Source organism: Roseateles oligotrophus (genome assembly GCF_025717515.1).
Classification (GTDB): Bacteria; Pseudomonadota; Gammaproteobacteria; order Burkholderiales; family Burkholderiaceae_C; genus Paucibacter_A; species Paucibacter_A oligotrophus.
The window spans coordinates 54,364-110,844 of sequence record NZ_JAJIRN010000001.1 but is presented as its reverse complement, the minus strand read 5'-3'; the positions used below and the strand labels follow the sequence as shown (position 1 = coordinate 110,844).

54 protein-coding genes, 2 tRNA genes and 1 riboswitch (2 of these 57 cut by a window edge) are annotated in these 56,481 nt (G+C 61.4%); of the genes, 31 read left to right on the top strand and 25 right to left on the bottom strand.

Going from position 1 to position 56,481, the window contains the following annotated elements; all coding sequences use genetic code 11:
* Together LNV07_RS00585 and LNV07_RS00580 are read right to left on the bottom strand one after the other, a co-directional pair.
* Positions 1-58: the 5' portion of a DUF5694 domain-containing protein gene (locus LNV07_RS00585; RefSeq protein WP_263569239.1), read on the bottom strand. 1,013 nt of this gene lie to the left of the window's left edge; 58 of the gene's 1,071 nt are visible here — the first part of the coding sequence; it begins with the start codon at positions 56-58; its stop codon lies off the left edge, out of view.
* 64 nt (positions 59-122) lie between these two features.
* Positions 123-1,028 carry an alpha/beta fold hydrolase gene (locus LNV07_RS00580; protein ID WP_263569238.1) on the bottom strand — a complete coding sequence of 302 codons (906 nt, stop codon included), beginning with the start codon at positions 1,026-1,028 and terminating at the stop codon, positions 123-125.
* Here LNV07_RS00580 and LNV07_RS25615 point away from each other — a divergent pair.
* Genes LNV07_RS25615 through LNV07_RS00570 form a run of 3 tightly spaced genes read left to right on the top strand, consistent with a single transcriptional unit; the run spans position 918 to position 2,330 of the window.
* Positions 918-1,322: a hypothetical protein gene (locus tag LNV07_RS25615; protein ID WP_458296237.1), complete on the top strand. Its 405-nt coding sequence runs from the start codon at positions 918-920 to the stop codon at positions 1,320-1,322. The genes LNV07_RS00580 and LNV07_RS25615 overlap by 111 nt on opposite strands.
* Entirely contained in the window at positions 1,255-1,683 is a 429-nt protein-coding gene (locus LNV07_RS00575) for a dienelactone hydrolase family protein (protein ID WP_318013653.1), read from the top strand. Before LNV07_RS25615 ends, LNV07_RS00575 begins: the two co-directional genes overlap by 68 nt.
* 50 nt (positions 1,684-1,733) lie before the next feature.
* A complete protein-coding gene (locus LNV07_RS00570) occupies positions 1,734-2,330 on the top strand; it encodes a LysE family translocator (protein WP_263569237.1) in 597 nt (198 codons plus the stop codon).
* Here LNV07_RS00570 and LNV07_RS00565 read toward each other — a convergent pair.
* The 4 genes from LNV07_RS00565 to LNV07_RS00550 are packed head-to-tail and all read right to left on the bottom strand — an operon-like array spanning position 2,318 to position 5,880.
* The gene (locus LNV07_RS00565) at positions 2,318-3,181 is read right to left on the bottom strand and encodes an AraC family transcriptional regulator (protein ID WP_263569236.1); all 864 of its coding nucleotides are present in this window, start codon (positions 3,179-3,181) and stop codon (positions 2,318-2,320) included. The two genes, LNV07_RS00570 and LNV07_RS00565, sit on opposite strands and share 13 nt — an antisense overlap.
* 22 nt (positions 3,182-3,203) lie before the next feature.
* Positions 3,204-3,725, bottom strand: coding sequence for a hypothetical protein (locus LNV07_RS00560; protein ID WP_263569235.1), 522 nt, complete (start codon positions 3,723-3,725; stop codon positions 3,204-3,206).
* 50 nt (positions 3,726-3,775) lie between these two features.
* Positions 3,776-5,104 carry an MFS transporter gene (locus LNV07_RS00555; protein WP_263569234.1) on the bottom strand — a complete coding sequence of 443 codons (1,329 nt, stop codon included), beginning with the start codon at positions 5,102-5,104 and terminating at the stop codon, positions 3,776-3,778.
* Entirely contained in the window at positions 5,101-5,880 is a 780-nt protein-coding gene (locus tag LNV07_RS00550) for a MerR family transcriptional regulator (protein WP_263569233.1), read from the bottom strand. Before LNV07_RS00550 ends, LNV07_RS00555 begins: the two co-directional genes overlap by 4 nt.
* 705 nt (positions 5,881-6,585) lie before the next feature.
* On the opposite strand from LNV07_RS00550, the gene LNV07_RS00545 reads away from it, so the two are divergent.
* The 3 genes from LNV07_RS00545 (at position 6,586) to LNV07_RS00535 (ending at position 9,585) form a co-directional block, all read left to right on the top strand.
* A complete protein-coding gene (locus tag LNV07_RS00545) occupies positions 6,586-7,974 on the top strand; it encodes a tyrosine-type recombinase/integrase (protein WP_263569232.1) in 1,389 nt (462 codons plus the stop codon).
* 166 nt (positions 7,975-8,140) lie between these two features.
* Positions 8,141-9,247: an SEL1-like repeat protein gene (locus tag LNV07_RS00540; protein WP_263569231.1), complete on the top strand. Its 1,107-nt coding sequence runs from the start codon at positions 8,141-8,143 to the stop codon at positions 9,245-9,247.
* Positions 9,247-9,585, top strand: a complete 339-nt coding sequence (locus tag LNV07_RS00535; RefSeq protein WP_263569230.1) for a hypothetical protein — start codon at positions 9,247-9,249, stop codon at positions 9,583-9,585. Before LNV07_RS00540 ends, LNV07_RS00535 begins: the two co-directional genes overlap by 1 nt.
* Positions 9,586-9,910: 325 nt before the next feature.
* On the opposite strand, the gene LNV07_RS00530 is transcribed toward LNV07_RS00535, so the two are convergent.
* The 10 genes from LNV07_RS00530 to LNV07_RS00485 form a co-directional block, all read right to left on the bottom strand.
* Complete coding sequence (locus LNV07_RS00530; protein ID WP_263569229.1) at positions 9,911-10,228, bottom strand: hypothetical protein; 318 nt, start codon at positions 10,226-10,228, stop codon at positions 9,911-9,913.
* A 68-nt stretch (positions 10,229-10,296) separates the two neighbouring features.
* Positions 10,297-11,040, bottom strand: coding sequence for an IS21-like element helper ATPase IstB (gene istB / locus LNV07_RS00525; RefSeq protein ID WP_263569228.1), 744 nt, complete (start codon positions 11,038-11,040; stop codon positions 10,297-10,299).
* Positions 11,030-12,535, bottom strand: a complete 1,506-nt coding sequence (gene istA, locus LNV07_RS00520; protein ID WP_263569227.1) for an IS21 family transposase — start codon at positions 12,533-12,535, stop codon at positions 11,030-11,032. Before istA ends, istB begins: the two co-directional genes overlap by 11 nt.
* Positions 12,536-12,586: 51 nt before the next feature.
* Positions 12,587-13,303, bottom strand: coding sequence for a PIN domain-containing protein (locus LNV07_RS00515; RefSeq protein WP_263569226.1), 717 nt, complete (start codon positions 13,301-13,303; stop codon positions 12,587-12,589).
* A 139-nt stretch (positions 13,304-13,442) separates the two neighbouring features.
* Entirely contained in the window at positions 13,443-14,144 is a 702-nt protein-coding gene (locus LNV07_RS00510; protein ID WP_263569225.1) for a M48 family metallopeptidase, read from the bottom strand.
* Positions 14,144-17,233, bottom strand: a complete 3,090-nt coding sequence (locus tag LNV07_RS00505; protein WP_263569224.1) for a type I restriction endonuclease subunit R — start codon at positions 17,231-17,233, stop codon at positions 14,144-14,146. Before LNV07_RS00505 ends, LNV07_RS00510 begins: the two co-directional genes overlap by 1 nt.
* A gap of 117 nt (positions 17,234-17,350) precedes the next feature.
* Positions 17,351-17,824 (bottom strand): hypothetical protein, encoded by a 474-nt coding sequence (locus tag LNV07_RS00500; RefSeq protein ID WP_263569223.1) that lies wholly within the window; start codon positions 17,822-17,824, stop codon positions 17,351-17,353.
* Between the two features lie 286 nt (positions 17,825-18,110).
* Positions 18,111-19,238 (bottom strand): restriction endonuclease subunit S, encoded by a 1,128-nt coding sequence (locus LNV07_RS00495; RefSeq protein WP_263569222.1) that lies wholly within the window; start codon positions 19,236-19,238, stop codon positions 18,111-18,113.
* Complete coding sequence (locus LNV07_RS00490; RefSeq protein ID WP_263569221.1) at positions 19,229-21,670, bottom strand: type I restriction-modification system subunit M; 2,442 nt, start codon at positions 21,668-21,670, stop codon at positions 19,229-19,231. The genes LNV07_RS00495 and LNV07_RS00490 overlap by 10 nt, the downstream gene beginning before the upstream one ends.
* A gap of 373 nt (positions 21,671-22,043) precedes the next feature.
* Entirely contained in the window at positions 22,044-23,102 is a 1,059-nt protein-coding gene (locus tag LNV07_RS00485; protein WP_263569220.1) for a MobA/MobL family protein, read from the bottom strand.
* 189 nt (positions 23,103-23,291) lie between these two features.
* Between LNV07_RS00485 and LNV07_RS00480 the strand changes: the two genes are divergently transcribed.
* Complete coding sequence (locus tag LNV07_RS00480; RefSeq protein WP_263569219.1) at positions 23,292-23,597, top strand: hypothetical protein; 306 nt, start codon at positions 23,292-23,294, stop codon at positions 23,595-23,597.
* A 614-nt stretch (positions 23,598-24,211) separates the two neighbouring features.
* On the opposite strand, the gene LNV07_RS00475 is transcribed toward LNV07_RS00480, so the two are convergent.
* The 6 genes from LNV07_RS00475 to hrcA all read right to left on the bottom strand — a co-directional run bounded on the left by LNV07_RS00475 (position 24,212) and on the right by hrcA (position 30,694).
* Positions 24,212-25,363 (bottom strand): AAA family ATPase, encoded by a 1,152-nt coding sequence (locus LNV07_RS00475; protein ID WP_263569218.1) that lies wholly within the window; start codon positions 25,361-25,363, stop codon positions 24,212-24,214.
* Between the two features lie 392 nt (positions 25,364-25,755).
* Entirely contained in the window at positions 25,756-26,649 is an 894-nt protein-coding gene (locus tag LNV07_RS00470; RefSeq protein ID WP_263569217.1) for a DNA-binding protein, read from the bottom strand.
* Between the two features lie 155 nt (positions 26,650-26,804).
* Positions 26,805-28,148: a RepB family DNA primase gene (locus tag LNV07_RS00465; RefSeq protein WP_263569216.1), complete on the bottom strand. Its 1,344-nt coding sequence runs from the start codon at positions 28,146-28,148 to the stop codon at positions 26,805-26,807.
* Positions 28,149-28,551: 403 nt separating this feature from the next.
* Positions 28,552-29,400: a hypothetical protein gene (locus LNV07_RS00460; protein WP_263569215.1), complete on the bottom strand. Its 849-nt coding sequence runs from the start codon at positions 29,398-29,400 to the stop codon at positions 28,552-28,554.
* Positions 29,401-29,517: 117 nt separating this feature from the next.
* Positions 29,518-29,594: transfer RNA gene (locus LNV07_RS00455), tRNA-Ile, on the bottom strand.
* An 80-nt stretch (positions 29,595-29,674) separates the two neighbouring features.
* The gene (hrcA, locus tag LNV07_RS00450; RefSeq protein ID WP_263569214.1) at positions 29,675-30,694 is read right to left on the bottom strand and encodes a heat-inducible transcriptional repressor HrcA; all 1,020 of its coding nucleotides are present in this window, start codon (positions 30,692-30,694) and stop codon (positions 29,675-29,677) included.
* A gap of 82 nt (positions 30,695-30,776) precedes the next feature.
* Here hrcA and LNV07_RS00445 point away from each other — a divergent pair, with 82 nt between their 5' ends.
* The 3 genes from LNV07_RS00445 to rapZ are packed head-to-tail and all read left to right on the top strand — an operon-like array spanning position 30,777 to position 34,260.
* Positions 30,777-31,652, top strand: coding sequence for an NAD kinase (locus LNV07_RS00445; RefSeq protein ID WP_263569213.1), 876 nt, complete (start codon positions 30,777-30,779; stop codon positions 31,650-31,652).
* A complete protein-coding gene (recN, locus tag LNV07_RS00440; protein ID WP_263569212.1) occupies positions 31,652-33,352 on the top strand; it encodes a DNA repair protein RecN in 1,701 nt (566 codons plus the stop codon). The genes LNV07_RS00445 and recN overlap by 1 nt, the downstream gene beginning before the upstream one ends.
* Positions 33,349-34,260 (top strand): RNase adapter RapZ, encoded by a 912-nt coding sequence (gene rapZ, locus LNV07_RS00435; protein WP_263569211.1) that lies wholly within the window; start codon positions 33,349-33,351, stop codon positions 34,258-34,260. Before recN ends, rapZ begins: the two co-directional genes overlap by 4 nt.
* Positions 34,261-34,265: 5 nt before the next feature.
* Here the strand turns inward: rapZ and LNV07_RS00430 are convergent, their stop codons facing one another.
* From LNV07_RS00430 to mutM, 3 genes are read right to left on the bottom strand one after another with little or no spacing between them, the layout of a single operon-like run.
* Positions 34,266-34,574, bottom strand: a complete 309-nt coding sequence (locus LNV07_RS00430) for a hypothetical protein (protein WP_263569210.1) — start codon at positions 34,572-34,574, stop codon at positions 34,266-34,268.
* A 14-nt stretch (positions 34,575-34,588) separates the two neighbouring features.
* Positions 34,589-35,620, bottom strand: a complete 1,032-nt coding sequence (mutY, locus tag LNV07_RS00425; RefSeq protein WP_263569209.1) for an A/G-specific adenine glycosylase — start codon at positions 35,618-35,620, stop codon at positions 34,589-34,591.
* On the bottom strand, positions 35,605-36,438 hold the full coding sequence (gene mutM, locus LNV07_RS00420; protein WP_263569208.1) for a bifunctional DNA-formamidopyrimidine glycosylase/DNA-(apurinic or apyrimidinic site) lyase: 834 nt from the start codon (positions 36,436-36,438) through the stop codon (positions 35,605-35,607). The genes mutY and mutM overlap by 16 nt, the downstream gene beginning before the upstream one ends.
* 86 nt (positions 36,439-36,524) lie before the next feature.
* On the opposite strand from mutM, the gene LNV07_RS00415 reads away from it, so the two are divergent.
* The 21 genes from LNV07_RS00415 to LNV07_RS00315 form a co-directional block, all read left to right on the top strand.
* Complete coding sequence (locus LNV07_RS00415; RefSeq protein ID WP_263569207.1) at positions 36,525-38,330, top strand: tetratricopeptide repeat protein; 1,806 nt, start codon at positions 36,525-36,527, stop codon at positions 38,328-38,330.
* On the top strand, positions 38,327-38,866 hold the full coding sequence (locus tag LNV07_RS00410) for an outer membrane lipoprotein LolB (RefSeq protein WP_263569206.1): 540 nt from the start codon (positions 38,327-38,329) through the stop codon (positions 38,864-38,866). The genes LNV07_RS00415 and LNV07_RS00410 overlap by 4 nt, the downstream gene beginning before the upstream one ends.
* Before the next feature lie 15 nt (positions 38,867-38,881).
* Positions 38,882-39,871 carry a 4-(cytidine 5'-diphospho)-2-C-methyl-D-erythritol kinase gene (gene ispE / locus LNV07_RS00405; RefSeq protein ID WP_263569205.1) on the top strand — a complete coding sequence of 330 codons (990 nt, stop codon included), beginning with the start codon at positions 38,882-38,884 and terminating at the stop codon, positions 39,869-39,871.
* Between the two features lie 85 nt (positions 39,872-39,956).
* Positions 39,957-40,033 (top strand) — tRNA-Gln (locus LNV07_RS00400).
* Between the two features lie 69 nt (positions 40,034-40,102).
* Positions 40,103-41,065 carry a ribose-phosphate pyrophosphokinase gene (locus LNV07_RS00395; RefSeq protein WP_263569204.1) on the top strand — a complete coding sequence of 321 codons (963 nt, stop codon included), beginning with the start codon at positions 40,103-40,105 and terminating at the stop codon, positions 41,063-41,065.
* Between the two features lie 129 nt (positions 41,066-41,194).
* Positions 41,195-41,815 (top strand): 50S ribosomal protein L25/general stress protein Ctc, encoded by a 621-nt coding sequence (locus LNV07_RS00390; RefSeq protein ID WP_263569203.1) that lies wholly within the window; start codon positions 41,195-41,197, stop codon positions 41,813-41,815.
* A gap of 101 nt (positions 41,816-41,916) precedes the next feature.
* The gene (pth, locus tag LNV07_RS00385) at positions 41,917-42,576 is read left to right on the top strand and encodes an aminoacyl-tRNA hydrolase (protein ID WP_263569202.1); all 660 of its coding nucleotides are present in this window, start codon (positions 41,917-41,919) and stop codon (positions 42,574-42,576) included.
* Complete coding sequence (locus LNV07_RS00380) at positions 42,573-43,037, top strand: hypothetical protein (protein WP_263569201.1); 465 nt, start codon at positions 42,573-42,575, stop codon at positions 43,035-43,037. The genes pth and LNV07_RS00380 overlap by 4 nt, the downstream gene beginning before the upstream one ends.
* Positions 43,034-43,273: riboswitch (cobalamin riboswitch) on the top strand. It overlaps the preceding gene by 4 nt.
* A gap of 140 nt (positions 43,274-43,413) precedes the next feature.
* Positions 43,414-45,249 carry a TonB-dependent receptor domain-containing protein gene (locus LNV07_RS00375; protein WP_263569200.1) on the top strand — a complete coding sequence of 612 codons (1,836 nt, stop codon included), beginning with the start codon at positions 43,414-43,416 and terminating at the stop codon, positions 45,247-45,249.
* A 24-nt stretch (positions 45,250-45,273) separates the two neighbouring features.
* Positions 45,274-45,837 (top strand): bifunctional adenosylcobinamide kinase/adenosylcobinamide-phosphate guanylyltransferase, encoded by a 564-nt coding sequence (gene cobU, locus LNV07_RS00370; RefSeq protein WP_263569199.1) that lies wholly within the window; start codon positions 45,274-45,276, stop codon positions 45,835-45,837.
* Positions 45,834-46,739 carry an ABC transporter substrate-binding protein gene (locus LNV07_RS00365; protein ID WP_263569198.1) on the top strand — a complete coding sequence of 302 codons (906 nt, stop codon included), beginning with the start codon at positions 45,834-45,836 and terminating at the stop codon, positions 46,737-46,739. The genes cobU and LNV07_RS00365 overlap by 4 nt, the downstream gene beginning before the upstream one ends.
* Positions 46,736-47,740, top strand: coding sequence for a FecCD family ABC transporter permease (locus LNV07_RS00360; RefSeq protein WP_263569197.1), 1,005 nt, complete (start codon positions 46,736-46,738; stop codon positions 47,738-47,740). Before LNV07_RS00365 ends, LNV07_RS00360 begins: the two co-directional genes overlap by 4 nt.
* Positions 47,737-48,585, top strand: a complete 849-nt coding sequence (locus tag LNV07_RS00355) for an ABC transporter ATP-binding protein (protein WP_263569196.1) — start codon at positions 47,737-47,739, stop codon at positions 48,583-48,585. Before LNV07_RS00360 ends, LNV07_RS00355 begins: the two co-directional genes overlap by 4 nt.
* Positions 48,586-48,587: 2 nt before the next feature.
* The gene (locus LNV07_RS00350; protein WP_263569195.1) at positions 48,588-49,877 is read left to right on the top strand and encodes a cobyrinate a,c-diamide synthase; all 1,290 of its coding nucleotides are present in this window, start codon (positions 48,588-48,590) and stop codon (positions 49,875-49,877) included.
* 17 nt (positions 49,878-49,894) lie between these two features.
* Positions 49,895-50,464, top strand: coding sequence for a cob(I)yrinic acid a,c-diamide adenosyltransferase (gene cobO, locus LNV07_RS00345; protein WP_263569194.1), 570 nt, complete (start codon positions 49,895-49,897; stop codon positions 50,462-50,464).
* Entirely contained in the window at positions 50,464-51,402 is a 939-nt protein-coding gene (cbiB, locus tag LNV07_RS00340) for an adenosylcobinamide-phosphate synthase CbiB (protein ID WP_263569193.1), read from the top strand. Before cobO ends, cbiB begins: the two co-directional genes overlap by 1 nt.
* On the top strand, positions 51,399-52,418 hold the full coding sequence (locus LNV07_RS00335) for a pyridoxal phosphate-dependent aminotransferase (protein ID WP_263569192.1): 1,020 nt from the start codon (positions 51,399-51,401) through the stop codon (positions 52,416-52,418). Before cbiB ends, LNV07_RS00335 begins: the two co-directional genes overlap by 4 nt.
* Complete coding sequence (locus LNV07_RS00330; RefSeq protein ID WP_263569191.1) at positions 52,415-53,956, top strand: cobyric acid synthase; 1,542 nt, start codon at positions 52,415-52,417, stop codon at positions 53,954-53,956. Before LNV07_RS00335 ends, LNV07_RS00330 begins: the two co-directional genes overlap by 4 nt.
* On the top strand, positions 53,953-54,756 hold the full coding sequence (locus LNV07_RS00325) for an ABC transporter substrate-binding protein (RefSeq protein WP_263569190.1): 804 nt from the start codon (positions 53,953-53,955) through the stop codon (positions 54,754-54,756). The genes LNV07_RS00330 and LNV07_RS00325 overlap by 4 nt, the downstream gene beginning before the upstream one ends.
* Entirely contained in the window at positions 54,744-55,787 is a 1,044-nt protein-coding gene (gene cobT / locus LNV07_RS00320) for a nicotinate-nucleotide--dimethylbenzimidazole phosphoribosyltransferase (protein WP_263569189.1), read from the top strand. Before LNV07_RS00325 ends, cobT begins: the two co-directional genes overlap by 13 nt.
* 132 nt (positions 55,788-55,919) lie before the next feature.
* Positions 55,920-56,481, top strand: the beginning of a protein-coding gene (locus LNV07_RS00315) for a DUF3369 domain-containing protein (protein ID WP_263569188.1). Its footprint extends 989 nt past the window's final position; the window shows 562 of its 1,551 coding nt (coding positions 1-562); the start codon lies at positions 55,920-55,922; the stop codon falls past the right edge of the window.

Below are 56,481 nucleotides of genomic sequence, written 5' to 3'. Positions count from 1 at the left end.
GTGCAGCGAGCGCCAGGGTCGCCAGCAAACCGCAGATTCGTTTCGTCCTATTGCCCATCGGGTATTCCTCGAGTTTGATTTGCTTAAGGCATGGGACTTGGCCCGCCGCCAGCCTGCGGCGATCAACGCACACTGATCATCATTTCCTGAATCGCTTGCACAACCGCTTCCGGATTGGCTCTCTGAATCTGGTGATCCGAATCCAGCACCACGGTCTTTGCGCCGGGGTAGAGCGCACGCACGCGAGCAATCGTGGCTTCGTCGGCATTGACCACGCCGAAATCCACCGCAATCGCACTCGCACCCTTTGGCACATTGATCAAGCGGGTGACGGGGATTTGCGCCGACCAAGGCAAAGCGAGCACGGCCTCGCCGGTGGCGTGAATCGCGTCGATCTCGCGCCCTGCCATGCGGCTCATGAACACGGCCTTGGCCCAGCGCGTATAGAGCGGAAAGTCTTCGGGCTTTTTGATGATGCCGGGGTAAAGCGAATCCACCAGCACCAGGCCTTTGACCTCGCTCGGATATTGCCGCGCAAAGAGCTGCATATACAGCCCGCCGAGCGAATGGCCGACCAAAAGGTAAGGCGGCTTATGGCCCTTTTGCTGCAGCAACTCGCGCAGATCGGCGACGATTTGGCGCCCATCGCGCGGACGTTCGGTGGCTTCACTGCGGCCGATGCCGGGGCGGTCATAGGCAAACAGCGCCCAGGGTTTGGAGACTCCCGCCGTCAACTGCTGGCCCTGCTGAGTCTGGGCCGCGAGGGCGCCGATGACAGCGCTCCAGCCCTCCATCTGTGCACGCGATCCGTTCTCGAACACCAGCGTCCCCTGCGCCTCATGGGCATTGATGCTCAGTTGCTCGATCACCTGGCCATGCAGGCGAGCCAGCGCCGGCATCGCGGCGGCCTCGCTGGCGTGCGCGCTATCAAGGCCGGCCGAGAGGGTCGCCAGGCATGTGAGCACAGCGAGCGCAAAGATGCGCATGAATTGGCCAGCACTGGCTCCATAGGAGGAAAAGATAAACATAGGCATGGAACGAGCCGGTCAGCAAAAGGGAATCGCGTTTGTATCAACTCGCTGGGCGCAGGTCGCGCGGCTTGCGACAGACCGTCCGCCTGCGGGGCCAGACTGCATGGCGAGGGCCCCGCGTGCGCCCAATTTTGGCTGTGTTGTGGCCCCTTTTCGGGGGCCGCCATGCAGCGCAAAACCGCGCAGGATTTCGACCAAGCGCTGCTGATTCTGTTCGATGCCTATGTACACGGACGCTGGACCGGCGCGGCTTTTTGGCGCGGGCGCAGCGCTTTGCGGTCGGTGGCGTGACGCCTACGGCGCTGCTCGCTTCGCTGTCGCCAGGCGCCTGGCGCTGGAGGACTTCCTCGCCAGCGCGGCCTGGCTCAAGGCCAGGCCGGACGCCACAGGCAAGTTGGGCGCGGTGGGCTTTTGCTATGGCGGCGGCATCGTCCGTATGCTGTCAAGCCGCCTGGCCGAGCTGGCCGCTGCAGTGCCTTTTTATGGCAATCGACCGGCACCCGAAGAGGTGGCGCTGAAGGCCGCCGACATGCCCTATACCGCGCAGCAATATGCCGGCACCCGGCATGGGTTCAACAACGACAGCAGGCCGCGTTTTGACGCCGCAGCGGCCAAGCCCTGGCCAGGGCGATTTTGTTCAATACGCCGATGACCCAAAAACGTATCTTTGGGTTCTTCCGCAGCTGTTGATTGAACAAAACGATGAGCCTCTATCTATCCATGGCCGCCTTCGCGCTGGCCTCGTCCATCTCCCCTGGCCCGGTCAATCTCGTCGCGCTGAGTGCGGGCGCGCAGCATGGCCTGCGCGCCGGCCTGCGCCATGTCACCGGCGCCACCGTCGGCTTCACGGGCTTGCTGCTGCTGATCGGCCTGGGGCTGAACGAGCTGATCGCCCGCAGCGGCTACGGGCCCAGCCTGATGCTGCTGCTCCGCTGGGGCGGCCTGAGTTTTCTGGTCTATATGGCCTATCAACTGGCCCGCAGTGATGGCAAGTTAGGCAATGACGATAAAGCGCAGCGAGCCAAGCCCTCCTACCTCTACGGCGCCTATATGCAATGGCTGAACCCCAAAGCCTGGATCGCCTCGCTGGCCGGCATGGCCGCCTATGCGTCAAGCGGCGACGGCTTGCTGGTCTGGCAGTTCGCCGCCATCTACTTTGTGATTTGCTATGCCTCGCTGGCCAGCTGGGCCTGGGCCGGTGCCTCGCTGCGCCGGCACCTGAGCGAGCCGCGCAAGCTGATGTTCTTCAACCGGGCCTTGGCCGTCATGTTGCTGGCCTGCGCCGTTTACATGCTGTGAGAATCACTTCTGCCGGTATCGCCCCGGCGGTATTGTCCCGGCGTTACCGCCACCACGCGCTTGAAAATACGCTGCAAATGAGCCTGGTCGGCAAAGCCCGCCTCGATCGCCACATCGATAATCGAGCGCTGCCCGCCGCGCAGTTGCTCGCGGCAGAACTGCACCCGCCGGTTCACCTGGTAAACATGCGGTGTCAGGCCGAACTGCTGCTTGAAGGCACGGATCAGGTAGGACACCGACAATCCCGCGCAGGCCGCGATCTCGTCCAGGCTCAGCTCCCGGCTGAACTGTTCGTCTATGAAAGCCGCCGCGGCCAGCAACTTGGCGCTGGGCGCGGGCCGCTCAACCGACCGCTCAACGGCTAAGGGCGCCGCTTGCAAAACAAGCCCGGAAAAAAAGGCCAAGGCCGCCGCGCCCTTCTGCGCCGCCGCGACGCTGCCGTCCTCCAACACATCGCACAGCGCCAGCAAGCCACGGTAGAGCGGCTCGTCGTAGCTGAGGGCGAACGGGATCGGTCTGAAGCCGCTGGCGTCAGCGCAATTCAATGCGCGTTGCAAGTCACCCAGCCAGTCCGCGCCCACATAGAGCATGCGATAGGTCCAGGGCTCGCCGGGCAGCGGATTGCAGGCATGCACTTCACCGGGATTCATCAGCACCACCGCGCCAACGCCGATCTGCTCTTGCTGCTCACCGTGCAGATAAATGCTTAGGCCCCCGGTCACCGCGCCGATCGAGAACTCCTGATGCGAGTGCTTTGCATAGCCGATCGCCTCGCAACCTTGAAAGGAACGCAGCTCCAAATAGGGCAAGGTCTGGTCACGCCAGAACAAAGCCGCTCGTTCCGCCTTCATGGCCCCTGTCGCCACGCCAGGTTCAGGACTTGACTTGATTGTTGCGCGCGGCCACCTTGGCCTTGACGTCTTCGGGCGACCAGAACATCCAGTCATGCTGCTGCATATGCGCGCGAATCGCTTCGCTCTGGCCTTGGTTGACCTTGCCGGCGATCATGCCCAGCCTCACCTTGGTCTCAAGGTTAGCCATGCCCAGCGCGATCAGGTCCTGCAGCAGCCGCGCCAGCACCAGGCTGCGGTAGCGCTCGGAGGTGAAGAGCTTGAAGCGGCCGGTCGGCACCTCATGCTCTTCTTGCAGCAGCGACAACTTGGCGCCGGGTGAGTCGAGATAGGCCTTGACGTCCAGCGCCAGCACCTCGTTGCGCCCCAGATTGAAGGCCAGCATATCGATCTCGGGCTTAGGTGCGGACTGCTTGCCGATCAGCTTCTTCTCCTCCAGGCTGACGCTGACCTTGAACTTGTGACGCACCCAAAAGCCCTCTTCTTCGAGCAGCGTGGTGACAATGTTGTCGAACTTGTCTATGGTCTTGAATACTTCAATCATGTGCGCCTTTTGCTACTCCTGCTTTGGGCGCGATTCTATCGGGGCGGGCTTCAGACCCGCGCGGCACCGGCCTCGCGCGCCGGCCGGTCACTGATACGCCGGATCGGCGTCACCGTCAGCGCCAGCAGCACGATCAAGAGCAGGGCCAGGCCGCAGGCCGTGAACAGCGCCGCCGGCGACATCAGCCGCAAGGCCGCCCCGGCAGCGGCCGCCGCCAAGGGCGCCAAGCCCATGAAGATGAACATGAAGACACTCATCGCCCGCCCCAACATGGCCGGCGGCACGCGCTTTTGCATCCAGGTGAACACCGCCACCTGCACAAAACCAGCCAGCGCGCCCAGTGGCGCGAGCAGCGCCAAGCCCTGCCAGACCGCCGAGATATGGCCGAAGGGCAGGAACACCAGGGCGGCCACACCGTCGATCGCCAGCACGGTCAAGCCCAGCGTGCCCAGGCGCCAGGTCGGCAGCATGCCGGCAACCAGCATGCCGATCAAACTGCCCACCCCGTGACCGGCCAACAAGATCCCCAATGATGCTGCGCCGCCGGCCAGTTGCGTGCTGGCCAGCACCGGCAGCGCCACCTGGATGGGGCCACCGACAAAGAAGGCGATCGCCGCAAAATACAGGCATAGCGTGCGCAATTCCTGATCGCGCCACATCGTGCTTATGGCCTCGGCCACCGCCGCGAAAACCGACTGCGGCTCTTGCAGCGCCTTGGCAGCAGCGCAAAGCAAGCGCACCTTGCTCAAGGTCCAGGCGGATAGCGCAAAAGTAGCCGCATCAAAGGCAAAGGCCAGGCCCAGGCCACGGGCATTCTCCAGCCGCTCGGCCTGCTCGCCAAAGGCTGCGATCAAGAGCCCGGCCAGCAGCGGACCCAGCAGCGCCGTCAGTTGGCGCAGCCCCATCAAGGCGCCATTGGCCGTTTGCAAGGCCTCGGCAGGCAGCGTCTTGGGCAGGATGGAACTGCCGGCGGGGAAGCTGAAGGCGGTCACCAGGCCAATCGCCAAGGCCAAGGCGTAGACCATCCATAGCTGCACCGCGCTGGTCCAGACCAGCAAGGCCAGCAGCCCGATCAAGCCGGCGTTGAGCAGCTTGGTCCACATCAGCACGGTCTTGGGCGAGTAGCGATCGACTATGGCGCCGCCGATCAGAATAAAGAGCGCGCGCGGCAGGCCCACGATGGCCAGCACCAGGCCCAACTCCAGCGTGTCGCTGCTCAGCTTGAGCACCAACCAGGGCAAGGCAATCAAGGTGAACTGGTCACCCAACATCGACAGCGCGCCGCCGCCCAGCAGCCAGCGGAAGTTGGCGTTAGCGAACAGGGCGCGGCGGGCGGCCGTGGCTCCATCCTTTGTATTTTTTGCGGTAACAGCGTTCATGACTGCGGATCTTCTTTGGGTTGTCTTTTCATTGGCTGTGTTGAGCTTGCGGCCCCGGCAGATGCGCGCAAATAGGCGATCAACTCCGGCGTGACGCCGGTGTCCCGCTGCATCAAGGGCTCGTTCGCCCACATGGTTTGAAATTTCGCTCTGACCTCGGCGTCGTCGCCGGTGAACTGCGCCATCAAGGCCTGCCAGCGGGCGACCAAGGCGCGCACGCGCGCCGACGCGGGCTCGGTGCCACGGGCCATTTCTTCGTGGACGGCCTTGATCAGCGCCGGCCATTCGGCCTCGCTGGCCCGCAGCGCCTCCGGCCCTAAGGCGACGCGGCGGCGCTCCAGCCGGGCGAAGTCATCCTCGTTGAAGTACTTTTCGTAGCGCTGCATCATGCCCATCGTGGCCAGCAAATGTTCGCTGACACCGGGCTCGCTGCCACCGGCTTCGTTTTGGGCCGCGCGCTCGGCCACGGATTTAAGCGCGCGGAGCAAACGTTGCTGGCGGCCCAAATTGCGCTCGACCTCGGCGATATGCCGATTCAACACCTCCAGCAAGGGCGGGTTCTCCGCCTCCAGCAACACGCCGATTTGCTTCAAGGCCAGCCCCGAATGCCGGTAGGCCAGGAGCCGATGCAGACGCAGCACATCGGCCTCGTTATAGAGCCGATAGCCGGCCTCGCTGCGGCCGGACGGCGTCAGCAGCCCGAGCTTTTCATAATGATGCAAAGCGCGCACGGTCAAGCCGCAACGCTTGGCCAAATCACCGACGGTGTATTCCATGACAGAAAGCCGATTCGTTTTTGTTCAACAAGAATCGAATCATGAAGCCTGACCTTAGGTGAGGGTCAAGCGCTTTGTGACGCTTGTTCCGCAGATTGCAATCGCGCGCGAGGGCGCTGCGAAGCGGCTACGGTGGCGGCTCGCCGCACAAGCACGATGCTTTGCTGGCCTTCATTGCCCGCGCTTTGCGGCCGCCCCGACGATTCGGCCAAAGCCGTCCGTCTACTTTTTCGCCAGCAAGGCTGACAGCCGGTGGCAACCTTTGCGGCAGCAAGGTGCGAACTACGGGGCACAGACCGGCCCTGCAACGCCTGCTTCCATGCGTCGCCCATCAAGTTCAATGGTGAAAGTCAGGATGCCCGCTTCCACAAAGCAGATCAATCCGCCAATTACCGGCACCAGACTGGCACCAGCGCCCGGAAAGAAAAAAAGCACTCAGAACCAAATGGCGCTAAGTGCTTGATTTAATTGGTAGGCCGTATAGGACTTGAACCTATGACCAAAGGATTATGAGTCCTTGCTTATGCACTATTCCGGAGTGTTGATCGATGTTGAAACCCAACGGGTTTCATAGGTAAATTTAGAAAATATCGGTAGAGTTGACCCTCTCAAGTGTTGCGCCGTGTTGAACAACATTGCTCGATTCTGCCTACATGGTGCCTACATGAACTCCGTGTCCGGCGCCTCGAATACGAAAGAAGCCGGATGACAGAAAAGGCTCGACTGACCGAAGGCAGGCTGAGCGCCTTTGAGTGCCCAGCAGACAAACAACAGGCCTTCCTTCGCGACGCATCGACACCCGGCCTTTCGGTTCGAGCCACGCCGAGGGGCGAGAAGACGAAAGCGGTGAAGTCATACGTCTTTGAACGGCGGCTTGGCGGCAAGACCGTTCGCGTGACGATCGGCGCCACGGAAACATGGTCCATCAAAGACGCGCAAGCCGAAGCTCGCCGACTGGGAACACTCGTCGATCAGGGCCTCGACCCACGCATCGAGAAGGCCAACGCAATCGCGTCTGCCGAGGCGACCCATAGCGCCAAGCGGATCGAAGAGACCAAGCGGGAATTGCTGGCCCGAACAGCCTGGGAAGCCTACTGCGAAGTAGGAAAGGCAGAAGGCACAAGTCGCGGCAAGGCCTGGAGCGCACTGCACCTGCGAGATCACCTCGCGCTGGCAAGCAAGGGCGGTTCCGCGGCAAAACGAGGCGGCCGCACTACGGAGCCCGGCCCCCTGGCGGAGCTTCTTGACGAGCCGCTTGCCGACCTCACTTCGGAGAGCCTGGAAAGGTGGATCAATGCTGAGAGCAAGAAGCGGCCGACTCGCGCCAGCCTTGCTTTTCGCCTGCTGCGGGCTTTCATAAACTGGTGCGCGGAGCATCCTGAGTATGCGGACATCGTCAACGCGGACTCACACCGGAAACGCTCGATCCGAAAGCAGGTGCCTCCTTCGAATCCCAAGAAAGACAGACTGCAAAGAGATCAACTGCGAGCGTGGTTTGAAGCGGTCCGTCGGCACGGCGGTGCAACTACATCGAACTACCTGCAGTGCCTTCTACTCGTCGGCGCCCGCCCAATGGAGCTCGCACGCTTGCGGATGGCAGACGTCGATTTCCGGTGGCACTCGATGACGATGCGCGACAAGGTTGAAGGCACCCGCCGGATTCCACTGACCCATTTCGTCGCGGGACTGATCAAGCAGATTCCGCGTGAAAAAGGCTGCCCCTGGGTGTTCCCGTCTGCAGATGCCGTGAGCGGTCATATCACCGATCCGAGCGATACCCATAACCGAGCAGTCGCTGAAGCAGGCATCGGTCATCTCACCCTTCAGGGACTTAGGCGATCATTCGCATCGCTCTCCGAATGGGTCGAGGCTCCAGCAGGTGTCCGCGCCCAGATCCAGGGGCACAAGCCAAGCGCGACCGCGGAAAAATACTACATTCACCGAGAGTTGGACCAACTGCGTGTTTGGCACAACCGGATTGAGGAATGGATCCTTCGTGAAGCTGGAATCGGTGTCGAGCAGTCACAAGGCGTATCTGAAGGCGCGGCGGCCGACATCCAAATGATGCGTATCCGTCCTGCCAGCTCACCTTGAACGGCCCATCGTCGGCGGCCAGGATAGTGCCCGCCAGAAAGATTAGGTGGACGCGATGTCAGGCGCCAAGCCCCTCGCCCAGAGGGGTGCGCCAGTGGGGCTGGATAGTTATAATCCTAGTTACTGGGTCAGATTCAAACACCACCCTCGGTCTCTCGGCCAAAGCGTGCAACTCAACCTGTCAATCGGCGGGCTGCATTTGCTTGCCTGCCTAGGAACCGATATGAATTTCACCTTGAAAACCGAGACCCTGTTGAAGCTGCGCGCCAAGCGTTTGCGGGAACTGCTCCAGGAACGTGTCTCTACCCCGGTGCCGGAACCCTTCAACTACAAGGACGCCACGGCATACGCGCTCGGCCACAATGATCTTCGTGCATTGAGAGCTTCCGCTCAGGCGGCAAATGAGGGTTCTCCGTGGGATGAGCAATGCACTGAGGCCGAGCGGACCGGTCGCAGGAGCTTTCTGGCTACCCGTTTGACCGAGTACGCCAGAAGGTTCGACGTTCAAGTCGAAGACATGGAAGGCCTGATCGATCAATGGCAGCCCACTGCCTCCCGCGCCCAGCACCCTGCATTCAGCATTGACGAGATCGAGAGGATGCGCGCTGCGGGCATCCCCCAACAAGCCTTCGAGCTGCTCGTGCACTACGAAGACTCGGGTGAAGAGCCAACCGCAGAGGATCTGGATCTCTTCCGCAGGGGCATCAAAAGCAGTGAGGCTGCAGGCAACACGGCGCTCACTTTGTACATGGGGCCCTTGGCTGTGCGCCTCGTCAACCAGAAGACCGGACAAGCTGCTCAGCTCGGCGTGGCCTTGCTTGAGCTGCTGTCCGAGGCTTCGGAAATCCTCTTCCCGAAGGTCCAACTAGCAATCGCCCTGAAGAATGGTTGGGGGGTGGCGCAAAACCTGGAGCGCGCGAGGAGCCTCTGCAGGCTGATCAGGCAGACGCTTACGGCCGGTGAAGATGTCTTCAGCAGCGATGTGGGGCATGTCGAGTTCCTCATGCTGCAAGGCAAGCTTCACGGCCACAGCTCGTTGCTCCAGGAGCGCAAGCTTGCATTCCAGAGCTTCCGCGAGGCTGCTGATCTTGGAAGTGGGCAAGCTGCCCTGATGGTCGCGCACTACCTCCATCCTTTGCGACCGGACAACGAGCCGGACATGTTCTCGGGGGTTGTGCCTCACGACATTTCCAGCAGTGAGCGCTATTTCGAACTCGCGCTGCGGCGTGGCTACAACCCTCACACTAAGGCATTTCCGGAAGGAGCGCTGTGATGATCGGACAGCACTCTCCCCAGTTCCAAGCTGGATACGTCGCAGGTTTGGAGGGCGGCTACACGGTGGACGCGTTTGAGATGTCGCAGATGGACGACGGCTACGTCCTCGGCTACGTGGTTGGCCAGAGCGAAGCCGAGTCATTTCGCCAAGCTTCCAAGATGGTGTGGGCCTGGCAAGCCGGCGAGCTCGGTCGCCTCTACAGAGTGCCCCTGCGCAGCCTCGAGGCATTCATCGACGAAGATGACGATTTCGACGGAAGCTTGTTGCGAGCGCTTCGTGAGTCATACGAAGCGCGCGACGACGAACTGGATGAGGACGACGAACCGTTTGGCTGAAGCCTGCGCGGGGACCCGCGCTACGCGCTCGCAAGGGTAACGTGGCTATGCCTGAAAAGCACCACGAGAAACTACGAGCCCTGCCCCACGGGCACTGGACTCGTACACGATCCAATACAAAGTAAGCCACACTGGAAACTACACGCCCCACCCCAGGGGGGCGGGGCGTGTACACATATTCAGTGCACTTTTTGCACGTGCATTTCTTGCACCCGCAAAGCAGCGACCACAGCGCCGCACATGGTGCTGCCGACCGTGGCCGGCGTCAAATCTTTGGGTCTCGGCGCCGCAGTCAGCGACCGGGCATCTTCTCTCCGCTGGATATCTACGTCCCACGCGCGATCAGTCTAAAAAGTTCCGTCACACCTTCCTCACCACCCGCAATGCGTGTCGCTCGCGCCAATGCGAACGGCGCCTCATCCCGGCAGCGCTCAGCGAACGCCACAAAGTTCTTGTCTGCGGAGATCACTTCGTCCACTTCAACCAGGTGGGTAGCGATGGAGTTGTCCCCAGGTGTTCCTGAAGTCACCTTTCGCCAACCCTGTAAAAAATCGAAGGCACCTCTTATCCATTGCCGAGGCACATGCACTGGATCCAGTTCATAGAGCCACAGCCTGTTCATCGACGCAACGTCGAACATCATGGTGCCAATATCGTGTCAAGTAGCGTCCAATAGTTTCCAGCTGTCAGCGTCCAATACTTTCCAGTTGGTCAGTCGGTTTTGATGTCCTTTTTGCGCTGTTTGAAGCGGTAGGAGTCGTTGCCGGTTTCCAAGATGTCGCAGTGGTGCGTGATGCGGTCCAGCAGTGCCGTCGTGAGCTTCGCATCGCCGAACACGGTGACCCATTCGCCAAACGACAGGTTGGTGGTGATGATCAGGGAAGTCTTTTCGTAGAGCTGGCTGATCAGGTGGAAGAGCAAGGCTCCACCCGAGGCTGGGAACGGCAAATAGCCCAGCTCATCCAGAATGACGGCGTCAATCTGCACCAGTTGCTTGGCCAAGGTGCCCGTCTTGCCTTGCTGCTTTTCCTTCTCCAACGCATCCACCAAATCGACTGCATTGAAGAAGCGGACCCGTTTGCCTTGATGAACGGCGGCCACGCCGAGCGCGGTGGCCAGGTGTGTCTTGCCCGTGCCAGTGCCACCAACCAAGATCAAGTTGTGGGCCTGCTCCATGAAGGCGCATGTGGCCAGCTGCTCCACCCGGGCTTTGGCCAAGGGCGTCTCAGCCCAGTCCATGTCGATTAGATCCCGGTGAATCGGGAATCGGGCTGCCTTGAGTTGGTAGCGCAGGCTGCGCACTTGCCGGTCGGCCTGTTCAGCGTCGATCAGTCGGTGTAGCCAAGCTTCGGGCTGAGCGGGTTGGCGGGACTCTTCGGTCAGCAATTCCGACCAGGCCGTCGCCATGCCGTACAGATGCAGGGATTTGAGCTGCGCTGCGCGGTCAATGGACATGTTGGCGCCCCAGCAGATGGTCGTAGCGGCTGCAGTCGGCCATGGGCTCGACTTGCAGGCGCAGCTGTTCAGGCAGGCTGATGCGCTCGGGCCGCTCGGGCGCCGTCAAGCGCCGCAACTCGTTCATGACCACGGCAGCCGTGACCACGCCGCACTCCAGCGTCAGCTCGCAAGCCACTTGCAGCGTATCCAGCCCCACCTCGCGAGCGGCCAGCAGGAGCTCCACAAAGGCGCGGTCGCCTCTGGGTTGCTTCAAGACGCGGTCGCGCACCGCCTTGACGGCCTTGGGGAGATCCCACTCCACGAATGGCGCCCCGTTGCGCAGCGCGCCAGGCTTCTTCTCCAGCACCGGCAGGTAGTGCCAGGGATCAAAGATCAACTGATCGCGCCCAAACCGGCGGCCATGCTGGGCGATGACTTGGCCGTCGATGACGAGCCGAATTTGATCAGCAAACACCCGCACCGACACCACCTTGCCCGCGAAGTCCGCCGGTACGCTGTAGCGATTGCGATCCACGCGCACCAAGCAGGTACTTGACACGCGCATCATCTGTTCGACATAGCCTGCAAACTCGCTCGCCACCGGCCGCAGTCTGGCCCGCTCCTGCTCAAAGCACTGCGCAATCGTGCGCTCGGCCTCGGCGGGGTGGCTCCGGGCCGCCAACTCCAGGCAGCGCTTGCTCAACCATTCATTGAGCAACTCAAAGCTCTTGAAGCGCGCCATCGGCGTGAACAGCCATTCACGCACATTGCCCACCTGATTCTCGACCTGCCCCTTCTCCCAGCCAGACTCGGGGGTGCAGGCCACGGGTTCGAACAAATAGTGATTGGCCAGCGCCATGAAACGCCGATTGAAGCGGCGCTCCTTGCCGACCAGAATGGCGTCCACGACGGTCTTCAGGTTGTCGTAGATGAGCCGCTGTGGCACGCCGCCAAAGAAAGCGAAGGCCCGGTTATGCGCATCCAGCACCATCTCCTGCGTCTCGCGCGGATAGGCCACCACAAACATCTGCCGGCTATAGGCCAAACGAAAGTGCGCGACTTTGATGGTTTGCACGACGCCGTCAATGTCCACCTGCTCCTGGCTCCAGTCAAATTGGCAGGCGTCTCCCGGCACAAACACCAGCGGCACGAACGCGCCCTTGACGCTTGGTGCCAACTGAGCGGACTTCCATTGCTTCACGCAACGCTGCACGCTGTCATAGGCCCCGCGATAGCCTTCACTCTGCAAGCCTTCAAACAAACGCTTGGCCGTGCGCCGCTGAGCCTTGGGCAGGTGACGTTCGGTTTGCAGCCAGCTCTCCAGTGTGGCCTGAAAGCAGCCCAGCTTGGGCGCAGGTTGATGCTGGCGGACATAACCCAGCGTTTCAATGGTTTGAAGATGCTTGCGCACCGTGGGCCGCGACAAGTTCAGATCCCGCGCGATGGAGCTGATGCTCTCCTTGCTGACCAAATGCCGCCGCCGGATCTCGGCAATAACTTCCATGTTTAACACCCCAGATTCCCCGGCGAAAACGCCGGATGGTTGCACACCCCAGGGTGGAAACTATTGGACGCTGTTTACCCCGGGAATCTGGAAAGTTTTGCACGCTGTTTCACAGCCAATATCGATTTCGCAGTCAATCCATTCTCTATACGGGCTTGCGTAGACCAGCAGCTCCGCCCTCACGACGGCCAGGCTGGGAAGACGCCAATAATCGACCGGATCACCCGCCCAGCCAGGCGTGCCCGGAGCTGGCAGCCCCGCGACAAATTGAATTGGTGTATCGCCGACCCCTTGGTCGGTCTTGGACAGGCGTTGGCGGATTTGCTTGGACTCTTCCCGCGCCAGCGCCAATTCTCGATCACCACGGACACTCTCGTCGGTCACTCGTGGCTCAACGCCACGTCGAGCCCGATCCCAAAAGCCATTTTTCAGCTTAGTCCAGTCGTAGCGAAGCCTATTGAACTCCAGCAGGTTCGGCCTATCGATAACCCATTCAGGTCGAAGTCGGCGAATCTCTAACTTGATCTCCAGGCACTCGCTAAATGTCTCTGGCATGAGCCGATTCCAGCAAGGCCGGGTCACCGCCTCGACCGCTGCGCGCCGCCGATGTAGATCTGTTGTGCGCCGCAGCTCTTCAACAATGGTGGGTGAGACGGAAATCTCGACCCCGCGCGTAAGTGCCAGACGATACAACTCGTCGACTGCATCATGGTCTGCCAGATAGCTCCATATGTTGGTATCCAACAAAACCCGCTTGGGCGCAGCAGTCCTTTTCATATGTCACCCTCGCATGGGTACACAACACCGGCGCAGTTCCACAGTCCTGCCAAGGCCGGACTGATGTCCGCCCACCGATGTCGAAGACTCGTAACGAGTTCGAAAATCCCCAGGTGCCCCTTGTGGAGCCACTGCTTGCCTAAGCCCCAAGCGGCAACGCATTCAACTCCTTACGCGCCTCCCGCCATTGCGGCCAATGCTGATCCAGCAAAGCCACGAACCGGTCGCTGTGCGTCGGCTCAAGCAGATGCACCATCTCGTGGACCACCACGTATTCGACCAAGTCCTTGGGTTTTTTGACCAACTCGGTGTTGAGTCGGATATTGCCCGCCTGATGGTTGCAGCTGCCCCATTTGGTTTTCATGCGCTGCAAGAAGTAGCCCGAAACCCGCACACCCAGCTTCAGCTCCCACTTGGCAATCAGCTTGGGCACCAAGGCATGCAGCAAAGACTTGTGCCAGGCGTGCATCACCTCGGCCCGTTTAGCCAAGTCATGGCCGGGTCGCATAGACAGAGTGATGCGCTTGTGGTCCAACTTGACGAACGGTTTCACGTTGGCTTCCACCACCGTCATCAAGTGGCGCCGCCCCCAAAGCTCGTGGCTCTCGCGCTCTTGGAACTTGCGCGGTGTTTCACGCGCCTGTGCCTTCAGCGACTTTTGTTGCTGCCGAATCCAAGCCAGCTTGGAGATCGCATAGGCTCGCGCCACCTCGCTACGTGTGCTGATGGGGGCCACCAACGTGACGCGCCCGTCCGGCGGGTGCACGGTCAGATGCACGTTCTTCACGGCTTTGCGGACCAAGCTGATCTGCAATGTGCCCAAAACAATCTCTTCGCTCATCAATAGCCCGGCTGGTTCTTGATGATTTCGAAGATGGCCAGAGTGGCCGCCTTGTTCTTCTTCATGATCGGGTGGATGGCATTCTTCACCTGAGCTTCCCGAGCTGGGTCACCCCTCCAGCCGGCCGGCGCTTTCTCGCGCACCGCCTTATCCAAGGCCAAAGCCAAGCTCAAGCATTCATCGCCATAACCCGGCTCTTCCTCATGTGCCTCGGCCGCACTTTCAGGAGTTGACGCCGCAAGAATGTCGGGGAGGTTGTTGTAAAGCACGGCCGCCTCCCGGTTGCCCTTCAGCTCGGGAGGCAGCTTGTTATCGCCCTTCCCTTGCTTGCCCAATTGCTTGGCGAGCGCTTCGGCATTTTTCAGGAACTGCTCGTAGCTTTCGGTGTCGTCAATCTTCTGCTGAATCAAATCCTCCAGCAGCTTGGACATCTGCTCATAGAACTTGGGGTCTGTCAGCTGTTCGCGGATGATGGTCTTGCGGACGTTGTTGATGATGCTCTCGGCAATCGCATTGCGAGACAGCTTGCCCTTCTCATTGAGCTTCTTGGCAATCGCATCATGGATGCCGGTCTCGATGATCAACTCGGTCAGAGACAGCGAGTTCAAGTCACCCAACAGATCCGCCGGGTCGGCCTGGATATAGGTATTGATGAGGTGGCGCATGTCCGCCTCAAAAGGCTTGGTATCCAGCTCTTCGCCGGAATGGTTCTTGATCGCCGCGCGCACCTCGGTATAAAAGGCGGTCTCCTTTTCGAAGGCGTCGATCTGGGCCGCGCTGTAACCGGCGCCTTCCAAGTCCGAGGCCAAATCCGAATAGGCGCGAACATAGGCGGCCACCGCTTTGTAGAAGGCAATCCGCAGCGGTTCGGTGTTGTCCAAGGCCGCCGCGTCGGCCGCGCTGCCGCAGAAGTAAAGGATGTGCTGCTCAAGCCCCTGCGGCTGCTTCACCGGCGCGCAAAGGTAAATCAGCGCCTCGCGTGCGCCATCGAGCTTGGCCTTGCCCTCCTCGCGCCAGTCCTTCACGGTCACATTGCTGTCGTCGCCGCAGCTTTCGGTATCCAGCTCATCCGAGGTGTAGACCGCAATCGCGTTCTGAACCTTGCTGAACAACTCCTTGTAGTCAACGATGTGGCCGTAGTCCTTGTCTTCGCCGTCCAGCCGGTTGGTGCGGCAGATGGCCTGAAACAGGTTGTGGTCGCGCAGCTCGTTGTCCAGGTAGATATAAGTGCAGCTGGGCGCATCAAAGCCGGTCAGCAACTTGCTCACCACGATCAGCAACTTCAGATTGGCCGGCTCCTCGATGAAGCGCCGCTTCATCTCGGTCTCGTATTGAGTGGTGTTCTGCCCCGACTTCAGCACATGCTGGGTATAGGTGTCGAACTTGTAGCGCTCGTCGCTGTCCTTGGGCTCTTGCGAGATCGCATTGTGGTTCGGTTCGAAGGACGTGATGATGCCGCAGTGCTTGCCGAAGTTCGTGTTCTGAAACAGTCGGTAGTAGTGGCAGGCGTCGTAAATCGAGGCCGCCACCAAGATGGCCGTGCCTCTGTCATTGCTCAGCCGTGGCCGCACGCCAAAGTCATGAATGATGTTCGCCATGATGCGCTGCTTGCGCTCGCCCGAGCTCATCAAGTCTTCCATCGTCGCCCAGCGCCGGCGCAACACGGATTTTTGGTAGTTGTTCAGGCCTTTGGCCGCCTTTTCAAACCAGTCATCCACGGCCTTCGGCGACGTCAAACGCTGCGGTACCGCCCTCGCCTCGTACTTCAAGTCCAGCACCACGCCGTCTTCCACCGCCTCGTGGAATTTGTAGGTATGGATAAAACTGCCAAACACCTCGCGCGTGGTTTGCTTGTCTTTGCGCAGCAGCGGCGTGCCGGTGAAGCCAATGAAGATGGCGCTGGCCAGCCAGCGCTTCATCTGCTTGTTCATGTCGCCGCCCTGCGTACGGTGGCATTCGTCCACAAACACGTAAAAGCGCCCCGCCACCTTGGGCGGCTCGCCCTTCAGGTCCGACGCATCGATTTTGTGGATCAGCGCGCACATCAAACGCGGCGACGGTGATGCCAGCTTCTCCACCAGGTCCCTGCGCGACTGGATGCGTGGCGACGGCGCTTCGGCGCCAATCACCCCGGCGTTCTTCATCACGCCTTCAATCTGCTTGTCCAGCTCGTCCCGGTCCGTCACCACCAGGATGCGCGCCTCGGGGTCATGCTCCAGCAGCCATTTGGCAATCAGCACCATCAAGATGCTCTTGCCGCTGCCCTGGGTGTGCCAGATGACGCCACCCTCTTGCCGCTTGATGCTTTCCTGCGCCGCCTTCACGCCCTCAAACTGATGCAGACGCGGCACCTTCTTTTGGCCCGCATCGAAGATCACAAAGTTGCGCATCAGGTCCAGCAGCCGCTCGGGCGCCAAGATCTGGCTCAAGGGGCCGTCCAGCAACTCCCCTTCAGCCAAGTCCCCTGTCGCCGCCTGAGTTTTGTCGTGATGCTTCCATTCGACATAAAACTTCTCCGGCGTGCCCGTCGTGCCGAAGCGCAAGCCTTGCGAATCGCTGCCGGCCAGCACCAACTGCACCGTGCTGAAGAAGCCCTGATTGAAGATCTCTTCCTGATTGGTAATCAATTGGCGGATGCCATTGGCCACATCCACCGAGCTGCGCTTGAGCTCCAGTACCGCCACTGCAATGCCGTTCACATACAACACGATGTCAGGCCGGCGCTCATGGCCACCCTTCAGCGTCACCTCCTCGGCCAAAGCGAAGTGGTTGTTCGCCGGGGTCGCCCAATCAATCAGCTCTACCGTCTTGTGGGGTACGCCGGCCGCCACCTGGACCGGCACGCCATAGCGCAGCAACTGGTAGGTGCGCAGGCTGGCCTGATAGGGCGTGATGCCGGTGGCGTCAGCTGCCGTCATCAGCTTTTGTATGGCCTGCGTGATTTGGGCGTCGCTATAGCCGCGCTGCTTCAGATTGGCCGTGAGGTACTCGGCTTCGATGCAGCGGTTGCCCTCACGCTTGCTCCAGTCACCCAAGTAGGCGTAGCCCAGTCCGCCTTCGGCCGCATGGCCGGTCACGCGTGAAATCACTCGATTCTGGGTTCGTCGTTCAGGTCTCGGTGCGGTAACCATGCTCTCTACTCCCTCCGCGTCTGTAATGCGCGTATTTGTTTGCTGGCTTGTTTGTCTACTTGGCCTTTGGGCGCATCAATCCAGGCTGTGGGCGCTTTTCAGAAATCCGCGAATGGCCGTATTGCTCCAAGCATCAGCCTCAATCAAAAGATGGTCCCGCACGATGTAGCGAACGATGTCTTCGTCGCAGACCGGATGGTCATCGCTGGCCTCACCCTCTTCCTGGGATGCAGACCAGTCTTCGCCTTCCGAGGTTTGCAACCAAAGCGCCTCAAGCTCATGGCGCGCCAGCTGCGACACATCCCAAGCCAAGGCATCGCGCATCGCCGCCTCATAGGCATCCCAGAAGTACGACTGCTCGCCTTGAACTTGCACGCAGATTTCGTCCCAAGTATTGGTCAGCGATGAGTCGTCCCCAGACAAGGTGTGGGGCATCTTCCGCAGATGTGAAATGGCGCGCCGTGTCAGCCTTTTGGCCGCCAAGTCGGCCACGGCTCGCACGATACGAAATTCGCTCAACAGGATAGGCTCGTCTGGATTTGCTGTCATGTCGGCTCTTGCGCCTTCGCATGCCCAGCCCTACCCGTGCGCTTCACAAGCGCCTCGCGCACTTGGCCAAGATGGACGGTCAATGTTCGGATGTTTTCGCGGATTTGCTTTGGTGTGTTCACTCTTCGCTCCCTGTTCGCGTCAAAAAAGGCTGATATTGCTAATGTTCGAATCGATTCCCGTGTTCGTGTATTGATGATTCAAGGGCCGACCGACATGGTGCCATCCTGCAGGCAATCAGCGGCATGCATGCCGTCGGCGCCGGCCAACTCGCGCAGGTATCGGCTCATACCAATCGGGTCCTCCCGGTCAGCAGCTCTTGCATCATCCCTTGCTTGAGGGCGCGGGTTTTGGCCAAGCGGGATTCGAGGGCCGCGAGGTCGGCGTCCAAGTCGGAGAGGACTGCTGCAATGGCTATTTGTTCAAGGAGCGGCGGAACCACGAAATCGCGTTCTTTAAGGAACTTGAAATGCCGGTTGTAGCCAGTCGTTTCAACCCCTCGATACTGCAGCTGGAGTGCGTGGAATAGGGTGCACTGTCCTGACTTTCCTTGAAGAATTTGTGTGCCGTCAGCCCCTACCAAGAAATCGAAATCAATGAACTTAACTATACAAGTGTGATCACCGAACACAATGACACCACCGACAGGAGTTCGAAGGCATTTTTCTTCTCTGTCGGAGTAACCAACTATTGGCTCTTTGCCCTGATCAACAACGGGGTACCTCCCAAGGGTTTGGTAATCAGTCGTCTGAATCTGATGAGCCTTAGCATTCAGTCTAACTAATACAGCAGCAAAGTGTTTCACCTCCCACTCACCACTGAACCCCGGCAGGCGGGTTTGGCCGGTGAGGAGCTTCTGATTCGCGGCCAGTTTGATGTCTCGCTTCTTGGCGATCAACCGCTCTAGCCCGGCAATCAGGGCGTCAGTGTCAGAGAGGACAGTGGCGATGGCTCTTTGCTCAGCAATAGATGGCGGCAGTGGAATCGCCATCTTGGTAATCATTTCCATACGAACCGAATCAACCGATGATTTCGCCGTCATCGACATGATTCGGTCGTAGAAATGCGTACTGAAGTAAAGGAAAAAGAAATACCCGTCAATCGGTAGTTGAAAGTTGGAAATTCGGTACACACGTTGGTGTGCATCGAATTTGCCATTGATGTAGTGAAACACCTTGCCTGTACCAACGCCATCGCCCGCCGTTAGAACGGCTTCTCCGTCGAACGAATATGAATTAATGCGTTCAACGGTTTGTGAGCGAACAAAAAATGGGAAATCCCCATCGGCCACCCGATCTTGAGTATTTCTACTACCCGTGGTTACCTCGCAAAGCTCGCCAACCTGCTTTACTCGCCAGTCTGACGGTATTAAGCCTATTTCGGAATGTTGGTAGCTACTGGGTTTCAATTCCATGCCACCCCCATGCGCTTCAAGTGCTCATTCACCTTGACTGACAAGGACTCAACCTCTTCTGCGAGAGCTGGTAATGGAGCGGCATAGCGCTCAGCCAACTCACGAATGCGACGAGTCAAGGTCTGGCTGACCCGGTCGAGTTCGCCTTGCAAATCTGACGCCATGCGCGCCAGCCACTTGTCATTCACCACCAGCACCTGAATTTCGGCGACGCTGAGCTTGGCGTACTGGTCATGCGCCAGTTGGTCCAGTTGGGCGTCCAGCTCCTTGACCGTCTTTTTCAAACCCGCCTCATCGTTGCTGAGCTTGAGCCAGGCCTTCAACACCTTCAGCTCGGCAGCGCCATCCGGGTCGGCGCCAATTTCCTTGATGCGCTCTTTCACCGCAGCGGCATTGATTTTTTCGAAGCCGCCAAACACCGAGTCTTCACCGCTGTGTTCTTCTTCCAGCTCGGTGATGGCGCTGCTGGCGGCGTCCAGTTGGGCTTGGGTGTCATCCAGCGCCGCGTGCTGCTTGGCAAAGTAGCGTGCCACGATGAAGGCCTTGGGCACCAAATCGCAAGCCCAGCCCTTGTCTTTCTTCTTGCCTTTCTTGTCGGTCTCGATGATGCGGGCGGGTTTAGCCACCCAGCCGTCTTGCGCGATGGCATAGGCATCGTCTTGCATCGCTTCTGCCCAGTAGTCCATCAGGTGTTGATAGACGCTGTAGGCATCGATCAGCGGTGCGGGCTTGAAGGTGGCCAAAAGGTCTTCGGACAAAATTCCTATAAGGGCCTTGGGGTGCTCACGCAGCTTGAAGCCCTTCATGCGCGGCTCGTTGCGGGCTTGCCAGTAGGCGAACAGTTGCTTGACCGTGGCCTGAAAAGCGCTGAACTCGGCGTGGCCCAGAATGGCGGCTTTGACTTCAGCGACCGGCTGCTGGAGCTGGCTGTACCCTTGGCGCGTGTCGTTCGACAGCGGTGCGAACAAGGTGGCGCGCAGCGTGGGCATGACCTGCCAGTACGGGGCCAGCGTGCTGCCGGCGCCGAACAGGTCGCGGTCTGGTATGCCGCCGTTCAGATGTGCACTGAGGTCCTGGATGTCTTCGGCCTCGCTGACGTCGATGTAGCGCGGCAGGTTGAGGTTGTAGTCGTTCTTCTCGCTATCGATCTCGCTGCGCGGCACCATGCGGGCGTAGCCGGGCATGTCGTCCAGCTTGTGAAAGCTATCCACGATGCGGTGCAGGTCTTGCTCGCGCAGGCGATTTTTGTTGCCGTCTTTGATGAAGCCCTTGCTGGCGTCAATCATCATCACACCTTTGCGGGCGGCGGCGTTTTCTTTATCCAGCACCAAAATGCAGGCCGGGATGCCAGTGCCATAAAACAGATTGGCCGGCAGGCCGATAATGCCCTTGAGGATGCCGCTGCTGACCAGTTGCTTGCGCAGCACGCCTTCGGCCCCGCCACGGAATAGCACGCCATGCGGCAGGATGCAGGCGGCCTTGCCGCTGCTCTTCATGCTGCGGATGATGTGCAGCAGATAGGCATAGTCGCCCTGCTTGGCCGGGGGCTCGCCCCAGGCGAAGCGCTGGTAGGGGTCGGTCGAGGGAGTCAGGCCGGTGCTCCATGCCTTGTCTGAAAACGGCGGATTAGCCACCACATAGTCGTAGGTGCGCAATTGCTCGCCGTCCTTGAACTTCGGGCTGGCCAGGGTGTTGCCGCTCTGGATATTGGCCGTGGGGAAATCGTGCAGGATCATGTTCATCCGCGCCAGGCCGGCGGTGGTGACGTCCTTTTCCTGCCCTTCCAAGGTGATTTTGTTACCGGCCTCGGCAGCCACCTTCAGCAGCAGGGAGCCGGAACCACAGGTGGGGTCGTAGGCGGTGGTGTTGGCCTTGGTGTTCTCGGGCGAGATGCCGATGACCTTGGCGATGACGCGGCTGACCTCGGACGGCGTGTAGAACTGGCCCTTGCTCTTGCCACTCTCGGTGGCGAAGTGGCGCATCAGGTATTCGTAGGCGTCGCCCAGGATGTCGTCATGCTCGGCTCGGTTCGCCGAGAAGTCCAGCTCGTCTTTCTGGAAGATCATTACCAGGTTGCTGAGGCGCTGCACCATTTCATCGCCGGTGCCGAGCTTGTTCGGGTCATTGAAGTCCGGGAAGTCGCTACGCGCCAGGCGAGCGTTGGCGTCGATCAGCGGCTGGATGATTTGCGTATTGATCTTGTCGCCGATGTCGGCCTTGCCCTTCAGCGCAATCATGTCCTTGAAGCTGGCGCCCTTGGGGATGACCACGGGCGGCGCGAAGTCATCGGAATCGGCGTACTTGTCGCTGATGTACTTGATGAACAGCATGAACAGGACATAGTCCTTGTACTGGCTGGCATCCATGCCGCCACGCAGTTCGTCGCATGAGGCCCAGAGGGAGGAATAGAGATCAGATTTTTTGATGGCCATGGGGCGGGATAGTAGTCTTAGTTTTGTACCCCCATTTCCTAGAAAGGGGGTTGTTGATCAATGATCGAGTGGCAGTGGCAAACTAGAATCTCGATCTACGTTTTGCAGGCCGAAGCTGCACCACCAATTGAATGGAGGGCTTGCAGTTGTGCTTGCCCAAAGCCTGCGGCTTACTGCCTTGATTGGCCTGACCTGTGTCATGTGCCCTCCCCTTCAATCCCTTCTTCTGCTAGGTCTCATCGACTCTTGCAAATACGCACAATTCGCTTGATTTTTGGCCGCATTGCCATCAGCAAAGCACCTATATTTGCAAGAAGTGTATCGTTCGAAAATCTATAGGACTGGCTGCAGCGTCGGCCTGCTTTTGTCAGCGCTAGCGTTGAGTTCTGTTCCGACGTGCAGGCGCTTGCTGCACCAGTTTCAAGGCGTCAGATCCATCGAGGTGGGGCAGACAAGGATCTGCGCTTGCTTGACCCGACTTCAAGGATTCCAAGCGCCGATTTTCTCTACGCCGCCACGGAAGCAAGTCGCACATTGAGTCTGCCGCTGCAGGGGCTAGCCGGCGCAAATTTGTGGCCGCCACCACGGGAAGGGGCGATGCCGAAGGCAGAGAGTGAACGCGCTTGCCATCTGCATCTGCAAGCCGCCCGCCACCTGATCCAACCAAGCGCGCGCGCATCTTCACCAGTTTGTTGATACTGGCTTCGAGCACTTCGGCCCTCGCGTTAGCTGCGCGAAGCCGAGTATTCAAATTTGCGCGCGCCCGGCCTGAGGGACCGGACTTGCCCATATGTATCGTCGGGTGCCGATCAATGCCTCGTGCTTTGTGGCTGCGATGATCCACACGCGCAGCAGAACCCTGCTTGGCCAGCGCCGCATTCACCAGGTCTTGCCAGCGGGGACGCAGCCATGCGACCGAGTCAGGCACCCCGGTCCGCTTGCAGACTATCGGGTCGAGTGCCATGACTTTTTTGCCGAGAACTGCCTCCGAAGTGACCGAGCAGGCGCTGAGCAGTAGATGCGCATGAAAGTTGCGGTCATCTCCGTCGCGAGAAGGCTCATGCAGAGCAACGTCCACCGCCACTTCGAACCTGTCCGCAATCTCTTGCGCAAAACTGAACGCCAGCTCGCCGCGCTCGCAAGGGCCTAGTTCGGCGGGCAGAGCTACGACAATTTCGCGTGCGACGACCGAGTCTTTTCGTCGATGATGTAATTCGACTGTGTTCCAGAAGCGCGCACGATCTGGGAACAGTTGGCCACCCGGCAGCTGGATGCGAGCATCAAGCACGCCGTGACGCCGGCGATAGTCAAATTTCAGCCCCGTGCGGTCATCAAGAATTGCAGTTCCGCTGCGGTATGCAGCTGCCGCCGTCGCAGACCGGCCATGGCCACGAGAAATTGGGTGGCGCGCGCTCAAATGGAAAACAGCCATAGGGACTCCTTGGGGTGTCGGGGCTCGCCCCGACCGCACGCATTCCGACAGGAATGCTCTAAGTGCGCCCTGCCGGGATACGCCGTAGGAGAAAACGGCCAAATGAACCAGCCCAATCAAGACCGCGAAGCCACCTGAACCGGGAGGAATTCAATAAACTGTACACAACAACAGTATCCAGGTGAGCCCATGAGTCGACAGAACATCGAAGCGATTGAGCAGCAACTCATCCGATTGAAAAACCGACGTGCGCAACTCCTCGCGCGCGAGTCTGATGCGGCGCGAAAACGCAGAACTCGGCAGGCCGTGATCATCGGCACTTGGATCATGACGAACAAGCCGGAGCTGGCTACCGCGATCGCGCGAAAGCTGCCCCGCGAACAGGACCGAGCGACCTTCGGGTTCGCGACGGCAAAAGGCAATAGTCCCACACCCATGAAGGTGGACATACTCTTGCCCCTTGAGCTGCCAATCGCAAGTTGCAACACGGACTAGTGGTTTGATTGCAAGTTAGCTATGACGAAAATAGACAGACCAAAAAGAGAAAAACCATTCAAATTCAATGGCCTACAGATTTTTCTATTTGCGTCCGACCTGTTTGCGGTGATCCAGATACACCCTATGGGCAATCACAACTCCTTCAGAGCTCGTCTGGCGGCGTGTGCGGCCAATGCCGAGCGGGCAATATCCCCGCACAATGCCAATCGGGTGTTTCGTTCAGTTCGTCCTACATCGACATCAAGAACCTCATCACTTGCACGATACCTTTCACTCAAGTACCGACATGCTTTTGGACTGGCCTGCAGAAGTGAGGCCAGCCGGTCCATGACGCCATACCACCGATCCACTGCATGGAGTGAATTTTGCGCCTTACTGAAGATCGTTAAACCTCATGCGCAAATTCGCGTTATGCCAAAGTTGGCCTCGCTTGCTGTTACGTTAGGGTCGCCGGGCGAGCCGTGCTCCGATGAAGTCGCATAACGCAGCGAAGGCCACACAAAGTAGCACGGCAACAAGGTGATAGCCGCCTTGCAGCCAATGGCTGCTCGACACGCCAACCGCCATCGTGCACCAACGAGCGGCGCGAATATGGTCCATGTTCGCCGCCATCATGCGCAAAAGCCAATAGATGGGCGCTTTGGCCCTGCGTCTGAAACATCACCGGGCCCAACAGTCCATCGGGATGCCAGCGCAGCCTGTCCGCAGGCCCGCCTCACGAGCCCACGCATCGCTCTCGGGGCACTAGTTGCCAGCTTTGAGACCGCATCTTCTGTAAGCTTGAATTTTGCTAAAGTGGGCTCTTCTTCAGAGAGCTTTCGCATGACCGACCGCACTACTCGAGTGGCCTGACTGGCAGAAGGCAACTTGACGTCAAATACATAAAGCCGGCTCAGAATTGGTGCGGGCAACAGATGGCACTCATTTGTCGTGGCAACCCAAGTGACGGCCGACGCGTCGACAGCAAGGCTCGGCACCGATAAGTCGCGAAAAGTCCGCGCTGCCGGCCGTTCAAGCAATTGATAGAGCGGCCCGATGGGTGAAAACCGCTCGCCACTCGATGTAGGCGCCTTGTCAAGCTCGTCGAGAAGTACGAGCGGGTTGGCATAGTAGCCATTGATTAGGGCTTCGAAAATCAACCCTGGTCGCGAATTAGACCAAGTAGTAGCAGACCCGCCAATTTGCGAACCACTTTCCGCCGTACTCATCTGCATCCGCTCGAAGCCGCCCGCGATGACTGATGCCAGTTGCTCGGCAAAAATGGACTTGCCAGTTCCCGGTGATCCGTCAAAAACAAGCGCATCGAGGCGAATGACTCCGTCGCCGAGCTCAGCCAACGAGGCCATTGATCGAACATAGTCAAGTACATCGCCGAAGTTCGGAAATGCGCCTTCGAGTTCGTCGATATCCGTGCGCCATGAGGACGGAAGACGCCGGAGGCGGCGGAATCGCCCGCCGGGAACACCCAGTTTTTGGAGCAAGTTCGCGTTGCGCCGCAGGATGTCTTCACTTCCAAATTGCAGTTCTACCGACTTAGCCAACTCATGAATGGCGTCGTGGCTGCAAATCGCTTGCACCGGATCGCACCCTCGATCCAGGGTGCAGCCGATTTTGAGGTCTTCATCGACGTCGCGGGTGTCCAGAATGGACTCTCTCCACAAGAACTCAGAAGTGAACGGCAGATTCATCTGCTTCCACCCAGCCTCATCTGAAATGCAGTCAGCTGGTTGCTGCTCTTCAGCGCTAATAAATGTCTGGTTCATCATGCGATCCTGTTGAATGCGCAGCCGTACCCAACCACCAATGGTGGGTATCGTGCGCTACAAGATCGCGACCGACGAGTCGCAAACGTGATCTCAAAGTGGCCGGGGCCAGATTTGGACCAATGAAAATATATAGGCTACTGTAGAGCCAAGGTGGGCGCTGGGCCAAGCAATCGTTGTGTCCTTGGCGCATCGAAGTTGGCCGCCTGTTGCGCAGAAACAGCGTCAGCACGTCAGCACATTTGACGCAGGGGCTGCAACGGACATTGAGGTTCGCGCATCCTTATCAATCCCCACCCCAAAATCCAAAGACTGACAGTTTGGGATTTGGCATAACCATCAGGTTGAACATGTCGAATGCTCTCAGCATCAGTCGTTCAACTCGCTGCAATCTATGAGCGCTTGGAATGCCGCGAGCCAATCGGCTTGCGATGGCTCTGGGCGCTGGCGAACTGACGGCTCAGCTCCGAGAATCGAGCATCCGAAGAGGCGGCCTGGCTTACAAGGGCTTGCACTTCGAGTCGCAGCGCTCGCTCACACTGCCAAGCCTCAGCAAGTTCTACCCGCAAGCTAGCAAGTTCCTTGCGTAACGCGCTTTCGCGCTCGCCGGCCTCGTCGGCACGCTGCTGCTGTGCCGTCGCGTTTTCAGCCGCAACAGCCGCTACTTCACGGGCTTTAGCTAGGTCTACGTTCGCGGCCTGAAGCGATTGATCTCGATCTTGCAACAACTTTTCCAGCCGCGGCAGTGACTCCAGGAGCATCGTTGCGCGCACAAGCTGCCGGCGCAAGTCTTCAGCTGCTGCACGCTCGGACATAGCCTCAGAACGGGACTCGGCAATGGCTTCTGCCGAGTCGGAACGCAGCGTCTCAAGTTCTGCCACAAGGGCCTCTAGGCGACCATGCTGCTGCTGAAGCTGCCTACTTGCACCATCCAACTCCGCTTGCTTCTCACGCAACTGGGCCTCCATGCTGCCGCTGCTTTGCGCCAACAAGGCGGCGTTGTCCTCCATCTCCCGCAGTTGGGCCTCGACGGCAGCGGTGGCCTGCGAAGCCACATTGCGGATCTGGCGTGCGATGGAGTCAACGACGGATTGATCCAGCTCGACTGGAGTAGATGCCACGGATTGCCGGGTCATCTTCCAGGCGCCAAGCAGAGGGCCGATGTGGTTCGGTGATCCTCCACCTAGACGAGCGATTACGCGCCGGATACTTGGAACAGCGCCCTCCTGCTCGATTGCAGTTGCGGCATCAGCGACCTGGTGGGCCGTGGTCGGTGCTTTAGTCATTTGGGACTCCATGAGGTCGAGTAGTTGCAATCGTTCAAGATGCCGAGATATCTTCCCGGTCGGATAGCGCTATTCGCGCTATCGCTGGATGAGGTGCTATCCGCTATTCCTACGGCGGCAGAGAACAGCAACTGAATGGCTTTGTCTTTTGTCCATCACCATCCGGCTACCTCACTGAGCGCCAGGTGCGCAGCACACAGAGTGCGGCTCGCGTACTGCCCGTGCGACTCATGCCCGGGCGGCATGCCGTGGCGGCGGCGGCCCGCAGCCTTTGCAGTGAGTTCGAGAATGAGCTCATCATCGGACCGGCGGCTCTTGCGTGTAAGCTGGTGCATCACCCAGCCGAACTCCACGCTACTCTGATCAGGTTCGTTAGCTGGCTTCAACTGTCCTGAGCCTTGTCGATCGACTGAAGTGGCGGATGCAGCATTCATTCCATCTGCTTCCCGACCCGCGCCAATGAGTGCGTCTACCTGGGCGGCAGTCGGCATCAAAGGCTTCTGCAGCGCGCCCAGACGTGCGACAAATGCTTCACTGAGTTCCGGCTTGCGGTTGACCGAACCCGGGAAGCGGCGAAGCTGGCTGCCAGAAACTGCTCCCGGGTCCCCTTCAAGCATCGACCGTAGGGCGCGCTGGGCAAACAATCGTTCCTGCGGGGAAAGGGGCCGTTGGGCGACCATCGTTACCTGCAGATTGTTGGGCGCCGTTTCAATCACAGCTCCAGGCCAGGGCAAACGAGACAGATTGGCTGGATCGACGTCATCAATCAGCAGCACAGGATGCTCGGCGGATCGGAGTCGAAATGTCAGCTCGACACCATCGCCTACAGCGCGTAGGGCTGCATGAATTGCAGACGCCTTGAGCCCCTCTGTCGTGATCGTTTCGCCAATGCCTGGGGGCGTAAACGTGCCCCCTCTCTTTCCATCGATCTTGCGGCGCTGCCCGCGGATCTCGAACATCGGCTCGTGGTCGGCAAGCCTGCAACTGTCGATGAGCCAATCGAAATAACGATCAACATCAGCGGCCACGCTTTCTTGCTTCAATGTGGGAAGATGCGGAAGACAAGGCCTCGCGGAAGGCGCCTGAAGTTGTGCCCGCCGTACCTCGATGGTCGATCCGTCCGCAGCTACCGACATGTCGTCCCATGCGCGAGGGAACATCAACTTGGGGCCTTTATGCGCCGAGGGCCTGGCCGCTTCGGCAAGCAGCAGAGGGTGCAAGAAGTACCGAAGCGGTGGATTCCTACCCAGAATTGACGTCAGCTGGCACTTGCGCCGGACGAGATTCAAGGCAAGAGCTTGCCCTACGGCATTCTGAGTCGACCGCTTTTGCTTGAACGCGCGTTTTGCAATTTCCTCGATGAAGATCGGAGCACCCGAATCAACGTCGCTAGCGAGGCTTGCACCAAGGACGCGAAGCACTGCGCCAATGCCCTGCGACAGGCTCGTCAACGTTTCATGTCCTTCGTCATCGACGCGCCTGATGCGGATACGCGTCATCGCCTTGTCCAGCCCCCTCATGGACACACCCGACGGCTGGAGAGGTCAACACCCAGAATCCGTTCGGCGTCCTCAAGCATCCATACCAGGCGGCCGTGCACACGAAACGCCCGAATCGGGGAGGAGCCGTAGCAAAACCAGCGCCGCAAGGTCTGCGGCCGCCGGCCGAGCAGCTTAGCCATCTCAACTGTCGAGAGCCCGACACGGCCATCAAATCGATCATCCAAAGACATAGCGCACCTTTCATGAATGCGCGCCGCCGGATGTTGCGTGGCGCGCTTCGTTGTTGAAGTGCACTCACTTTTTTCTATGACGTATCCGTCAGGTCAAGCGTTGGAGCTGGATCTAGTCTCCATCGAGGAAACATGACTGCACCACTGACGTACGTCAGTCGAGTGACGCCTTAAGGGTGCCAGGAGGCTGGACCTCTCTTGTTGAATTTCTTCCAAGCTTGGCGCAGTTGGTTTCGAACTGTTGTGCGCGTTCGACCATCGGCTTTACAAAGCGCTGAAAGGGCATTGCCGCGTACTAGATCCCCCTTGCTATCGAACTCCCCTTTCAGCGCGACAAACGCGTCCAGCAGAGCCTTCTGACGCCCGTCAGCCGTAGGCAGACTTCGCCAGTGAGCTATCTCCGCAGTATCGTCTCGGCTGACATTGATCCCGAGGCGGATCACGAACTTCTCGAGGTCCTCAAGCGTCAGCACATCGGTGGGGCGGCTCGGTCGCGCAATAGGCACGCCTGACTCCGCACCTCTGGGGCGCACCATGCCGTCGTCGATACATCGACCAAGGTAAGCCGCGTACTCGGTCTCGATCTCCAGCAAGCGCCGGTAGTTGGTGCTTCCGAACGTCGAGTAGCCGACCTCGAGTTCAAAGTCTTCCGGGGGCGGCGGCCCAAACTCCTTAAATGCACGCCTATAGGGCTCGAATGCATCGCTCCCGATGGGAAGACTCAAGGGGTCAAGCTTGGCCATCTGCCAGGCACGAAGCAGATTCTCTTGATCGCGCAACGTCAGCGAGTCAGTCCAATCTTCAGAACCCAGTCGAACTACTTTGCCAAGTTCCGACACGCATTCACTCTCGTCCAAGGGCGAGCGGCGATGCGCCTCGCCAACGACAACCATTGCAATCCTCAGCGGCAACGAGCCGATAGGAAAGCTGATTTCAGTCGGTCGGATCTGGAGAACCCGAGTCCCTTCAGCGCTGCTTTGATGCAGGGGCAGGCTATCGTTCGCCGTCTTTGACACCATGCGATCCCGATGAAAGCGTTGAAGCGTGTTGCATAAAATTGCCTACATGGTGCCTACATGAGACCCAAAAAGCACCCGCCTCAAAACCCAAGAGTCATCGCAAACCCGCATGGATAATGGTAGGCCGTATAGGACTTGAACCTATGACCAAAGGATTATGAGTCCTCTGCTCTAACCAACTGAGCTAACGGCCCCCAGGGGGTACTTTCACTTCCACCGCAGCGGCGGAAGCGCGCGATTGTATAGGAGGGCAGAAAGGCCGTGACGGCCTCCCCTACTTCTGCGACAGCGCCTGGCTGATCATGCGGGAGGTGATGTCAACAATCTGAATCATCCTGTCATAGGCCATCCGAGTCGGCCCGATGACGCCCAAGGTGCCGACGACCTGCCCATTGACCTCATAGGGCGCCGAGACGATTGAAAGCTCCTCAAAAGGCACGACCTGGCTCTCGCCGCCGATATAGATGCGCACACCCTCGGCGCGGCTGGACACATCCAACAGGCGCATCAGCTGCGTCTTTTGTTCGAACACATCGAACAGGCGTCGCAGGCTGCCCATATCGTTACCGAAATCCTGCACGGTGAGCAGATTTCGCTCGCCCGAGATCACCACCCGCTCCTCCTCATCGGCCATCGCCTCGGTGCCGGCCTGCACGGCCGCGCTCATCAGGCCGGCGATTTCGCCGCGCAACTCGTCCACCTCGCTCTTCAAGCGCTCACGCACCGCCTCCAGACTCAGGCCCGCGTAATGCGCATTGAGTCGGTTGCTGGCCTCGGCCAATTCGGTCTGGCTGAGGTCTTGGGCGGTAAAGATGACGCGGTTCTGCACGTCGCCATCGGGAGACACCAAAATCACCAATACGCGCCTATCGCCCAGCCGCAAGAACTCGATGTGATGGAACACGCCGGGCTTGCGCGGCGCCGTCACCACACCGACAAAATTGGACAGGCTGGACAGCAGATGCGCGGCGCTGGCGATGACGCGCTGCGGTTGATCGGGCTGCAGATGGGTGTCGATGGGCTTGGCATCTGCGCCCAGCAAGGCCGGTTGCGCGGTCAACATGGTGTCGACAAAAAGGCGGTAGCCGCGCGCGGTCGGTATACGCCCGGCGCTGGTGTGGGGGCTGGCAATCAGGCCCAGTTCCTCCAGGTCGGCCATCACATTGCGTATCGTGGCCGGGCTCAGCTCCAGACCGGACGCTTTGGAAAGCGTGCGGGAACCGATGGGCTGGCCGTCCGCAATATAGCGCTCGACCAGGGTTTTCAGCAGTGATTTGGATCGCTCGTCAAGCATGCGTCCCATTGTAAGGAAGGCCGGTGCGAACACCACACGGGCTTCCCCGTAACGTCATAGTGCTGTGGTGTAATTCTTCGCTATGGCCAAACATTTCCAGCATGTGGCAATTGTGGGCAAGCATCAAGCCCCTGGTATTCGCCCGATTCTTGAAGAAATTGCCGAGTTCGTCACTCGGCAAGGCCTTGACGTCTCTCTTCAACACGAGACCGCGCTGAATACCGGCATCACCAGTTATGACGCCCTGTCGAACGAGCAGTTAGGTGAGCGCTGCGACTTGGCCATCGTCGTCGGTGGCGACGGCACGATGCTGGGTTTCGCGCGCGAAATGGCCAGACATGGCACCCCGCTGGTCGGCATCAACCAGGGCCGCCTCGGCTTCATCACCGACATCTCGATGGAGAAATTCCGTGAGGCGCTGGCTCCCATCCTGGCCGGCGATTACGAGAAGGAGCATCGCACCATGCTGGAGGGCGCGGTCTGGCGCGACGAACAGAATATTTTTGAGGGCCTGGCCCTGAATGATGTGGTGGTCAGTCGCGGTGCCACCGCCAGCATGGTCGAGTTGCGCATCGATGTGGGCGAGGAATTCGTCGCCAATCTGCGCGCCGACGGCGTGATCGTCGCCTCGCCGACCGGCTCCACCGCCTATTCGCTATCGGCCGGAGGGCCGATTCTGCATCCGAGCATTGCCGGCTGGCTGCTGGTGCCGATTGCGTCGCACACCTTGTCCAACCGCCCTATCGTGCTGCCCGACACCGGCGTTGTGACGATGGAGATCGTTGCCGGCCGCGACGCCAGCGTCAACTTCGATATGCAAAGCCTGGCCAGCCTGCTGCACGGTGACCGCATCACCGTGCGCCGTTCGGCCCACAAGGTTTGCTTTTTGCACCCCAAGGGCTGGAGCTATTACGCCACCCTGCGCCGCAAGCTACGCTGGTACGAGGGCGTGAGCTGATGCTGCGCCGCCTGAGCCTGCGCGATTTCGTCATCGTGCCCGAATTGGAGCTGGATTTCAGCGCCGGTTTCTCAGTCTTGACCGGCGAGACTGGCGCCGGCAAATCGATCCTGGTTGATGCGCTGCAACTCGCGCTGGGTAGCCGCGGTGACGCGGGCGTGGTGCGCGAAGGTGCGACGCGCGCCGAAATTTCGGCCGAGTTTGATCGCCCAGAACATCTGAGCGCCTGGCTGGAAGAGGCCGGCTTTGACGCCGGCGACGGCAGCTTGCTGCTGCGCCGGGTGATCGATGCACAGGGCAAGAGCCGAGCCTGGATCAACGGCAGTTCGGCCACGGTCACGCAGTTGCGCGAGTTGGCCGACAGCCTGCTGGACATCCATGGCCAACATGCCTGGCAAGGCCTGACCCGTGCGCCCGCCGTGCGTGCGCTGCTGGACAACTTTGCGGGCCTGGACAGCAGCGCCCTGGAAGCCGCATTCGCCGCCTGGAAGCTGGCCAGTGACAAGCTCGCCGCCGCCGAGTCGCGCCAGGCTGACTTGTTACGTGAGCGTGAGCGCCTGGCTTGGCAGATTGGCGAAGTGGCGCGCCTTTCACCCGGCCTTGACGAGTGGGATGCATTGAATTCAGAGCATCAAAAACTGGCCCATGCAGCTTCGCTGCTGGATGCCGTGCGCGGCGCGCTGGAGGTGCTGACCGAGGACGAACCGAATGCGCAGGCGCAGACCGATAGCGCCTTGACGAGGCTGGAGAAGGTGCTTGATTACGACGCACAGCTGCTGCCGGCCGTCGAGGCCCTGCGCGGCGCGCAGGCGCAGCTGCAGGATGCGGGTCACACCCTCAGCGCCTATCTGCACGGCACCGAGCTGGAGCCGGCCCGTATGCAGGAGCTGGACGAGCGCATCTCCGCTTGGCTGACGCTGGCGCGCCGCTACCGCCGCCCGCCCGCCGAGTTGCCGCAGCTTTTGGGCCAATGGCAAGAAGAATTGCAAGCGCTGGATGCCGCCACCGACCTCGCCGCCTTGAACGCCGCCTTGCTCGGTGCACGCGCCGCCTTTGAGCAAGAGGCAACGCGCATCAGCCGCCAACGCAAGGCTGCCGCACCCAAGCTCGCGGCCGCAGTGACTCAGGCGATGCAGCAACTCGGCATGAGCGGCGGCCAGTTCGAGGTCAGCCTGTTGAGGCAAGAGCAACCGCAGAGTTTTGGCCTGGAGTCGGCGGAATTCCTGGTCGCCGGGCATGCCGGGAGCTCACCCCGCCCTTTGGCCAAGGTGGCCTCGGGCGGCGAGCTCTCGCGCATTGCGCTGGCGATTGCCGTCACCACCTGCCAGCAAGACCGCGGCGGCGTCGGCACCTTGATCTTTGACGAAATCGATGCCGGCGTCGGCGGCGCTGTGGCCGAGACCGTCGGCCGCTTGATGAAGCAACTGGGGCGCGAGCGCCAAGTGCTGGCCGTTACCCATTTGCCCCAGGTCGCCGCCTGTGCCGATCAGCATTTGGTCGTCGCCAAGGCCTTCGCGGGCGGCCAGACGCTCAGCACCGTACAGGCCGTGCTCGGCGAGACAAGAGTCGCAGAAATTGCCCGCATGCTGGGCGGCGAGCGGCTCTCTTCCACCAGCCTGGCGCACGCACAGGAGATGCTCGATCTCTCCGCCTCCCCGAACACCACCAGCGCAACACGCTCAAAGAAAGCCAAGTCATGACCAGCCAATCAGCCAAACCGGTTGACCCTGCAACGAAAAGCAATGTGGTGCTGGTAACCGGCATGTCCGGCGGCGGCAAGTCGGAGGCGATGCATGCGCTGGAAGACGCCGGCTTCTTCTGCGTTGACAACCTGCCGGCCGACCTGCTGCTGGACTTTTTGCGTCTTGAGCAACAGCGTGGCGAGCGCCGGGTCGCGATTGCGGTGGATGTGCGCAGCGCCGGATCCTTGCCTCTGCTGCTGCCCTTGTTCAAGCAATTGCGCGACGAAGGTGTGGCGATCCGCTCGATCTTCTTTGATGCGAATACCGAAACCTTGATGCGGCGTTTTTCGGAAACGCGCCGGCCCCATCCCTTGCGCCTCGATCAATCGCCGTCAAACAAGGACGACGGACACCGGGCGCTGCTGGAGGCGATCACGCTGGAGCGCGAACTGCTGGGCGCACTGCGGGTTGAATCGACGGTGCTGGACACCAGCCAGCTGCGCCCAGCCCAGTTGCGCGCCTGGGTGCGCGACCTGGTGGTGGTGGAAGGCAATTCGCTGACCCTGGTGTTCGAGTCGTTTGCCTTCAAGCACGGTGTGCCGAGCGACGCCGATTTTGTGTTTGATGTGCGCGTGCTGCCTAACCCCTATTACGACCGGGAGTTGCGACCTCTCAACGGCCGAGATAAGCCGGTCGCCGACTACCTCGAGGCGCAGCCGGAGGTTGGCCTGATGCTGAGCCAAATCGGCGCCTTCATGACCCAGTGGCTACCCAACTTTGCCGCGGATCAGCGCAGTTATTTGACCGTCGCTATCGGCTGCACCGGCGGTCAACACCGCTCGGTCTACCTGGTGGAGGCCTTGGCGCGCCAGTTCGCGCACCATGGTCAAGTGCTGAAACGGCACCGCGAGTTGGACGCGAAATAAACACCTCAGACCTGCGGCTGCTTTTCATCGCTCGAATAAAACAAGACCAATAGCGCCACGCTACCCAGCGGAGCCAGCAGCACCAAGGCCAGCATCCAGGGCAGCAAGCCGCGGCCACTGCGCCTCAAGGCCTGGCCCATAAAGACCCAATGGGCCATCAGCGCGGCGGCGATTCCGAGGCCAAGAAAGGTCAGCAATGCCGCCGAAGGCTCGCCGTCGACATTCGCCTCCGAGATCAAAAACCACAGGCAGCAAGCCGCCGCCATCAAGGCGACCAGCGCTGACTCAACGGCATTCTTGGTAGCGGCATTCATGCGTAGTGACTCATTCAGACGATCAGTTTTTTCAAAGGCGCCGGCAATGCGTAGTCGGCCAGCCGTTCACGTGCCACCCAGACTCCGCCGGGACCGGACTCAACCGAGCCGATGAGGACATCCGCGCGCCGGGTGTGCAGTATCCAATCAAAATGCGTCAAGGCATGCGCGATGCGCGGCATCACCTCAAGCTTGGCACCGAGTTTGTCGGCATCCAACTGCAGCGCCGCCTCATCGTCATAAAGCGGCAAACTCCACAGCCCGGCCCACACCCCGGTGGCGGGGCGCTGCTGCAGCAAGACCTGACCCTCGCGCTCCAGCCATAACCACCAGTTCTCGCGCCGGCCGCGCTTGAGTTTGCGGGTCTTGACGGGATAGCGCGTCGGCTCGCCTTCAATACGCCCGGCACATAGATCGGCCACCGGGCATAACAGGCATTGCGGCGAGCGGCTGCTACAAATGCTCGCACCCAGGTCCATCAGCCCTTGGGTGTAGGACTCGATAGCCTCGGCGGGCAATAGCTCGGTGGCAAAGGCCCAGAGCCGCTTTTCTTCGGCGCTGCTGGCCAGGTCGCCATCAAAAGCCAGCAAGCGCCCCAAGACCCGTTTGACATTGCCGTCCAGGATGGCCACCCGCTCGCCGAAACAAAACGCCGCCACCGCCGCAGCGGTCGAGCGGCCAATGCCGGGCAGGGTTTGCAGGCCTGCCGCGCTGCGCGGAAATTCGCCACCGTGAAGCGTCATCACCGCCTGCGCGCAGGCATGCAGATTGCGCGCCCGGCTGTAGTAGCCCAGGCCGGCCCACAGCGCCAGCACCTCGTCGAGCGAAGCCGCAGCGAGATCGCTGACCGCGGGGAAGCGCTCCAGAAATCGCTGGTAATAGCCGAGCACCGTCGTCACCTGCGTCTGCTGCAACATGATCTCGGAGAGCCAGACCCGGTAGGGGTCGCGGGTGTTTTGCCAGGGCAGTTCATGGCGGCCATGGCGGCGCTGCCAAGCGACCAGGGTCGGCGCAAATTGAAGCGGAACAACTATCGTTTTTGACATTGAGGGCAGAAGAATGTGGAGCGCTGGCCTTGCACGATGCGTTTGATCGGCGTGGCGCAAGTCAGGCAAGGCTGGCCCTCGCGGCCATAGACGCGAGCCTGCATTTGAAAGCTACCGGCGACGCCGTGAGCGTCCTTGAAATCACGCAAGGTCGTGCCGCCCGCCTCCAAGGCCTGAGCCAAGACCGCTCGCACCGCCTGAGCCAGACGTTCGGCGCGCGGGCGACTGAGCTTGGCCGCAGCCAGACGCGGATCGATGCCGGCCAGAAACAAGGCCTCGCAAGCGTAGATATTGCCCGCGCCGACGACGATGTCGCCGGCCAGCAAGGCCAGCTTGACGGCCACCCGGCGCCCGCTCAGACCCGCATGCAGATGAGTGCCGTCAAAGCGAAGGTCAAAGGGTTCCATTCCCAGCCCGCCGAGCAGCTTGGCGGCCGGATCGGCATCGATTGCCTCGGACCAAACCACCGCCCCGAAACGACGCGGGTCGGTCAGGCGCAGCAGGCCGCGGTCGGTCTGCAGATCGAAATGGTCATGCGCTCCGGCCGGCGCATCGGCGAGGCCGGGGCTAAATGCCAAGGAACCCGACATGCCCAGATGCAGCAGCAGCCCACCGCTCGCCTTGGGCCGCGACAGCGGCAACCACAAATACTTGCCCCGCCGGCTGACCGCACCGACGCGCGCGCCAAGCAGGCACTCGCTGGCCAAGCCCAGCGGCCAGCGCAGCGGCTTGCCCAAGCGTGCTTGCAACACGGTGGCGCCCTCGATGGCGGCGGCAAAACTGCGGCGGGTGACTTCGACTTCGGGGAGTTCGGGCATGGCTCGCATGATATCGGGGCAGAATGCTCACTCGCCCCTCCCCTCGCTCGCCGTGGGTCGGGGTTTGTATTTTTGTTGGAGCCTCCATGCCCGAGAAATTCCGCCGCAGCGTCGCCGGTGCCATAGCCATTGGCGCGTCGCTGCTGCTTGCCAGTTTGATTGTTCAGCACGCCGTGGCCGGCCCCGCAGCCGAGGCGCCGCCAAAGTCTTCCGCACCCTCGGCACCGATCAACTCGGAGATGGACGCGCCACTGTTCTACCAACTGCTGGTGGGCGAGTTGGAGCTGCACACCGGCCAGCCGGGCGTCGCCTATCAAGTATTGCTGGACGCGGCACGCCGAACCGCCGATGAGGAGCTGTTTCAACGCGTCATCAACATTGCCTTGCAGGCTCGGGCCGGTGACCAGGCGCTGATCGCCGCCAAAGCCTGGCGCGAATCGCAGCCGAAGTCGGCCGCCGCCCATCAGATGATGATCCAGTTGCTGGCCTTGTTGAACCGCCCTGCCGACGCGACCGAGCCACTGCGCTCCTTGCTCGCTATCAGCCCCGAGGCGCAGCGATCGGCGGTTTTGCTGACCCTGCCCCGGCTATTTCAGCGCGCCGCCGAACCCAAGCGGGTGCTGGCCGCCCTCGAGCCCGTGCTGCAGGCTGCCGCGCAGCAGTCCGAAACCAAATTAGCAGCCAAGTCCGTGCTGGCAAAGCTGGCGCTCGCGGCCGGCGACAGCAAGCGCGCAATGACGCTGACCGAAGAAGTGGCCGCCTTCGCCGCCGACTCGGACGAGGCGATTCAATTGGCCTTGGAGTTGTTGCCGCAGGAGCCGCGAGCCGAATTGCTGATCACCCAGCGCCTGCAAGCCAAGCCCGACAACCTTGCGTTGCAACTTGCCTATGGCCGCGCCTTGGCTCGCGCGCAACGGCCCGCCGAAGCCGCGCGTGAATTTCGAGCCATCACGCTTGCTTCGCCCGGCACCAGCAGCGCTTGGTTTGCGCTGGGCACGCTGGAGCTGGACCTGCGTCACGCGGACGCGGCGGATGCGGCGCTGCGCGAATATCTGAAGTTGCTCGACGGCCCCGTCACGGCCAATGCGGCAGCAGATGGCGAAGTCGATCCACAAGCCAGCGCTGAAGCACGTCAACAGACATGGTTATTGCTGGCCCAAGCGGCCGAGTTGCGCGGCGACTTCAAGGCGGCCGAAAACTGGCTGCTCAAGGTGGACTCGCCGCAACGGCAGCTGGAAGCCCAATTTCGGCGCGCTTCCTTGTTGGCCCGCCAGGGCAAGTTGAACGACGCGCGCAAGCTGCTGCAATCATTGCCGGAGGGCAGTCCCGAAGAATTGCGCTCCAAACTTCTGGCCGAGTCGCAGTTGCTGCGCGATGCGCAGGACTGGCAAGCCGCCCATGATGTGCTGGCACAGGCCAATGCGCGGCTGCCCAAGGACCCCGATCTCAAATACGAGCAAGCCATGATGGCGGAGAAACTCGGTCGACTCGAGGACATGGAAAGCTTGCTGAAAAGCGTGATCGCCATCAAACCCGATCACCATCACGCCTATAACGCGCTCGGTTACTCGCTCGCTGAGCGCAATCTGCGGCTGGAAGAAGCCAAGGCCTTGATCGCCAAAGCGCTCAGCTTTGTGCCCTCGGAGCCCTTTATCCTCGACAGCATGGGTTGGGTCGAGTTTCGTCTGGGCAATAAGGTTGAAGCGCTGCGACTGCTGCGGCAGAGCTACGCGGCCCGGCCCGACGCCGAAATCGCTGCACATCTGGGTGAAGTGCTGTGGGTCAGCGGTCAGCGCAACGAGGCTCAACTGATCTGGAATGAAGGCCTGGCGCGCGACCCCAAGAACGAAGCGCTGCGCGAAGCCATCAAACGTCTGAAGGCGCAGCAATGAGACTCCTCGCGGCATTACTCTTGACCGGCGCGTCGCTATTGATGGCTGGCTGCGCCAGTTTGGCCCCCAAGCCCGCCAATATTGTTGCCGAAGGCGATGTGCGCATCAGCGGCAGACTCAGCGTGCAAGTCGCCGGCAGCAGCGGCCGCGCCTCGGGCGGCAACGCTGGCTTCGAGTTGAGCGGCAACCCTCGCGCCGGCCAACTGGAGCTGAGCACGCCATTGGGAAGTCTGGTCGCCCGCGCAAGTTGGGGGCCCGAGATAGCAACGCTGCAGACGCCAGAGGCCGAACGCAGCTTCGCCGATCTGGATGGCTTGACTCGCGAATTGCTGGGGGAGGCGATCCCTGTGGCCGCGCTGTTCGACTGGTTGCGCGGCCGCCCTTGGCCGCAGGTACACAACGAGCCCATGGCCGAAGGCCTCGGCTTCTCGCAACTCGGCTGGCAGATCGATCTGGCGCGCTTTCAAGAGGGCTTGATCATCGCCACCCGCAAGGCCGAACCCCTGGTCACGCTGCGCGCCCGCGTAGAACCCTAAGCAAATCCCCCAGCGATGCAAGCGATTTACGACATTCCCGCCCCGGCCAAGCTCAACCTCTTTTTGCATGTCGTCGGCAAGAGGCCCGATGGCTACCACCTCCTGCAGTCTGTTTTTACGCTGATCGATTGGGCCGACACGCTGCACTTCGAACGTCGCAGCGACGGGCTTTTGCGCCGCCACGACATTGGCGCCAGCCTGCCGCCCGACGATCTGTGCCTGAGGGCTGCACGCCTGCTGCAGGCGCAAAGTGCTTGCGACTTTGGTGTCGATATCCAGATTGAAAAGCGCCTGCCCGCGGGCGCGGGCATGGGCGGGGGCTCTTCTGATGCAGCCTCAACCCTGCTCGCCTTGAATCGTCTTTGGGGCTTGAACTGGCCGCTGTCGAAACTTTTAGCGCTGGGCCTGAAGCTAGGCGCCGACGTGCCGTTTTTTCTTGGCGGCAGCCACGCATTCGTCGAAGGCATCGGAGAAATCCTGCATCCGATCGACTTGCCGCCGTTGAGCTTTGCGGTGCTGAAACCGAGCCAAAGCATCTCCACGCAAGAAATATTTTCGAGCCCCCTCTTGGCAAGATCAAAAAACATGGCTATAGTAGCGGGCTTTCCTGCAAACAATTCTTCAGAAAAAACATCGGTCGGCTCGTCACTCAACGAGTCGAAAGAATTTGATGAAGTATTGAAGCTGGACGATGAAGGAATAGCAAAATTGATCGGCGGGTTTGGTCGCAACGACCTACAAAAACCAGCCGAAGCAAGTTGCCCCGGAGTTGTTCAAGCGCTGCATATATTGGAATCTGAATTCGGCAATAGTCGAATGACAGGCTCCGGTAGCGCAGTATTCGCGAGAGTTGATACTCCAACGAATGAGCAAGAAATAAATCTGTTAAATCAGATAATTTTTTCGAAGTTGCAGGGTTTACCTGCGGATTGGTCTGGTAGAATTTGCCGCAGCTTAGATAGCCACCCACTGCAAGGTTGGGCCGCTGACGAAAAGATAAGCTGAAGTAAATTCTTGGATTGATTTTCGAAGAAGATACTGAGAAGGACAGACAAGTTATAGGGTGCAGCAGCTCTGCTGTGTCCTGTGTAGGGGAGTCGCCAAGTTGGTTAAGGCAACGGATTTTGATTCCGTCATGCGAAGGTTCGAATCCTTCTTCCCCTGCCAAAATTTTTTGCGCTAAAGAAACACCCGGACACGCTGGCTGGCCACGGGTCCTTCTAAAAAGGATGGCTCGTGCTACTCAATACCGTCCTCTTCACCGGCAACGCAAACCCGGTTCTCTCCCAAGAAATTGCAACCCATCTGGGCCTCGACTTGGGCAAAGCCTTGGTCGGCCGCTTCTCCGATGGTGAAGTCACCGTCGAGATTCAGCAAAACGTCCGCGCTCGCGACGTCTTCGTCATTCAGCCGACCTGCTCGCCGACGAATGAGAACCTGATGGAATTGCTGATCATGGTTGATGCCCTGAAGCGCGCCAGCGCTCGCCGCATCACCGCCGTGATCCCTTACTACGGTTACGCCCGTCAAGATCGCCGCCCACGTTCGACCCGCGTGCCTATCAGCGCCAAGGTCGTGGCCGATCTGCTTGAAAAAGTCGGCGTCGAGCGCGTCTTGACGATGGACTTGCACGCCGACCAGATCCAGGGCTTCTTCAACATTCCGGTCGACAATATTTACGCCTCGCCGGTCTTGTTGTCTGACCTGAAGGCTCGCAATTATTCGAATCTGGTTGTCGTCAGCCCCGACGTTGGCGGCGTGGTGCGTGCCCGCGCCTTGGCCAAGCAACTCGGTTGCGATCTGGCCATCATCGACAAGCGCCGCCCGGCCGCCAATGTGTCCGAAGTGATGCATGTGATCGGCGAAATCGACGGCCGCAACTGCGTGATCATGGACGACATGATCGACACCGCAGGCACCCTGGTGAAAGCCGCCGAAGTGCTGAAGGATCGCGGCGCCAAAAGCGTCTACGCCTATTGCACCCACCCGATCCTGTCGGGCCCTGCAATCGAGCGCATCTCCAAGTCCATGCTTGACGAAGTGGTCATCAGCAACACGATTCCTCTGAACGACGCGGCCAAGGCCTGCGGCAAGATTCGCCAACTTTCGGTGGCCTTCTTGTTCGCCGAGACGATCCGCCGGATTTCGGACGGCGAGTCGGTCACATCTTTGTTTAGCGAGCAAAACAATAATTTCTGAACCCGGATCGAGGGCAACCTCGACTCCGGTTTGAAACGCGGTCGCAAGTCCGCACATCCCGAGCAGCCTGGTCGCGGGCGCTCAACACCATGAACACCCGCCAGGGTGTTCAGCCTTTTTGGAGTCACTATGAAATTCACAGCTTTTGACCGCAAGTTGCAGGGGACCGGAGCGAGCCGCCGCCTGCGAGTTGCTGGCCGCGTCCCAGGTATCGTGTTTGCCGCCGGCGAACCAGCGATGATCGAAATGGATCACAACGCACTGTTCCACGCCTTGAAGAAGGAAGCCTTCCACAGCACCATCCTCGAGATGGAACTGAACGGCGCCGTCTCGCAAGTGCTGTTGCGCGATTTCCAGATGCACCCGTACAAGCCGCAAGTTCTGCACGCAGACTTCCAGCGCGTTGACGACACAACCAAAATCACCAAGAAGGTGCCTTTGCACTTCGTGGGCGAAGAGACCTCGACCGCCGTCAAGATCGACTCTTGCACCGTCAACCACGTGATCACCGAATTGCTGATCACCTGCCTGGCCAAGCAATTGCCCGAGTTCATCGAAGTAAATCTGGCCGGCCTGACCAAGGGTCACTCGGTGCACGTCAATGACCTGACATTGCCAGCCGGCATCAAGGTCGTCACACATGGCAAGCCAAACCCAGTGGTTGCTACGCCGGTTGATCCAGCCGCCGAAGAAATCATCGTCGTTGCCGCAGCGCCTGTGGACGACGGCAAGAAGAAGAAGAAGAAGTAAGTAATTCCTCTTCCCTTACGCTTGCGAAAGGCCCTGCTCTGCGGGGCCTTTTTACATTCTCCGACCCAACAAATGAGCCGCCACGGCCATAAACTCGCAGCATGATTCGACTTTTTGTTGGCCTGGGCAATCCGGGCAGTGAATACGAGCACACTCGCCACAACGCGGGTTTCTGGTGGATTGATGCGCTGGCTCGCAAGCTCGGCGCTTCGCTGCAGGTCGAGCGCAATTACTACGGCCTATGTGCTCGCGTCAACAATGCGCCGGGCGCACCGGGGCCGATCTGGCTCTTGCAGCCGATGACCTTCATGAATCTGTCCGGCAAGTCGGTCGCGCCCTTGGCGCGCTTCTTCAAGATCGCGCCGGAAGAAATTCTGGCCATCCATGACGAGCTTGATCTGGAGCCGGGTCAAATGAAGTTCAAACAAGGCGGGGGCAACGGAGGCCACAACGGTTTGAAGGACATGCAGGCCCAACTGGGCTCGGCCAATTTCTGGCGCTTGCGTCTGGGCATCGGCCACCCCGGCCACAAAGACGAAGTCGCCGGCTATGTGCTGCGCAAGCCGCCATTGGCCGAACGGCAGTTGATCGAGGAATGCATAGACAAGTCAATGGAGTCGGTTGAACTCATGCTCTCGGGTCAGATGGACAAGGCCCTGACGAAAATTCACGCCAAGCCGCCACGGCCAAAGCCACCAAAGCCGGACGCAAAACCAGCCGCCGCCCTCAGCTCTCCGACCTTGACTGAAAGCAGTCCATGAAACTTGCACCTTGGTTTTTTCTGCCCGTTTTGATAACGACTTATGTCGATGCAGCTCTGGCACAAACCAAGACCCAGACCATCTCGATTTACCGCTGCGGCGCCGATGGCCGCGACTTGCGCGACTCGCCCTGCCCCGCACATCTGCCGGCCAGCGACTCGCAGCTGATATTCGATCAGCCCAGCGCCGGCCAGGCCCAAGCTAGCAAGGAAATTGCGGCGGCCGACGCCAAGCGCGCCGATGCCATGCAAAAGGCCAGACTCAAGCAAGAAGCCGAGGCGCGGCATCTCAACGGCAAGGTTGCGGGCATAGACGGGCTGAAAACAAGCGGGCAAGCGGCCAGCGCCCCAACAGCCAAGCCGCCTGTGACGACGCAGTCACCCAAGCCGCCAAAGCCACCCAAACCGCCCAAGAGTCCCAAACATCCAAAAGCTGCCGAGCCCTCCGCTGCGCCCGGTTAGAATCCCCCGCTGTTGGTGCTCGCGCAGTCATTCATGCCTGTGCAGTTAAACGGGAATCAGAACGGCAACGCTCCCACGGAGCAAGCCCAACCTGAGCTGTCCCCGCAACGGTAAGTGGACGGAACGCAGCGGCGTTCCAAGGCCTGTCATCGCTCCACTGGTGCTTTTCAAGCGCTGGGAAGGACACAGGCGTCGCCTCCACCAGCCCGGATACCGGCCAACAACGTGGAGAGCCTCGGCCATTTTTATGGGCGCGGCATTCCGTTCCTCAGACCCTCAGCGGGTGAGCTGATGTCTGGTTGTTTTTTGCGCCCTATCCCTGATGACTTCTACTGCTCGGCGTCTTGCACGCCCCTCCTTTCACGCGACCTCGTACGTGAGGACTCCCTTCGCCTTGGCGGCAATTTCCGGCCTCTTGCACTGCACGGTTCTGGCGCAAACGGTGCCAGCGCCCAACAAGCTCGAACCGATCGTGGTTTCGGCCACCCGCACCGCCAGCCGGGTCGACCAGTTGGTCGCCGACGTCACGGTTTTGTCGCGTAGCGACATCGAAAAAAGCGAAGGCCGCACGCTGGTCGAGTTGCTGTCGCAGCAGCCAGGCATCCAGTTCTCCAGCAATGGCGGTCTGGGCAAGAGTGCCTCGCTGTTTATTCGCGGCCTCGAGGCCCGCCATACCCTACTCTTGATTGACGGCGTGCGCGTCAGCTCGGCCACCTTGGGCACCCCCTCGCTCGACAATTTGCCGATGGAAATCATCGACCGCATCGAAATCGTGCGCGGCCCGATGTCGGCGCTTTACGGCAGCAATGCGATGGGCGGAGTGATCCAGATCTTTACGCGCAGCGGCCGCGCCGGCTTGCACCCCAACGCCAGCGTGATGGCCGGCAGCAATGCCTACGGCAAATTGTCCGGCGGCGTGGCCTATGGCCATGAAGGCCTGGATATCGCCGTGCAGTTGCAGCGCACCGTGACAGGCGGCTTTTCGACCACCAATGACACCGCCCAGTTCGGCAATTACAACCCCGACAAGGACGGCTTCCGCCAGACCGGCGGCAGCCTGAACCTTGGCCTTCAGCTGGCTAAAAATTGGCGCCTCGAAGCGCTCGCCATCAGCTCCAGCGGCAACTCGGCATTCGACGATGGCGCCAAGGTTGACTCCCGCGCCAAGCTCTCGAACGGCCTGCAAAGCCTGCGCCTGCAGGGTCAAATGACCCAGTCATGGCTGAGCAAACTGTCCGCATCAAAGTCGGTCGACAAATACGACACGCTGTCCAGCGCCAGCCAATTCACCCAACTCGGTGCGATCGAAACCGATCAGACCCAGCTGAGCTGGGAGAACACCATCGACACCCCTATCGGCACGGCGCTGGCGCTGCTCGAACGTCTGGAGCAAAAAGTCAGCCGTCCGGGCGATGCCTTCAGCGTCAGTGATCGCAGCATCAACGGCATCGGCCTGGGCCTCAACGGCAGCAGCGGCGACCACAGCTGGCAGGCCAGCCTGCGCATGGATGACAACTCGCAATTCGGCAAGCAAAATACCGGCGCCCTGGGTTGGGGCTATACCTTGACCTCGACGCTGCGCCTGGGCGCCAGCTACGGCACCAGCTTCACCGCGCCCAGCTTCAACCAGCTCTACTACCCAGGTTTTGGCAACCCCACGCTGCTGCCCGAAGACGGCAAACATGCCGAGCTGAGCCTGCGTTGGAAGCAAGGCGCACAAAGTCTCAAAGCGGCCCTGTTTGACAACCGTTACCGCAACTTCATTTCCAGCGGCCCGGCACCCAGCAACACGCCACGCGCGCGCTCGGAAGGCATCTCGCTGGCCTACGAGATCAGCTTGCAAACCGTCAAATTGAGCGCATCGCTGGATCATGTCAACCCGCACAACGCCACCGACGGCGTCGCAACGAGCGGCAACTTGCTGCCGCGCCGCGCCAAAGACAGCTTCAAGCTGCAAGGCGACTGGGAACTCGGCAAGCTCAATCTGGGCGCGTCCTTGAACAGCTTCTCGCATCGTTTTGATGATGCAGCGAACAAGTACAAGCTGGCCGGCTACGCCACACTCGATCTGCGCAGCGACTGGGAGTTCTCACCCGCCTGGAGCATGAACGCACGCCTGAATAACGTGGCCGACAAGCACTATGAAACCGCACGCGGCTTCAATCAGCCTGGGCGCGAGTTCTACCTCGGCCTGCGCTACGAGCCACAGTAAGCAGCAAGTAAGCGAGCGAGCGCCATGGCACAGCATCATTTGATCGTCGGTGGCCAACGCAGCGGAAAGTCTCGCCAGGCCGAACGGCTGGCCTTGGCGTGGCAGGCTGCGGCGGCGGATCACCAAGTGTGTGTGGTGGCAACCGCCTTGGCGCTGGACAGCGAGATGCAAGCCCGCATCGCGCGCCACCAGCAATACCGGCCCGCCGGTTTCGCCACGGTGGAGTCGCCCTTGCTGCTGGCCGCGGCCTTGCTAGCTAACGCCGCTCCCAATCGGCTCTTGCTGGTCGACTGCCTGACCTTGTGGCTGACAAACTGGCTGATGCCAATGTCGGGGCCGCCCGATCTGGCCGGCTGGGAGGCCGAGCTGCAAGCGCTGCTGGATGCCTTGCCAAAGCTCGCTTCGCCGGTGCTGTTTGTCTCGAACGAAGTCGGCTGGGGCGTCTCGCCGATGTCCAGCGAGGCGCGCTTTTATGTCGACGAGTTGGGCCGTTTGAATCAGCAGGTGGCCCAGCGCTGTCAAGACCTGACCCTGATGGTGGCCGGCCAGGCCTGGACCCGGCCGGTCGAGCAAGGACGAAAACCATGAACAAGATCATCACAACCGCCCTGCTCGCTGCTGCCGCGTTGGGCGCCAGCGCAACCGCTGCAGCCGCGCCCATCAAAATCGTCGACGACGCCGGCCACACGCTGCAATTGAGCGAACCGCCGCGCCGCATCGTCACGCTGCTGCCCTCTCTGACCGAAACGGTCTGCGCGCTCGGCGCATGCGATCGGCTGGTCGGCGTGGACCGCTATTCCAACTACCCCGAGTCCGTCAACAAGCTACCCAAGCTGGGCGGTCTGGATGACACACAGGTTGAAACCGTTGTGTCGCTGAGGCCCGATGTGGTGATCGTGGCGCCGTCTTCGCGGGTGCAAGACCGGCTCGCCAGCTTGGGCCTCAAAGTGCTGGTGCTGGAGACACGCAGCCAAGAAGACGTCAGGCGCGTGCTCGGCAAGATCGGTGAGTTGCTGGCCGTCGCCGAGCCGCAAAAGGTCTGGCTGAACATCGATGCGGCGATCAGCCAAGCCGCCGCCAGCATCCCCCCCGAGGTCAAGGGCATGAGCATCTATTACGAGGTCGACAGCGCGCCCTTTGCGGCCGGCGAATCCTCCTTCATTGGCGAGACCTTGGTACGACTGGGTGTCAAAAACATCGTCGGCAAGGAACTCGGCCCATTCCCGAAACTGAACCCCGAATTCATCGTCCGCGCCGATCCGCAGATCATCATGGTGGCCCAGCGCAGCGCCGTCAATCTGCCCAGCCGCCCGGGCTGGGCCGGCATCCGCGCGCTGCGCGAGCAGCGCCTGTGCGTGTTCCCGAAAGAAGAGTCCGAGGTGATGGGTCGCCCCGGCCCCCGCATGGGCGAAGCCGCCGGCTGGATGGCGCGCTGCCTGCGCGGACTGACCCCCGGTGCTAGCAAGCCCAAGACCAATACCAAACCATGAATCGCAGCAGCAAGCCGCTGACCCTGTTGCTGGCGCTCACGCTGATCAGCAGCGCACTCGTGCTGCTCGGCGTGGCGGTCGGCAGCACCGGCTTCGGCCTGAGCTGGCTGGACGGCGGCGATGCGATTCAGCAGCAAATCCTCTGGCAAATTCGCCTGCCTCGCTCCAGTGGCGCCTGGGTGGCCGGCGCTTTGCTGGGCCTGGCCGGTGCGGTGGCGCAAGGTCTTTTTCGCAATGCCTTGGCCGATCCCTATCTGCTCGGCGCCTCCTCCGGCGCGGGCCTGGGCGTGGCCCTGCTCTTGGTGCTGGCCGGCACCTCGCCGGCCGCCGCCTCGCTGTGGCTGCGCATCGGCCTGACCGGTGCGGCCTTTTTTGGCGCGGTCGGCGCGGTGCTCTTGACCTTGGTGTTAGCACGCGGGGTTGAGCAAACCATGCGTTTGCTGCTGGCTGGCGTCATCGTCGGCGTGGTGCTGGGTTCGGCAACCACCTTGATGATCATGCTGGCGCCCGACATCATGCGGCCTATGCAGGCCTTTGTGATGGGCAGCACCGGGTTTTTGGGGTGGAACAGCGTCTTGATCATGGCGCCTTTGCTGCTGCTCTGCCTGCTCGCCGCCTTGGGCTGCAGTCGTGCGCTCGACGCGATGACGCTGGGCGAATCGACCGCAGCCTCGCTGGGCGTGCGCCTGCAGACGATACGCCTGCTCTTGATCGGCGTGCTGGCCCTGGCGACCGGTGCTGCGGTGGCGCAAGCCGGCTTGATCGGTTTTGTCGGCTTGGTTGCCCCTCACTTGGTGCGCAGCCGCCTGCATTGCACGCACAGCTGGTTGCTGCTGCTGTCGGCCTTGACCGGCGGAGCGCTGCTGCTGGCGGCCGACATCCTGGCCCGTTGGTTGGTGGCTCCGCAAGAGCTGCCGGTCGGCGTGGTCACCACCGTCTTGGGCGGCGCCTATCTGCTCTGGTTGATGCACCGCAAGCCGATGTTGGAAAGCCGAACATGAGCTCAATTTTGAAGCCCCAGATCGCCCTGCAAGCGCTGATCGAATCCGTCCATTTGCAGGGTCAGCCTATTTTGGGCGAAATCGCCCTGCAGCTGAAGATGAGCGAGTGGACCGCCATCGTCGGGCCCAACGGCGCCGGCAAGTCAACGCTCTTGCGCGCGATTGCCGGCCTGCTGCCCATGAAGGGCCGGGTGCAGTTATTGGGCCATGACTGGACCCAAATTCCCGCCCGCGAGCGTGCACGCCAACTGGCCTGGCTGGGTCAAAACGAAAGCAGCTCCGACGTCTTGAGTGCTTACGAAGTGGTGATGCTGGGCCGCCTGCCGCACCAAGCCTGGCTCGCGCCGCCAAGCAGCGCCGACCATGCCGCCGTCGTACAGGCGATGCAGCAGACACAGAGCTGGGACTGGCGCGACCGCCCGCTCGGCCGCCTATCGGGAGGCGAACGCCAGCGAGTGCTCTTGGCTCGAGCTTTGGCCGTGCAGGCCCAGGTGCTGTTGATGGACGAGCCGCTGGCCCACCTGGACCCACCCCATCAAGCCGACTGGTTAGCGCTGGTGCGCGAATTGGTGGCCTCGGGCGTGGCCGTGGTCAGCGTGCTGCACGAACTCAATATGGCCTTGCAGGCCGACAGCCTTGTGGTGATGGAGGCCGGCCGCGTCAGCAGTCACGGCGCGCCGCAGCGAGCCGACACCAGGGCTGCGCTGCAAGCGGTGTTCGATCACCGGCTGCATCTGGTCGAGGTGCAAGGTCAATGGCTGGCTCTGCCCGCAGCCCTGCTGCCGAGCAGCCAGGAGGCAAAACCCAATAACAATGTGCTGCCGCTGAAGCGGGCGAGCGAATGAATATGACGCAATGCAAAGCGCTGCTGATCAGCGCCCCCTCCTCCGGCTCGGGCAAGACCAGCGTCACCACGGCCATCGCCCGCTGGCATGCGAGGCGTGGCCTGAAGGTGCGCGTCTTCAAGACCGGGCCCGACTATCTGGACCCGATGGTTTTACAAAGAGCCAGTGGCCACGCCGTCTATCAGCTCGACCTCTTCATGGGTGGGCTGGCCCATTGCCGCGCCTTGCTCGCCGAGGCCGCGCAGGATGCCGACCTGATTCTGGTCGAGGGCGTGATGGGCCTGTTCGACGGAAAGCCCAGCAGCGCCGATCTGGCCGCCGCCTTTGGCCTGCCGGTGCTGGCGGTGATCGACGCGTCGGCGATGGCGCAGACCTTCGGCGCCTTGGCGCTGGGCCTGCAGAAATTCCGCAGCGATATCAAAGTATGCGGCGTGGTCGCCAACCGGGTCGGCAGTGCCGGCCATGGCGTGATGGTGGGCGAGGGCCTGCCGGACGATCTGCCGCTGATCGCCGCCCTGCCCCGCAACGCGGCCTTGACCTTGCCCGAGCGCCATCTGGGCCTAGTGCAGGCGATCGAGCTGCCGGGCCTGGACGAACTGCTGGATGGCTGGGCCGATGCCTGGGGCGCGGCGGTCAAGCCCGGTTTCGAGTTCGCGACCGTGCGCTTCGAGCCTCAAACCGCCTTCGCCACGCCGCCACTCTTGCTTGGGAAGCGCATTGCCGTCGCCCAAGACGCCGCCTTCAGCTTCATCTACCCGGCAAACTTGGATTGCCTGCGCAAGCTCGGCGCCGAGGTACTGAGCTTCTCGCCGCTGAAGGGTCAGGTCTTGCCCGACTGCGACGCCGTCTGGCTGCCGGGCGGCTACCCGGAGTTGCATGCCGAGGCGCTGCGCAAGCACCCGAGCTTTTTTGCCGACCTCCGCGAGCATCTGGCCGCAGGCAAACCCTTGCTGGCCGAATGCGGCGGCATGCTGTGTCTGGCCATCTCTCTGACCGATGGTGACGGCCACGTTCACCCGATGGCCGGCGTATTGCCGGGGCAAGCGGTGATGCAAAAGAAACTCTCGGCATTGGGTCTGCAAAGCATTGATTGGCCCGAAGGCAGCTTGCGCGGCCACACCTTTCACTATTCCAGCCTGGCCACGCCGCTGGCGCCGATCGCCATCGCCAGCAATCCCAATGCCGGCCGAGCTTGCGAGTCCCTTTATCAACAGGGCAGCCTGCGCGCCAGCTACATACACCATTACTTCCCTTCCAACCCGGCGGCGATTGCGGCCTTCTTCGCCGGCTGAACCGGCTCTAACAAGCTATGGAAATTACTCCCCCCCCGGTCGACCGCGAACGCGTGATCCCGACCGCCGAGCGCCGCGGCTTGATCTTCATCCACACCGGCGACGGCAAGGGCAAGAGCACGGCCGCCTTTGGCCTGGCGCTGCGCGCCCATGGGCGCGGCAAGGCGGTCAAGATCTATCAATTCATGAAGGTGCCGAGCGCCCGCTTCGGCGAGCACCGCATGTTCGAGCAGTTAGGCGTGCCGATCGAAGGCCTGGGCGACGGTTTCTCCTGGAAGAGCAAGGACCTGGAACATTCCGGGCAGCTGGCACGCGACGGCTGGGCGCGCGCCGAGGCGACGATTCGCGCCGGCGAGCATTTTCTGGTCGTGCTGGACGAGATCATGTATCCGCTGCGCTATGGCTGGCTGCCGCTAGAGCCGGTGCTGGCCTGCTTGCGCGAGCGGCCCGCCCATGTCCATGTGGTGTTGACCGGACGTAACGCGCCGGACGAGCTGATAGAGCTGGCCGACACCGTCACCGAGATGAGTCTGGTCAAGCATCACTTCAAGGCCGGCGTGCCGGCGCAGCGCGGCATCGAAGACTGATGATGGCCTGGCTCCTTACCCTCGCCATGCTGGTCGCGCTCTGCGTGGATCGCTGCTGGGGCGAGCCGCCCGCACGTTTTCATCCGGTCGTCGCGATGGGTTCGTTCCTGGGCCTGTTCTCCAAGCGCTTGTTGACGCTGGCGCCGAGAGCGGCCTTCAGCGCTGGCGCCTTGATCTGGTGCGTCGGCGCACTCAATGTCGGGGTGCTCGCCGCAATGCTGGAGACCTCACTGATCTACGCCTTCAAGCCCTGGCAAAGCTGGCCGGGTTTGCTGGGCGCCGGCCTGCTCTTGGGTCTGCTCTTGAAGCCGATGCTGGCCTGGCGCATGCTCAGCGCCGAGGTCGGCGCGGTGGAGGCGGCGCTGGCCGACTCGCTGCCGGCCGGCCGTGCCCGCTTGAGCCGCTTGGTCAGCCGCGACACCGCCAACTTGAGCGCCGCCGAGGTGCGCGAGGCGGCCATCGAGACCCTGGCCGAAAACCTCAACGACTCGGTCGTCGCCCCGCTGTTCTGGTTCATGCTGGCCGGCCTGCCGGGCGCGGCGATTTACCGCTTTGCGAATACGGCGGACGCGATGTGGGGCTATCGGGGTGAGTGGGAATGGGCCGGTAAATGGGCCGCCCGCGCCGACGATTTGCTGTCCTGGCTGCCGGCCCGCATCACCGGGCTGCTGATGCTGGGCTTCAAGCTCAAGCTGCTGCCGGCGCTTTGGCAACAAGCCCGCCGCACGCCGTCGCCGAACAGCGGCTGGCCGATGGCGGCGATGGCGCTGCGCTTGAATCTGCGCCTGGCCAAGCCGGGCGTCTATATATTGAACGACTCGGGCGCCGAGGTCGCGCCTGCCGACATCGCGCGGGCGCAAGGCTTGGCGCTGAAGGCGATGCTGGCCTGCGCCTTGGTGTTGGCCGTCGGCGCCGCCGCCTTGCGAGGTGGCCTGTGATTCCCCAGCATGGCGGCAGCGACAGCGGCCCCGCCCCCATTGAGGATTTCTCCAGCAATGCCAGCCCGCTAGGACCGCCGCCGGCGCTGCTTCAGGCGGTGTTGACGGCCGACCGCGCCCGCTACCCCGACCCCGCCTATCTGGCCTCGCGCGAGCGGCTGGGCGCGGCCGAGGGCGTGGATGCTGCACGCGTGCTGCCCGCCTCGGGCGGCGCCGAGGCGATTCGGCGCCTGAGCCTGGCGGCTCACTTGAGCGGTCTGACCGAGGTCTGGGTACCGCAGCCGGGCTTTGGTGACTATGCGGCGGCCGCAATGGCGCTGGGTCTGCAAGTACAAGGCTATGCCAGCGCACAGCACTTGAGCCAAGCCTTGCAGCGGCCCGCCTTGGTCTGGGTCTGCGAGCCCTGCAACCCGAGCGGCGACAGCTTCAGCGCCGGCGATTGGCTGGCCTTGGACGCGGCCTTGCAGCGCAGCGCTTCGACCCTGGCCGTTGACTGCGCCTATGAGCCGCTGCGCCTGGATGGGGCGAGCCAGTTGCCGCCTGACTTGGCCGAGCGGGCCTGGCGGCTGATCTGCCCCAACAAGGCCCTCGGCCTGACGGGCGTGCGCGCCGCCTATTTGCTGGCGCCAGCCTTGGACGGCTTGATCGAGCATGCCGTCAACGTCGCTCCGAGCTGGGTCTTGTCCAGCGAAGGAGTCGCCTTGCTGATGCATTGGCATAGCGACGAAACCCATGCGCATTTGCGCCGGGTCAGATCGCAATTGACAGCTTGGCGAGCCACTCAACACGCGCTGCTGGCCGACTTGGGCTGGCAGCAACGGCCAACTTGCACGAACTTCTGGCTGGCCAAGCCGCGACAAGCGGGCCTGCTGTTGAAACCGCTGCGCGAGCGCGGCATCAAGCTGCGCGACGCGACATCCTTCGGCCTGCCCGGATGGGTGCGGCTGTCGACCCAAGCACCCACAGCGCAACAAGCCTTGCTGCGAGCCATCAAGGAGTTAGAGGAAACAATATGACAGCCAAGGCGGTGATGGTGCTGGGAACGACCAGCGGCGCGGGCAAAAGCTGGTTGGCGACGGCCTTGTGCCGCTACTACGCCCGCCAAGGCCTCAAGGTCGCGCCCTACAAAGCGCAGAACATGAGCAATAACGCCCGAGTGGTGATGAGCCCCTGGCCTGCGGGTACGCAGGCGGCCCACCGAGGGGGCGCGGTGGAGCTTGGGGGCGGCCCGGCGCTCCACCCCGGCCTGTACGGGCGAATGGGCGAGATCGGCAGCGCCCAGTATTTCCAGGCGCTGGCCGCCCGCCGCATACCCGAAGTGCGCATGAACCCGGTGCTGCTCAAGCCCGAGAAAGACACCGCCTCGCAGGTGATCGTGCTGGGCGAGGTCGACAGCGAGTTGACGCATACGCCCTGGCGCGAGCGCAGCGAGAAGCTCTGGCTGCGCGCCCGCCCGGCGCTGCATGAGTTGCTGGCCGAGAACGATGTCGTCGTCATCGAAGGTGCGGGCTCGCCGGCCGAGATCAATCTGCACAGCAGCGATTACGTCAATATGCGCACCGCGCTGGAGGCCAAGGCCGCCTGCCTGCTGGTGACCGATATAGACCGCGGCGGCGCTTTTGCCCATTTGTTCGGCACGCACCAATTGCTGCCCGCCCATGAGCGCGCCTTGATCAAGGGTTATGTTCTGAATCGCTTTCGCGGTGATGCGTCCTTGCTGGCGCCCGGGCCGGAACAATTGCAGGCGCTGACGGGGGTGCCCACCGTCGCCGTGCTGCCGATGTGGCGCGGCCATGGCCTGCCGGAGGAAGACGGAGTGTTTGATGACAGCGTCAGCGGATCGGGACTGAAGATCGCCATCGTCGCCTACCCGCGCATGTCGAATCTGGACGAGTTCCAGCCCCTGCGCGGCCTGCCGAACGTACGCCTGAGCTGGGCCCGTACGCCGGCACAGTTGGAGGGCGCCGACTGGATCATCCTGCCGGGCTCAAAAGCGGTGGCGGCCGACCTGGCCTGGTTGCGCGCGCAAAAGCTCGATCTCACTATTGCCCAACATGCGGCAGCAAACAAACCCTTACTGGGCATCTGCGGCGGCCTGCAAATGCTGGGCGAAAGCCTGCTCGACCCTTATCAGCTGGACGGTAATGCGCCCGGCCTGGGCCTGCTGCCGCTGGTCACGCAGTTCGAAAAGGACAAACTCCTCAGCCCCAGCGCGCTGCGTTTCGGCGCGCTGACTTCGCCCTGGAGCGCGCTCGCGGGCGTCGAGGCTGCAGGTTATGAAATCCACCATGGCCGCACCGTTCAGCATCCCGCCATGGCCAGCGCAACGGTCGCCGTGCGCAATGATCGCGGCGAGGCGATAGGCTGGAGCCAGGGCTCGGTCCTGGGCTGTTATGCCCATGGCCTGTTCGAGCAAAGCAGTGTGATGCGGGCGCTGTTCGGCGCCGAAACGCCGGCCCTGGACAGCGTTTTTGATGGCCTGGCCGACTTCATCGAGCAGCATTTTGAGCAAGGTGTGCTGATGGGTCTGCTCAAACAAGGAGGCGATCAATGAACGCCCTGCCCGAACGCATCGCCTGCCTGTCCACCGAGGCGGTCGACACGCTCTACCGCCTCGGCGCCCAAGACCGCATTGCCGGCATCTCCGGCTACACCGTCTACCCGCCCGAGGCGCGCCATGACAAGCCCAAGATCAGCGGCTTCACCAGCATGAAGCTGGAAAAAATTCTGGCGGTGCAGCCGGATCTGGTGATCGGCTTCTCCGATCTGCAGCGGCCGCTGCTGGATGAATGCGAGCGGGCCGGCCTGGCCACCTTGTGGTTCAACCACCGCGACCTGGCCGGCATCCACGCGATGGTGCGGCGCCTGGGTGCCCTGGTCGACAAGGCCGCTTCCGCCGAGGCCCTGTGCGCACAATTGCAAGCCCGCCAGGACAGCATTGCCGCTGCGGCCGCGCTGTTGCCGCGCCGGCCGCGCGTGTGCTTCGAGGAATGGGACGAGCCCATCATCTGCGGCATCGGCTGGGTCAGCGAAATCATCGAGCTGGCCGGCGGCATCGACATCTTTGCCGACAAGGCGCGCGCCGGCCTGGCGCGCGATCGCATCGTCAGCGCCGAGGACATCCTGGCCCGCCGGCCCGAGCTGATACTCGGCAGTTGGTGCGGCAAGCGTTTTGTGCCGGACAAGGTGCTGGCCCGCCCCGGCTTCGCCGACTTGGGCGCGCAGCTGCTTGAAATCAAGTCGGCCGACATCCTGGCCCCCGGCCCGACGGCCATCGAACGCGGCGCCGCCCAGGTGCTGGCCGCCATCCAATCCTTTGTAGAAGACTCCACCCACTCATCATGCAAAACCTAATCCCGCAAATTCCGTCCCTGCAAGACCTGACCCTCACAGCCGCCTTGCAGCGCAGCATCGACGGCAAGACCAAGCCGCTCGGCTCGCTGGGTCAGTTAGAGAGCTTGATGCTGCGCATCGGCCTAATCCTGGGCAGCGAGACGCCGGTCTTGCGCGAGCCGCAGCTGATGGTGTTTGCCGGCGACCATGGGCTGGCCCGGCGAGGCGTGTCGGCCTATCCCAGCGATGTGACCTGGCAGATGGTCGAGAACTTTCTGGCCGGCGGTGCGGCGGTCAGCGTGCTGGCGCGCCAGCATGGCCTGAGCCTGACCGTCGTCGATGCCGGTGTCGCGCATGATTTCGCGCCGCGCCCCGGTCTGGTGATCGCCAAAGTGGCGGCCGGCACGGCCGACAGCTCGGAGCAGCCAGCCATGACGGCCGACCAATGCGCGACGGCAATAGCGGCGGGAAAAAGCTTGCTGGCGCAGCGGCCCGGCAATGCCTTGCTGCTCGGTGAGATGGGCATTGGCAACACCTCCAGCGCCGCGCTGCTGCTGGCGCGCCTGCAGAATTTTCCGATCGAGCGCTGCACCGGCCGCGGCACCGGCCTGGATGACGCCGCCTTGCAACGCAAGATCGAGACGCTGGGTGCGGTCTTGCAGCGCCACGCCGAGGCCACCGAGCCGCTGCAGGCGCTGGCGGCGCTGGGCGGCTTCGAGATCGCGATGATGGTCGGCGCGGTGCTGCAAGCGGCGCTGGAGCGGCGTGTGATTGTGGTGGACGGCTTCATCGCGAGTGCGGCCGTCTTGGTCGCGGCGCGCCTGCAACCGGCCGTGCTGGAGCGTTGCGTGTTCGCGCATCGCTCGATGGAGTCGGGCCATCGCCTGATGTTGGAGGCCTTGGGCGCCGAGCCGCTCTTGGACCTCGGCATGCGCTTGGGCGAAGGCTCGGGTGCGGCCATGGCCTGGCCGCTGCTGGAGTCGGCCTGCTTGGTTCTGCGTGAAATGGCCAGCTTCGAATCGGCCGGCGTCAGTCAACAGGATCAAGCATAAGGATTTAGATTCAGATCGGTGTTTACATCGCCCAAAGCTTGGCCATAATCGACGCAACAGTTTCCGCGCAATCCCTAGCTTTGGCCTTGCTTCGTACGAGCAGCATCGCCTCGCTAAGACATAAGGCGTCCCATGACAGACTTGGTTTTTGCCGATGAATTGCCGGCACCCGGCAGCGATGAGGCGGCTTCGAAGCCGCTCGAGCCCTGGGTGGTGATGATCGTGGACGACGACGTCGCCGTGCATCAGGTGACGCAGTTGGTGATGGCGGATTTCGAGTTTTCCGGCCGGCGCCTGCAGTTTCTCGACGCCTATAGCGGCGTCGAGGCGCGCGAGCTGCTGAAGTCGCGCACCGACATCGCCTTGATTCTGCTCGATGTGGTGATGGAGACCGAGCATGCCGGGCTGGACGTCGCCCGCTACATCCGCGACGAGCTGAAGAACAACCATGTGCGCATCGTGTTGCGCACCGGTCAGCCGGGGCAGGCGCCCGAAGAGCATGTCATCAAGACCTATGACATCAATGATTACAAAGAAAAAACCGAGCTGACCAAGCGCAAGCTGATCACGGTGTTTTACGCGGCGCTGCGCAGCTACCGCGACATCATGATCATCGAGCAGTCGCGCCAGGCGCTGCGCCGCTCGATCGACGCCATCACCCGGGTCTATGACTCGCAGAACCTGCGCCGCTTTG

Coding starts and splice junctions, on each gene's coding strand:
- LNV07_RS00570 (WP_263569237.1), top strand. CDS start 1,734: ATGAGCCTCTATCTATCCATGGCCGCCTTCGCGCTGGCCTCGTCCATC.
- istB (WP_263569228.1), bottom strand. CDS start 11,040: ATGTCCATTGACCGCGCAGCGCAGCTCAAATCCCTGCATCTGTACGGC.
- LNV07_RS00360 (WP_263569197.1), top strand. CDS start 46,736: ATGAATCGCAGCAGCAAGCCGCTGACCCTGTTGCTGGCGCTCACGCTG.
- LNV07_RS00350 (WP_263569195.1), top strand. CDS start 48,588: ATGACGCAATGCAAAGCGCTGCTGATCAGCGCCCCCTCCTCCGGCTCG.
- LNV07_RS00475 (WP_263569218.1), bottom strand. CDS start 25,363: ATGAACCAGACATTTATTAGCGCTGAAGAGCAGCAACCAGCTGACTGC.
- LNV07_RS00410 (WP_263569206.1), top strand. CDS start 38,327: ATGAGACTCCTCGCGGCATTACTCTTGACCGGCGCGTCGCTATTGATG.
- rapZ (WP_263569211.1), top strand. CDS start 33,349: ATGACCAGCCAATCAGCCAAACCGGTTGACCCTGCAACGAAAAGCAAT.
- LNV07_RS00515 (WP_263569226.1), bottom strand. CDS start 13,303: ATGAAAAGGACTGCTGCGCCCAAGCGGGTTTTGTTGGATACCAACATA.
- LNV07_RS00500 (WP_263569223.1), bottom strand. CDS start 17,824: ATGACAGCAAATCCAGACGAGCCTATCCTGTTGAGCGAATTTCGTATC.
- recN (WP_263569212.1), top strand. CDS start 31,652: ATGCTGCGCCGCCTGAGCCTGCGCGATTTCGTCATCGTGCCCGAATTG.
- LNV07_RS00555 (WP_263569234.1), bottom strand. CDS start 5,104: ATGAACGCTGTTACCGCAAAAAATACAAAGGATGGAGCCACGGCCGCC.
- LNV07_RS00380 (WP_263569201.1), top strand. CDS start 42,573: ATGAAACTTGCACCTTGGTTTTTTCTGCCCGTTTTGATAACGACTTAT.
- cobT (WP_263569189.1), top strand. CDS start 54,744: ATGCAAAACCTAATCCCGCAAATTCCGTCCCTGCAAGACCTGACCCTC.
- LNV07_RS00550 (WP_263569233.1), bottom strand. CDS start 5,880: ATGGAATACACCGTCGGTGATTTGGCCAAGCGTTGCGGCTTGACCGTG.
- cbiB (WP_263569193.1), top strand. CDS start 50,464: ATGATGGCCTGGCTCCTTACCCTCGCCATGCTGGTCGCGCTCTGCGTG.
- LNV07_RS00485 (WP_263569220.1), bottom strand. CDS start 23,102: ATGGCTGTTTTCCATTTGAGCGCGCGCCACCCAATTTCTCGTGGCCAT.
- LNV07_RS00365 (WP_263569198.1), top strand. CDS start 45,834: ATGAACAAGATCATCACAACCGCCCTGCTCGCTGCTGCCGCGTTGGGC.
- LNV07_RS00565 (WP_263569236.1), bottom strand. CDS start 3,181: ATGAAGGCGGAACGAGCGGCTTTGTTCTGGCGTGACCAGACCTTGCCC.
- LNV07_RS00480 (WP_263569219.1), top strand. CDS start 23,292: ATGAGTCGACAGAACATCGAAGCGATTGAGCAGCAACTCATCCGATTG.
- LNV07_RS00430 (WP_263569210.1), bottom strand. CDS start 34,574: ATGAATGCCGCTACCAAGAATGCCGTTGAGTCAGCGCTGGTCGCCTTG.
- LNV07_RS00495 (WP_263569222.1), bottom strand. CDS start 19,238: ATGGAATTGAAACCCAGTAGCTACCAACATTCCGAAATAGGCTTAATA.
- cobO (WP_263569194.1), top strand. CDS start 49,895: ATGGAAATTACTCCCCCCCCGGTCGACCGCGAACGCGTGATCCCGACC.
- LNV07_RS00575 (WP_318013653.1), top strand. CDS start 1,255: ATGTACACGGACGCTGGACCGGCGCGGCTTTTTGGCGCGGGCGCAGCG.
- LNV07_RS00325 (WP_263569190.1), top strand. CDS start 53,953: ATGAACGCCCTGCCCGAACGCATCGCCTGCCTGTCCACCGAGGCGGTC.
- mutM (WP_263569208.1), bottom strand. CDS start 36,438: ATGCCCGAACTCCCCGAAGTCGAAGTCACCCGCCGCAGTTTTGCCGCC.
- LNV07_RS00510 (WP_263569225.1), bottom strand. CDS start 14,144: ATGAGCGAAGAGATTGTTTTGGGCACATTGCAGATCAGCTTGGTCCGC.
- LNV07_RS00460 (WP_263569215.1), bottom strand. CDS start 29,400: ATGGTGTCAAAGACGGCGAACGATAGCCTGCCCCTGCATCAAAGCAGC.
- cobU (WP_263569199.1), top strand. CDS start 45,274: ATGGCACAGCATCATTTGATCGTCGGTGGCCAACGCAGCGGAAAGTCT.
- LNV07_RS00535 (WP_263569230.1), top strand. CDS start 9,247: ATGATCGGACAGCACTCTCCCCAGTTCCAAGCTGGATACGTCGCAGGT.
- LNV07_RS00445 (WP_263569213.1), top strand. CDS start 30,777: ATGGCCAAACATTTCCAGCATGTGGCAATTGTGGGCAAGCATCAAGCC.
- LNV07_RS00390 (WP_263569203.1), top strand. CDS start 41,195: ATGAAATTCACAGCTTTTGACCGCAAGTTGCAGGGGACCGGAGCGAGC.
- LNV07_RS00415 (WP_263569207.1), top strand. CDS start 36,525: ATGCCCGAGAAATTCCGCCGCAGCGTCGCCGGTGCCATAGCCATTGGC.
- mutY (WP_263569209.1), bottom strand. CDS start 35,620: ATGTCAAAAACGATAGTTGTTCCGCTTCAATTTGCGCCGACCCTGGTC.
- ispE (WP_263569205.1), top strand. CDS start 38,882: ATGCAAGCGATTTACGACATTCCCGCCCCGGCCAAGCTCAACCTCTTT.
- LNV07_RS00470 (WP_263569217.1), bottom strand. CDS start 26,649: ATGACTAAAGCACCGACCACGGCCCACCAGGTCGCTGATGCCGCAACT.
- LNV07_RS00560 (WP_263569235.1), bottom strand. CDS start 3,725: ATGATTGAAGTATTCAAGACCATAGACAAGTTCGACAACATTGTCACC.
- pth (WP_263569202.1), top strand. CDS start 41,917: ATGATTCGACTTTTTGTTGGCCTGGGCAATCCGGGCAGTGAATACGAG.
- LNV07_RS00465 (WP_263569216.1), bottom strand. CDS start 28,148: ATGACGCGTATCCGCATCAGGCGCGTCGATGACGAAGGACATGAAACG.
- LNV07_RS00580 (WP_263569238.1), bottom strand. CDS start 1,028: ATGTTTATCTTTTCCTCCTATGGAGCCAGTGCTGGCCAATTCATGCGC.
- hrcA (WP_263569214.1), bottom strand. CDS start 30,694: ATGCTTGACGAGCGATCCAAATCACTGCTGAAAACCCTGGTCGAGCGC.
- LNV07_RS00355 (WP_263569196.1), top strand. CDS start 47,737: ATGAGCTCAATTTTGAAGCCCCAGATCGCCCTGCAAGCGCTGATCGAA.
- LNV07_RS00490 (WP_263569221.1), bottom strand. CDS start 21,670: ATGGCCATCAAAAAATCTGATCTCTATTCCTCCCTCTGGGCCTCATGC.
- LNV07_RS00530 (WP_263569229.1), bottom strand. CDS start 10,228: ATGATGTTCGACGTTGCGTCGATGAACAGGCTGTGGCTCTATGAACTG.
- LNV07_RS00330 (WP_263569191.1), top strand. CDS start 52,415: ATGACAGCCAAGGCGGTGATGGTGCTGGGAACGACCAGCGGCGCGGGC.
- LNV07_RS00545 (WP_263569232.1), top strand. CDS start 6,586: ATGACAGAAAAGGCTCGACTGACCGAAGGCAGGCTGAGCGCCTTTGAG.